This window comes from Actinomycetospora lutea, from assembly GCF_028737205.1.
GTDB lineage: Bacteria > Actinomycetota > Actinomycetes > Mycobacteriales > Pseudonocardiaceae > Actinomycetospora > Actinomycetospora lutea.
In genome coordinates this window covers 57,028-113,217 of the sequence record NZ_JAQZAL010000012.1, presented here as the reverse complement: position 1 = coordinate 113,217, position 56,190 = coordinate 57,028, and the positions used below count along the sequence as shown (strand labels likewise).

General features: G+C 74.5%; 60 protein-coding genes (2 of these 60 cut by a window edge). 25 read left to right on the top strand and 35 right to left on the bottom strand.

Annotation, left to right across the window (positions count from 1 at the left end):
* Nucleotides 1-215 carry the beginning of a thiamine pyrophosphate-binding protein gene (locus PHK61_RS15085; protein WP_274281815.1) on the bottom strand. 1,582 nt of this gene lie to the left of the window's left edge, so 215 of the gene's 1,797 nt are visible here — the first part of the coding sequence; its start codon is at nt 213-215; the stop codon falls past the left edge of the window.
* A 276-nt stretch (nt 216-491) separates the two neighbouring features.
* Here PHK61_RS15085 and PHK61_RS15080 point away from each other — a divergent pair, with 276 nt between their 5' ends.
* The 4 genes from PHK61_RS15080 (at nt 492) to PHK61_RS15065 (ending at nt 3,998) form a co-directional block, all read left to right on the top strand.
* A complete protein-coding gene (locus PHK61_RS15080) occupies nt 492-1,175 on the top strand; it encodes a GntR family transcriptional regulator (protein ID WP_274281814.1) in 684 nt (227 codons plus the stop codon).
* A gap of 89 nt (nt 1,176-1,264) precedes the next feature.
* Complete coding sequence (locus PHK61_RS15075; RefSeq protein WP_274281813.1) at nt 1,265-2,029, top strand: CPBP family intramembrane glutamic endopeptidase; 765 nt, start codon at nt 1,265-1,267, stop codon at nt 2,027-2,029.
* 1 nt (nt 2,030) lies between these two features.
* A complete protein-coding gene (locus PHK61_RS15070; protein WP_274281812.1) occupies nt 2,031-2,513 on the top strand; it encodes a hypothetical protein in 483 nt (160 codons plus the stop codon).
* 24 nt (nt 2,514-2,537) lie between these two features.
* Entirely contained in the window at nt 2,538-3,998 is a 1,461-nt protein-coding gene (locus PHK61_RS15065; RefSeq protein ID WP_274281811.1) for an FAD-dependent monooxygenase, read from the top strand.
* A gap of 6 nt (nt 3,999-4,004) precedes the next feature.
* Here the strand turns inward: PHK61_RS15065 and PHK61_RS15060 are convergent, their stop codons facing one another.
* The 6 genes from PHK61_RS15060 to PHK61_RS15035 form a co-directional block, all read right to left on the bottom strand.
* Nucleotides 4,005-4,520 (bottom strand): gamma carbonic anhydrase family protein, encoded by a 516-nt coding sequence (locus PHK61_RS15060; protein ID WP_274281810.1) that lies wholly within the window; start codon nt 4,518-4,520, stop codon nt 4,005-4,007.
* Between the two features lie 27 nt (nt 4,521-4,547).
* Entirely contained in the window at nt 4,548-5,816 is a 1,269-nt protein-coding gene (locus tag PHK61_RS15055; RefSeq protein WP_274281809.1) for a deoxyguanosinetriphosphate triphosphohydrolase, read from the bottom strand.
* A 2-nt stretch (nt 5,817-5,818) separates the two neighbouring features.
* On the bottom strand, nt 5,819-6,490 hold the full coding sequence (locus tag PHK61_RS15050) for a YdcF family protein (RefSeq protein WP_274281808.1): 672 nt from the start codon (nt 6,488-6,490) through the stop codon (nt 5,819-5,821).
* The gene (locus PHK61_RS15045; RefSeq protein ID WP_274281807.1) at nt 6,487-7,485 is read right to left on the bottom strand and encodes an XdhC family protein; all 999 of its coding nucleotides are present in this window, start codon (nt 7,483-7,485) and stop codon (nt 6,487-6,489) included. Before PHK61_RS15045 ends, PHK61_RS15050 begins: the two co-directional genes overlap by 4 nt.
* Nucleotides 7,486-7,600: 115 nt before the next feature.
* Complete coding sequence (locus tag PHK61_RS15040; protein WP_274281806.1) at nt 7,601-9,028, bottom strand: glycine--tRNA ligase; 1,428 nt, start codon at nt 9,026-9,028, stop codon at nt 7,601-7,603.
* Between the two features lie 95 nt (nt 9,029-9,123).
* Nucleotides 9,124-9,456, bottom strand: coding sequence for an antibiotic biosynthesis monooxygenase (locus tag PHK61_RS15035; RefSeq protein ID WP_274281805.1), 333 nt, complete (start codon nt 9,454-9,456; stop codon nt 9,124-9,126).
* 105 nt (nt 9,457-9,561) lie between these two features.
* Between PHK61_RS15035 and PHK61_RS15030 the strand changes: the two genes are divergently transcribed.
* From PHK61_RS15030 to PHK61_RS15020, 3 genes are read left to right on the top strand one after another with little or no spacing between them, the layout of a single operon-like run.
* The gene (locus PHK61_RS15030; protein WP_274281804.1) at nt 9,562-9,861 is read left to right on the top strand and encodes a DUF6703 family protein; all 300 of its coding nucleotides are present in this window, start codon (nt 9,562-9,564) and stop codon (nt 9,859-9,861) included.
* Nucleotides 9,858-10,268 (top strand): ArsR/SmtB family transcription factor, encoded by a 411-nt coding sequence (locus tag PHK61_RS15025; protein WP_274281803.1) that lies wholly within the window; start codon nt 9,858-9,860, stop codon nt 10,266-10,268. Before PHK61_RS15030 ends, PHK61_RS15025 begins: the two co-directional genes overlap by 4 nt.
* A complete protein-coding gene (locus tag PHK61_RS15020) occupies nt 10,265-10,687 on the top strand; it encodes a Fur family transcriptional regulator (protein ID WP_274281802.1) in 423 nt (140 codons plus the stop codon). Before PHK61_RS15025 ends, PHK61_RS15020 begins: the two co-directional genes overlap by 4 nt.
* 172 nt (nt 10,688-10,859) lie before the next feature.
* Here PHK61_RS15020 and PHK61_RS15015 read toward each other — a convergent pair whose 3' ends face one another.
* The 7 genes from PHK61_RS15015 to PHK61_RS14985 form a co-directional block, all read right to left on the bottom strand.
* Nucleotides 10,860-12,788, bottom strand: coding sequence for a BCCT family transporter (locus tag PHK61_RS15015; RefSeq protein ID WP_420791391.1), 1,929 nt, complete (start codon nt 12,786-12,788; stop codon nt 10,860-10,862).
* Nucleotides 12,789-12,920: 132 nt separating this feature from the next.
* Entirely contained in the window at nt 12,921-13,688 is a 768-nt protein-coding gene (locus tag PHK61_RS15010) for a TIGR03943 family putative permease subunit (protein WP_274281800.1), read from the bottom strand.
* A gap of 7 nt (nt 13,689-13,695) precedes the next feature.
* Nucleotides 13,696-14,691, bottom strand: coding sequence for a permease (locus PHK61_RS15005; RefSeq protein WP_274281799.1), 996 nt, complete (start codon nt 14,689-14,691; stop codon nt 13,696-13,698).
* 102 nt (nt 14,692-14,793) lie between these two features.
* On the bottom strand, nt 14,794-15,204 hold the full coding sequence (locus tag PHK61_RS15000; RefSeq protein ID WP_274281798.1) for a hypothetical protein: 411 nt from the start codon (nt 15,202-15,204) through the stop codon (nt 14,794-14,796).
* On the bottom strand, nt 15,201-15,980 hold the full coding sequence (locus PHK61_RS14995; protein ID WP_274281887.1) for an isoprenyl transferase: 780 nt from the start codon (nt 15,978-15,980) through the stop codon (nt 15,201-15,203). The genes PHK61_RS15000 and PHK61_RS14995 overlap by 4 nt, the downstream gene beginning before the upstream one ends.
* Before the next feature lie 71 nt (nt 15,981-16,051).
* Complete coding sequence (gene recO, locus PHK61_RS14990; RefSeq protein WP_274281797.1) at nt 16,052-16,927, bottom strand: DNA repair protein RecO; 876 nt, start codon at nt 16,925-16,927, stop codon at nt 16,052-16,054.
* An 18-nt stretch (nt 16,928-16,945) separates the two neighbouring features.
* Nucleotides 16,946-17,710 (bottom strand): SDR family NAD(P)-dependent oxidoreductase, encoded by a 765-nt coding sequence (locus PHK61_RS14985; RefSeq protein WP_274281796.1) that lies wholly within the window; start codon nt 17,708-17,710, stop codon nt 16,946-16,948.
* A gap of 25 nt (nt 17,711-17,735) precedes the next feature.
* On the opposite strand from PHK61_RS14985, the gene PHK61_RS14980 reads away from it, so the two are divergent.
* Nucleotides 17,736-18,098: a nuclear transport factor 2 family protein gene (locus PHK61_RS14980; RefSeq protein WP_274281795.1), complete on the top strand. Its 363-nt coding sequence runs from the start codon at nt 17,736-17,738 to the stop codon at nt 18,096-18,098.
* A 76-nt stretch (nt 18,099-18,174) separates the two neighbouring features.
* Here PHK61_RS14980 and era read toward each other — a convergent pair whose 3' ends face one another.
* The 11 genes from era to hemW form a co-directional block, all read right to left on the bottom strand.
* A complete protein-coding gene (gene era / locus PHK61_RS14975) occupies nt 18,175-19,086 on the bottom strand; it encodes a GTPase Era (RefSeq protein ID WP_274281794.1) in 912 nt (303 codons plus the stop codon).
* Complete coding sequence (gene lhgO, locus PHK61_RS14970) at nt 19,083-20,333, bottom strand: L-2-hydroxyglutarate oxidase (protein WP_274281793.1); 1,251 nt, start codon at nt 20,331-20,333, stop codon at nt 19,083-19,085. Before lhgO ends, era begins: the two co-directional genes overlap by 4 nt.
* Entirely contained in the window at nt 20,330-20,716 is a 387-nt protein-coding gene (locus PHK61_RS14965) for a cytidine deaminase (RefSeq protein WP_274281792.1), read from the bottom strand. The genes lhgO and PHK61_RS14965 overlap by 4 nt, the downstream gene beginning before the upstream one ends.
* Nucleotides 20,709-22,106 carry a hemolysin family protein gene (locus tag PHK61_RS14960; protein ID WP_274281791.1) on the bottom strand — a complete coding sequence of 466 codons (1,398 nt, stop codon included), beginning with the start codon at nt 22,104-22,106 and terminating at the stop codon, nt 20,709-20,711. Before PHK61_RS14960 ends, PHK61_RS14965 begins: the two co-directional genes overlap by 8 nt.
* Complete coding sequence (ybeY, locus tag PHK61_RS14955) at nt 22,103-22,651, bottom strand: rRNA maturation RNase YbeY (protein WP_274281790.1); 549 nt, start codon at nt 22,649-22,651, stop codon at nt 22,103-22,105. Before ybeY ends, PHK61_RS14960 begins: the two co-directional genes overlap by 4 nt.
* A gap of 23 nt (nt 22,652-22,674) precedes the next feature.
* The gene (locus PHK61_RS14950) at nt 22,675-23,733 is read right to left on the bottom strand and encodes a PhoH family protein (protein WP_274281789.1); all 1,059 of its coding nucleotides are present in this window, start codon (nt 23,731-23,733) and stop codon (nt 22,675-22,677) included.
* Nucleotides 23,734-23,824: 91 nt separating this feature from the next.
* On the bottom strand, nt 23,825-24,712 hold the full coding sequence (locus PHK61_RS14945) for an alpha/beta hydrolase (protein WP_274281788.1): 888 nt from the start codon (nt 24,710-24,712) through the stop codon (nt 23,825-23,827).
* 17 nt (nt 24,713-24,729) lie between these two features.
* A complete protein-coding gene (locus PHK61_RS14940; RefSeq protein ID WP_274281787.1) occupies nt 24,730-25,485 on the bottom strand; it encodes a 16S rRNA (uracil(1498)-N(3))-methyltransferase in 756 nt (251 codons plus the stop codon).
* A complete protein-coding gene (gene dnaJ / locus PHK61_RS14935) occupies nt 25,482-26,639 on the bottom strand; it encodes a molecular chaperone DnaJ (protein WP_274281786.1) in 1,158 nt (385 codons plus the stop codon). The genes PHK61_RS14940 and dnaJ overlap by 4 nt, the downstream gene beginning before the upstream one ends.
* A gap of 64 nt (nt 26,640-26,703) precedes the next feature.
* Entirely contained in the window at nt 26,704-27,723 is a 1,020-nt protein-coding gene (gene hrcA / locus PHK61_RS14930) for a heat-inducible transcriptional repressor HrcA (RefSeq protein WP_274281785.1), read from the bottom strand.
* Nucleotides 27,724-27,916: 193 nt separating this feature from the next.
* On the bottom strand, nt 27,917-29,152 hold the full coding sequence (gene hemW / locus PHK61_RS14925; protein WP_274281784.1) for a radical SAM family heme chaperone HemW: 1,236 nt from the start codon (nt 29,150-29,152) through the stop codon (nt 27,917-27,919).
* A gap of 261 nt (nt 29,153-29,413) precedes the next feature.
* Here hemW and PHK61_RS14920 point away from each other — a divergent pair, with 261 nt between their 5' ends.
* The 8 genes from PHK61_RS14920 (at nt 29,414) to PHK61_RS14890 (ending at nt 37,017) form a co-directional block, all read left to right on the top strand.
* Nucleotides 29,414-30,718 carry an MFS transporter gene (locus PHK61_RS14920; protein ID WP_274281783.1) on the top strand — a complete coding sequence of 435 codons (1,305 nt, stop codon included), beginning with the start codon at nt 29,414-29,416 and terminating at the stop codon, nt 30,716-30,718.
* A gap of 7 nt (nt 30,719-30,725) precedes the next feature.
* Nucleotides 30,726-31,877, top strand: coding sequence for an LLM class flavin-dependent oxidoreductase (locus tag PHK61_RS14915; RefSeq protein WP_274281782.1), 1,152 nt, complete (start codon nt 30,726-30,728; stop codon nt 31,875-31,877).
* Nucleotides 31,878-31,926: 49 nt separating this feature from the next.
* A complete protein-coding gene (locus PHK61_RS32045) occupies nt 31,927-32,007 on the top strand; it encodes a putative leader peptide (RefSeq protein WP_420791393.1) in 81 nt (26 codons plus the stop codon).
* A 110-nt stretch (nt 32,008-32,117) separates the two neighbouring features.
* Nucleotides 32,118-33,914 (top strand): nitrite/sulfite reductase, encoded by a 1,797-nt coding sequence (locus PHK61_RS14910; RefSeq protein ID WP_274281781.1) that lies wholly within the window; start codon nt 32,118-32,120, stop codon nt 33,912-33,914.
* Nucleotides 33,911-34,057, top strand: coding sequence for an Insertion element protein (locus PHK61_RS14905; protein ID WP_274281780.1), 147 nt, complete (start codon nt 33,911-33,913; stop codon nt 34,055-34,057). The genes PHK61_RS14910 and PHK61_RS14905 overlap by 4 nt, the downstream gene beginning before the upstream one ends.
* A complete protein-coding gene (locus PHK61_RS14900; RefSeq protein ID WP_274281779.1) occupies nt 34,054-34,779 on the top strand; it encodes a phosphoadenylyl-sulfate reductase in 726 nt (241 codons plus the stop codon). Before PHK61_RS14905 ends, PHK61_RS14900 begins: the two co-directional genes overlap by 4 nt.
* Nucleotides 34,776-35,690, top strand: a complete 915-nt coding sequence (gene cysD / locus PHK61_RS14895; RefSeq protein ID WP_274281778.1) for a sulfate adenylyltransferase subunit CysD — start codon at nt 34,776-34,778, stop codon at nt 35,688-35,690. Before PHK61_RS14900 ends, cysD begins: the two co-directional genes overlap by 4 nt.
* Before the next feature lie 52 nt (nt 35,691-35,742).
* The gene (locus PHK61_RS14890) at nt 35,743-37,017 is read left to right on the top strand and encodes a sulfate adenylyltransferase subunit 1 (RefSeq protein WP_274281777.1); all 1,275 of its coding nucleotides are present in this window, start codon (nt 35,743-35,745) and stop codon (nt 37,015-37,017) included.
* 61 nt (nt 37,018-37,078) lie between these two features.
* On the opposite strand, the gene PHK61_RS14885 is transcribed toward PHK61_RS14890, so the two are convergent.
* Nucleotides 37,079-37,567, bottom strand: a complete 489-nt coding sequence (locus PHK61_RS14885) for a beta-class carbonic anhydrase (RefSeq protein ID WP_274281776.1) — start codon at nt 37,565-37,567, stop codon at nt 37,079-37,081.
* A gap of 210 nt (nt 37,568-37,777) precedes the next feature.
* Entirely contained in the window at nt 37,778-38,566 is a 789-nt protein-coding gene (gene map, locus PHK61_RS14880; protein ID WP_274281775.1) for a type I methionyl aminopeptidase, read from the bottom strand.
* A 49-nt stretch (nt 38,567-38,615) separates the two neighbouring features.
* On the opposite strand from map, the gene PHK61_RS14875 reads away from it, so the two are divergent.
* The 4 genes from PHK61_RS14875 to PHK61_RS14860 all read left to right on the top strand — a co-directional run bounded on the left by PHK61_RS14875 (nt 38,616) and on the right by PHK61_RS14860 (nt 43,017).
* The gene (locus PHK61_RS14875) at nt 38,616-38,885 is read left to right on the top strand and encodes a helix-turn-helix domain-containing protein (RefSeq protein ID WP_274281774.1); all 270 of its coding nucleotides are present in this window, start codon (nt 38,616-38,618) and stop codon (nt 38,883-38,885) included.
* Nucleotides 38,886-39,090: 205 nt separating this feature from the next.
* Nucleotides 39,091-40,398 (top strand): MFS transporter, encoded by a 1,308-nt coding sequence (locus PHK61_RS14870; RefSeq protein ID WP_274281773.1) that lies wholly within the window; start codon nt 39,091-39,093, stop codon nt 40,396-40,398.
* 10 nt (nt 40,399-40,408) lie between these two features.
* Nucleotides 40,409-41,824 (top strand): LLM class flavin-dependent oxidoreductase, encoded by a 1,416-nt coding sequence (locus PHK61_RS14865; RefSeq protein ID WP_274281772.1) that lies wholly within the window; start codon nt 40,409-40,411, stop codon nt 41,822-41,824.
* Complete coding sequence (locus PHK61_RS14860) at nt 41,821-43,017, top strand: acyl-CoA dehydrogenase family protein (protein ID WP_274281771.1); 1,197 nt, start codon at nt 41,821-41,823, stop codon at nt 43,015-43,017. Before PHK61_RS14865 ends, PHK61_RS14860 begins: the two co-directional genes overlap by 4 nt.
* A 43-nt stretch (nt 43,018-43,060) precedes the next feature.
* On the opposite strand, the gene PHK61_RS14855 is transcribed toward PHK61_RS14860, so the two are convergent.
* Nucleotides 43,061-43,402, bottom strand: coding sequence for a cupin domain-containing protein (locus PHK61_RS14855; protein WP_274281770.1), 342 nt, complete (start codon nt 43,400-43,402; stop codon nt 43,061-43,063).
* A gap of 130 nt (nt 43,403-43,532) precedes the next feature.
* On the opposite strand from PHK61_RS14855, the gene PHK61_RS14850 reads away from it, so the two are divergent.
* The 4 genes from PHK61_RS14850 (at nt 43,533) to PHK61_RS14835 (ending at nt 48,189) form a co-directional block, all read left to right on the top strand.
* Nucleotides 43,533-44,234 carry a GNAT family N-acetyltransferase gene (locus PHK61_RS14850; RefSeq protein WP_274281769.1) on the top strand — a complete coding sequence of 234 codons (702 nt, stop codon included), beginning with the start codon at nt 43,533-43,535 and terminating at the stop codon, nt 44,232-44,234.
* Nucleotides 44,235-44,247: 13 nt separating this feature from the next.
* A complete protein-coding gene (locus PHK61_RS14845) occupies nt 44,248-45,399 on the top strand; it encodes an LLM class flavin-dependent oxidoreductase (RefSeq protein WP_274281768.1) in 1,152 nt (383 codons plus the stop codon).
* Nucleotides 45,400-45,410: 11 nt separating this feature from the next.
* A complete protein-coding gene (locus tag PHK61_RS14840; RefSeq protein ID WP_274281767.1) occupies nt 45,411-46,832 on the top strand; it encodes an NtaA/DmoA family FMN-dependent monooxygenase in 1,422 nt (473 codons plus the stop codon).
* Nucleotides 46,833-46,908: 76 nt separating this feature from the next.
* Nucleotides 46,909-48,189, top strand: a complete 1,281-nt coding sequence (locus PHK61_RS14835) for a flavin-containing monooxygenase (protein ID WP_274281766.1) — start codon at nt 46,909-46,911, stop codon at nt 48,187-48,189.
* Here the strand turns inward: PHK61_RS14835 and PHK61_RS14830 are convergent.
* A complete protein-coding gene (locus PHK61_RS14830) occupies nt 48,176-48,727 on the bottom strand; it encodes an OsmC family protein (protein ID WP_274281765.1) in 552 nt (183 codons plus the stop codon). The genes PHK61_RS14835 and PHK61_RS14830 overlap by 14 nt on opposite strands.
* Before the next feature lie 373 nt (nt 48,728-49,100).
* On the opposite strand from PHK61_RS14830, the gene PHK61_RS14825 reads away from it, so the two are divergent.
* Nucleotides 49,101-50,318, top strand: a complete 1,218-nt coding sequence (locus PHK61_RS14825) for a trans-sulfuration enzyme family protein (protein ID WP_274281764.1) — start codon at nt 49,101-49,103, stop codon at nt 50,316-50,318.
* On the opposite strand, the gene PHK61_RS14820 is transcribed toward PHK61_RS14825, so the two are convergent.
* From PHK61_RS14820 to PHK61_RS14795, 6 genes are all read right to left on the bottom strand, one after another.
* Nucleotides 50,210-51,154, bottom strand: a complete 945-nt coding sequence (locus PHK61_RS14820) for an SMP-30/gluconolactonase/LRE family protein (protein WP_274281763.1) — start codon at nt 51,152-51,154, stop codon at nt 50,210-50,212. The genes PHK61_RS14825 and PHK61_RS14820 overlap by 109 nt on opposite strands.
* A gap of 5 nt (nt 51,155-51,159) precedes the next feature.
* A complete protein-coding gene (locus PHK61_RS14815) occupies nt 51,160-52,782 on the bottom strand; it encodes a class I adenylate-forming enzyme family protein (protein ID WP_274281762.1) in 1,623 nt (540 codons plus the stop codon).
* A complete protein-coding gene (locus PHK61_RS14810; protein ID WP_274281761.1) occupies nt 52,779-53,168 on the bottom strand; it encodes a Zn-ribbon domain-containing OB-fold protein in 390 nt (129 codons plus the stop codon). The genes PHK61_RS14815 and PHK61_RS14810 overlap by 4 nt, the downstream gene beginning before the upstream one ends.
* Nucleotides 53,168-54,310 (bottom strand): thiolase family protein, encoded by a 1,143-nt coding sequence (locus PHK61_RS14805; protein ID WP_274281760.1) that lies wholly within the window; start codon nt 54,308-54,310, stop codon nt 53,168-53,170. The genes PHK61_RS14810 and PHK61_RS14805 overlap by 1 nt, the downstream gene beginning before the upstream one ends.
* 62 nt (nt 54,311-54,372) lie before the next feature.
* A complete protein-coding gene (locus PHK61_RS14800; RefSeq protein WP_274281759.1) occupies nt 54,373-55,035 on the bottom strand; it encodes a GntR family transcriptional regulator in 663 nt (220 codons plus the stop codon).
* A 59-nt stretch (nt 55,036-55,094) separates the two neighbouring features.
* A protein-coding gene (locus PHK61_RS14795) for a CaiB/BaiF CoA transferase family protein (protein WP_274281758.1) crosses the window boundary here: on the bottom strand, nt 55,095-56,190 show its 3' portion. The gene runs 8 nt beyond the window's last position; the window shows 1,096 of its 1,104 coding nt (coding positions 9-1,104); its start codon lies beyond the right edge, outside the window; the stop codon is at nt 55,095-55,097.

Below are 56,190 nucleotides of genomic sequence, written 5' to 3'. Positions count from 1 at the left end.
GTCAGCTCGGCATGGGCGTGCGCCATGTGCACCGCCGAGCCCTCGTCCCGGACGTCGACGATCTCGACCCCGAGCCGGGCCAGCTGGTCCCACACCGGCTGGATGTGACCGCCCTGCAGCCCGAACACGCGCCGGACCCCGTGGTCGCGGAAGAACCGCGCCACCAGGTCGGCGACGGGCGCCGACCCCGCTGACCCCCCTGACCCCTCCGCCATCCGTCCTCCTCCTCGTCGAGCCTCGCGAGCCGACCGATCCGGGTACGGATCGGTTGCGTGGAACCGGCGAGGCGGGGCATCCCCCGGATGCCTCGTGATCCACGCCACGTGATGCGGCCCACGCCCACCGTGACGCATTCTGAATTCAGAAGTCAAGAGGCGCGACGCGATGCGCGCTCCGGCCAGCGGCTACGCTGGGCGGTCGAGAAGTCCTGCCGCCGGATCTCCGAGGAGGCCGTCCGTGCCGCTCGCGGAGCCGCGCCGGGAGTGCCGGCGATGACCGCGCTGCCGACCCCTCCGTCCCGGACGGAGCAGGTGTTCGACGCGATCGTCGACGACATCTGCACCGGTCGGCTGACCCCCGGCACCCCGCTGCGCCAGGAGCAGCTGGCCGAGCGCTTCAACGTGTCCCGCCAGCCCGTGCAGCAGGCGCTGCTGCTCCTGCGCAACCAGGGGCTGGTGCGCGAGTTCGGGCGCCGCGGCCTCGAGGTCGCGCCGCTCGACCGCGAGTTCGTCAGCCACCTCTACGACCTGCGCGAACTGCTCGACGGCTACGCCGCGCGGCTGGCCGCCGAGCGCCGCACCGAGGCGTGGCTGGAGGACATCTCCGGGGTCGTGCGGATGGGCGAGCAGGCCTTCGCCGAGCGGGCGTTCGCCCGGATGATCTCCGCGGACGTCGAGTTCCACCGGGGCGTCGTCGAGGCCTCGGGCAACCCGTTGCTCGTCGAGAGCACCGCGGTGATGTGGCGCAACGTGCAGCGCGTCATGGGCGAGGTCCTGCTCCAGGGCGGCTCGCCCGCCTGGGTCTGGGAGGACCACGCGGCGATCCTCGACGCGATCACCCGCGGCGACGCCGCCCACGCCGAGGAGCTCGCCCGCCGCCACGCGGCCCACGGCGAGCAGCTCATCCTCGACGCGATGGGGCCCGCGCAGGACGACGACCGGGTGGCCGGCGGGTAGGCACGGTCATCCCGCGCGGGTGATGTGGACGTCCGTTTCGCACCGCCATCGTCGCCGGGGTCCGCATTCGCCGGCCCCCGAGGTGCGCCATGATCACGACGGGCGCCCCGCCGGTCGCCGACGTGCCGGTCCGCGGCGCCGTGGCGTGGTGGCGCTTCCTCGCCGGGTTCGCGCTGCTGTGGGCGGTGCTCCAGGGCCTCGCGGCCCTCGACCCGACGGCGCGCTGGGGCCTCGTGGTGCTGGCCGGCGTGCTGGTCATCGGGCTGGTCGTCGAGCGCGTGCTGCACGGGGTGCCGCCCCGCCGGGCCCTGCGCGCCCTGGGGTTCGGCCGCCCCGCGCCCCGCGCCCTCGTGCTCGCCGCCGCCGTGTCGGGCCTGGTCGTGCTCGTGTTCCCGGTCGCCGAGGCGCTCGGCCTCGGGCCGATCACCCTGCGGCCGGGCTGGCCGTGGCTGCTCGTCGGCGTGTTCGCCCTCCACGGGCTCGCCGAGGAGCTGGTGTGGCGCGGGTACGCGTTCCGGCGCCTGCGCGCCGGCCGCTCGTTCCCGCGCGCGGCGGCGTGGACGATGCCGCTGGTCGCGGTGACCCACGTGCCGATCCTCGTCACGTCCGGGGTGGCCGTGGGGCTCGGGGCGATGGCCGTCGCGGCCACGACCTCGATCCCGTTCGCGTACGTCTTCGAGACCGGCCGCGGCACGGTGTGGGCCCCGGCGCTCCTGCACACCGCGATCGACGCGTTCAAGCTCGTCGAGATCCCCGCCGCGGGTGTACCGGCGTTCTCGCTGCTGCTGGTCGGGGTGTCGATCCTCGTCCCGCTGCTCGCCCTCGCGGTGCCGCGCCGGGTCCTGGGGCGCTGACGTGCTCGCCACGATCGGCCTGCTGGCCGCCGTCGTCGCCACGGCCCTGTGGTCGGGGCTGCTGCTGATGCTGACCACCGTCCTGCACCCGGTGTACACGGGACGGGACGCGACCGGCTTCGCGCACGAGATGCAGCGCTTTCTGCCGATCGCCCAGCGGTCGCCCACCAACTACGCCCTCGTCATCGCGATGGTCGTCGCCCCGGTGGTCGCGCTGGTGGGCCTGTGGGGCGAACCGAGCGGGACGCCGTTCCTGCTGACCACGCTCGGGCTCGCGGCCATCGTCGCCGGCCCGCTGCTCACCTCGCGCTTCGGCGCCGAGCCCAACTACGCGGTGATCCTCGCCTGGGCGCCCGACGCGCCGCCCCGCGACTGGCGGCAGGTCCGGGCGCGCTGGCTGCGCCTCAACTGGATCCGCGCGGCGGCCACCTGGGGGGCGCTCGTCCTCTTCGTCACCGCGACCTGGCTGTACCTCGATCGCTGACCCGCGCACGGGAACGGAGACCTGATGGAGACGACCGACGTCCTCGTGATCGGGGCCGGCCCGACCGGCCTCATGCTCGCCGGGGAGCTCGCCCTCGCCGGGGTGCGCTGCCGGGTGCTGGAGCGGCGCGCGGAGACCTCCAACCTCACCCGGGCGTTCGCCGTGCACGCCCGGACCCTCGAGCTGCTCGACGCGCGCGGGCTGGCCGACCGGCTCCTGCCCCGTGGCATCCCGGTGCGCGAGATCGCGCCGGCGCCCGGGGCCACCGTCGACCTCGGCGAGCTCGACTCGCGCTTCCCCATGGTCCTCATCGCCCCGCAGAGCGGCACCGAGCGCGTCCTGGAGGGCCGCGCCGACGAGCTCGGCGTGCCGATCGTCCGCGGCGCCGAGGTGACAGGCCTGCGCCAGGACGCCGAGCGGGTCGTCGTCGAGCTCGCCGACGGCGGCGAGGAGTCCGCGCGCTGGGTGGTCGGGTGCGACGGCGCGCACAGCACGGTCCGCGGCCTGCTCGAGGTGCCCTTCACCGGCACCGAGTACGCGACGCACATCCTGCTCGCCGACGTCCGGCTCACCGCGCCACCGCCGGAGGCGATGTTCGCCGAGACCGGCCCGTCGGGGGCGGTGGTCGTCGTCCCGTTCGGCGACGGCTGGTTCCGCGCGATCGCCTGGGACCGCGAGCGCGAGCAGGTGCCCCTCGACGTGCCGCTGCCGGTCGAGGAGATGCGCGATGCCTTCGGCCGGGTCGCCGGCACCGACTTCGGGATGTCCGAGCAGCGCTGGAGCACCCGGTTCCTCTCCGAGCGCCGGCAGGCCGCGCGCTACCGGGTCGGGCGGGTGCTGCTCGCCGGCGACGCCGCCCACGTCCACTCCCCGCTCGGCGGGCAGGGCATGAACACCGGGATCGGCGACGCGATGAACCTGGGCTGGAAGCTCGGGGCCGCGGTGCGCGGGTCCGGGCCGCCGTGGCTCGTCGACACCTACGCCACCGAGCGCCACCGGGTCGGGGCGCAGGTGCTCGCCCTCACCGACACCTTCAACAACCTCGTGCTCGGGTACTCGCCGGTCCGGCAGTTCCTCCAGCGGCAGGCCGTGCGGCTCATCGTGCGGGTCGGTCCGGCGCGCCGCATCGTCGTCGGGCGGCTGTCCGGGATCGGGATCGCCTACCCGCGCGGCCACGGCACGCACCCGTGGACGGGGCGGCGCGCCCCGGACGTCGCGTGCGGGGCCCAGCGGCTCTACGAGGTGCTGCGCGAGGGGCGCTTCGTCCTCGTCGACGCCACCGCCGCCGGCGCACTCGCCGAGGAGGTCGAGCCGTCCCTGCCGGTGACGACCGTGCGGGCGCGGCCGACCCCGGAGCGCCCCGACGCGATGCTCGTGCGGCCCGACGGCTACGTCGCCTGGGCCGGCGACGACGAGTCCGACATCGCGGCGCGCCTGCGCCACGGCGTGGGCCGCTGGTGCGGGTCGCCGGCGCGCGTGTCCTGACCGCCGTCAGGTGGTGGCGTCGCGGTGGACCCCGAGCAGGTAGCGGTACGTCGCGGCGCTGGCGGCGATCATGGCGCGCTCGTCGTCGGTGACCTCCCGGCGGACCTTGCCCGGGACGCCGGCGACGAGCGAGCCCGCCGGCACCGTCACCCCCTGCGAGATCACCGCGCCCGCGGCGACGACCGACCCGCGGCCGACCGTCGCGCCGTTCATGATCACCGCGCCCATCCCGATGAGGCAGTCGTCCTCGACGGTGCAGCCGTGCACCACGGCCCGGTGCCCGACGGTGACGTTGTCGCCGATCGCCGCGGGGAAGCCGGGGTCGGCGTGGACGACGGTGCCGTCCTGCACGCTCGTCCCCTCCCCCACCGTCACCGACTCCATGTCGGCCCGGACGACCGCCGTGTACCAGACCCCGGTCCCGGTCCCGATGCCCACGCGGCCCGCGACGACCGCGCCGGGCGCGATCCACGCGCCCTCGGCGATCTCGGGGTGGTGGCCGAGGACGGTGATCAGCTGCACTCCGGTGCTCCTCTCAGCGCAACACTCTCAACCGGCTACGGGACGGGTCGCTCGCAGACGTGCGCACCAGCGCTCGGCGCCCGCGTCGGTGAGCACCGCGACCTGGTCGACGACGACCCGCAGCCGGGCGGCGTCGTCGGCGGCAGCCTCCCACGCGGGCACGAAGGCCGGGTCGAGGGCTCGGGGGGCGCCCGCGACGAGGCGCTCGACCAGCTCGGTGACCAGGTCGCGCTGCTGGGCCTGCACCGCGAGGCGCGCCGGGTCGCTCATGACCCAGCGCAGCGCCGCGGCCTTGAGCACCGCGACCTCGGCCCCGATGCCCGCGGGCACGACCAGGTCGGCGGCGTGCCCCGCCGGCACGACGTCGCCGAGCGCCTCCCGAGTGGCCTCGACGGTGCTGGTCACGAAGCGTCCCACGAGCTCGCTCGTCAGCCGCTTGAGCGCGGCGGTGGCGGCGAGCGAGCCGTCGTGGGCGCCGTGGGCCGCGGCGGCGCCCACGGCCGGCAGCTCGGCCAGCACCCCGGCGGCGTCCTCGAGCTCGGCGCGCGGGGCGTCGGAGAAGGCGTCGGCGGCCAGGGTCGCGAGCGCGGCGCGCTCGGCGGGCCGCGCCAGCCAGGCCAGCACGATGCGCCCGGCGAGGATGCCGTCCTCGAGGTCGTGCACCGAGTAGGCGACGTCGTCGGCCCAGTCCATGATCTGCGCCTCGAGGCAGCGCCGGTCGGGCGGCGCGCCCTCGCGCACCCAGCGGAACACCGGCAGGTCGTCGGCGTAGACGCCGAACTTGCGCACGCCCGGGCGTCGCTCCCACGGGTACTTGAGGCAGGCGTCGAGCACCCCGCGCGTGAGGTTGAGCCCGCGGCAGTCGTCGTCGTCGAGCACCTTGGGCTCGAGCCGGGTGAGGATGCGCAGCGTCTGGGCGTTGCCCTCGAAGCCGCCGCAGTCGCCCGCGAGCGCGTGCAGCGCCCGCTCCCCGTTGTGGCCGAACGGGGGGTGGCCGATGTCGTGGGCGAGCCCGGCGGTGTCGACGACGTCGGGGTCCGGCCCGGAGGAGAGTCCGCCGAGGTCCTCGGCCATCCCGCGGCCGATCTGGGCCACCTCGAGCGAATGCGTCAGCCGCGTGCGCGGCACGCCGGTGACCGCGGCGTCCTCGTCCGGCCCGACGACCTGGGTCTTGCCGGCGAGGCGGCGCAGGGCCGCGGAGTGCAGCACCCGGCCGCGGTCGCGGGCGAACGGCGAGCGCAGGTCGCGGCCCGGCTTCGGGGCCTCGTCGAACAGCCGGGCCGCCCGGGCGTCCACGGTCAGCCGAGCCCCGGGTCGGAGAAGTCCGACGACCCGTGCGTGAGGTGGTAGTAGATCAGCGCACCGGTCTCGCGGACGATGTAGCGCAGCTGGGTCTCGCGGGTCTGCACCACGGGGCCGCGCTTGGTCGGCGACGTCGTGGCGTCGAGACCGACGTCGTCGGCCATCGTGCGGGAGCGCAATGAGTGCCACGGGTCGCTGACCAGCACCGCCGAGGACCACCCCCGCTGCTCGGCGACGGCGGCGACGGCCTCGAAGCTCTCGTAGGTGTCGCGGCCCTCGTCGACCGGCAGCAGGGCCTGGCCGGGCACGCCGTTCTCGACGAGCCACTGCTCGCCGGCCTGGGCCTCGGTGAACGCGTCGCCGGCCGCGGCCCCGCCGACGGTGATGATGCGCGGGGCGACGCCCTCCTCGTAGAGCTCGAGGGCGTGCTGCAGGCGCGCGCGGAACACCGGGGACGGCTCGCCGTCGTACTGCGCGGCGCCGAGCACGACGATCATGTCGACCGGGCGGCGCTCGTCGACCCGGCCCAGCTGCCACACCCGGAACGCGGTGCCCCCGACCAGCAGGAGCGCGACGACGATCGCGCCCACCACCACCCGGGGCGCCCACGCGGCGGCGGCGCGGGCGGTGCTGGGCGAGGTGGGGCCGGCGGCTCGCGGGTGGCTCATGCGCCGATCGGCCCGGCGGCGCGGCCGAGCGCGGACGGGTCGCGCCCGCTGCGCACGGCGAGGACCTCGCCGACGATCGACACGGCGGTCTCGGCGGGCGTGCGGGCACCGAGGTCGAGTCCGACCGGGCCGTGGATGCGGGCCAGCTGCTGCTCGGTGACCCCGGCCGCGAGCAGGCGCTCGCGGCGCGCCGCCTGGGTGCGCCGCGAGCCCAGGGCGCCGAGGAAGCCGCGGCCCTCCAGCCCCGTGCGCAGGACGGCGTCGAACGCGGGGTCGTGGTCGATCAGCACGAGGACGTCGGCGTCGGTGAACGTGGCGACCGCGGCGTCGGCCTCGGCGACGGTGTCGGCGCGGCGGGACGTCCAGCCCAGCACCCCGGCCTGCGCGGCCAGCGCGTCGGCGATCGCCCCGCCGCCGACCACGGTGATCGTCGGCACCGGGACCCAGAGGTCGACGAGGACGTCGGCGCCCGCCGCGAGCGTCACGCGCTCGGTGACGGTGGCGCCCCGGCGCAGCAGGCCCCGGACGTGCGCGGCCGCGGCCGCGTCGACCGTCGCGAAGCCGAGGGAGCCCTCGACGGTGCCGAGCTCGTCCCCGGTGATCGCGAGCGACGCGGACCCGTCGGCGCGCGAGATCAGGGCCGCCGGTACGCCGCTCGCGAACGCCGCCGCCAGGGCGCGGGCCGGCGCCGCGTCCAGCGGGTGGCCCAGCAGCGTCGCGCCGCCTGCGCAGGCGAGGCCGGCGGCGACCGCGGCGTCCTCGGCGACGTGGGCCTCGACGGTGGCCGGGTGATCGCGCGCGTCCTGCGCCAGCGCCGTCGCGCGCTCGTCCAGCGCGCCGCGCAGCAGCATCCCGCCGAGCGTCCCGTCGGCGCCGGCGACCAGCAGCTGGCCGGGTTCGACGGTGCCGAACCCGTGCCGATCGAGCACGCGGACCACCGCCCGCGCCGCGTCGCCGCGCGCCAGGACCTCCGCCACCGCCGCCAGGTCGCTCACGACGTCCAGGGTAGGCGAGGCCCCCGACCGCGCCGGGGCGCCGGGCCCGGGGTTCCGCGCCCTGCGCCCGCCGGTGACGAACGAGCGACGATGGGCCCCAGCGCCCGCGGCCGGCTCAGCAGCCGATCAGGCGGGCGGCGAGGTAGGACTCGAGCTGGTCGAGGGCCACGCGCTCCTGGGTCATGGCGTCGCGGTGGCGGACGGTGGCGGCCTGGTCGTTCAGCGAGTCGAAGTCGACGGTCACGCAGAACGGGGTGCCGATCTCGTCCTGGCGCCGGTAGCGGCGGCCGATGGCGCCCGCGTCGTCGAACTCGACGTTCCAGTGCTGGCGCAGGGTGGCCGCGACGTCGCGGGCGACCGGCGAGAGGTCGGCGTTGCGCGACAACGGCAGCACCGCGGCCTTGACCGGCGCGAGACGCGGGTCGAGGCGCAGCACCGTGCGCTTGTCGACGCCGCCCTTGGCGTTCGGGGCCTCGTCCTCGGTGTAGGCCTCGAGCAGGAACGCCATCATCGGCCGGCCGACGCCCGCGGCGGGCTCGATGACGTAGGGGCGGTAGCGGGAGTCGGTGGCCTGGTCGTAGTAGCTCAGGTCGACGCCCGAGTGGTTCGTGTGCGTCGTGAGGTCGAAGTCGGTGCGGTTGGCGATGCCCTCGAGCTCGCCCCACTCCTGGCCGGCGTTGAACTGGAAGCGGTACTCCACGTCCACCGTGCGCTTGGAGTAGTGGGAGAGCTTCTCCTTCGGGTGCTCGTAGTGCCGCAGGTTCTCCGCGCCGATCCCCAGGTCGGTGTACCAGCGGGTGCGCTCGTCGATCCAGTACTGGTGCCACTGCTCGTCGGAGCCCGGCTCGACGAAGAACTCCATCTCCATCTGCTCGAACTCGCGCGTGCGGAAGATGAAGTTGCCCGGCGTGATCTCGTTGCGGAAGCTCTTGCCGATCTGGCCGATGCCGAACGGCGGCTTCTTGCGCGCCGCGGACATGACGTTGGCGAAGTTGACGAAGATGCCCTGCGCGGTCTCGGGCCGCAGGTAGTGCAGGCCCTCCTCGGACTCCACCGGGCCGAGGTAGGTCTTGAGCATCATGTTGAACTCGCGCGGCGCGGTGTACTCGCCGCGCACGCCGCAGTTCGGGCACGGCACCGTCGTGAGCTCGTAGCCGACCTTGCCCTCGGCATCGACCGTCTCCAGCGACGGGCCGCCGGTGCGCTCGGAGAAGTCCTCGGCGAGCTGGTCGGCGCGGAAGCGGCGGTGGCAGTTGGTGCACTCCACCAGCGGGTCGGTGAACACGTCGACGTGGCCCGAGGCGACCCACACCTGGCGCGGCAGGATCACGCTCGAGTCGAGGCCGACGACGTCCTCGCGGCCGGTGATCATCGACTTCCACCACTGGCGCTTGATGTTGTCCTTGAGCTCCACGCCGAGGTGGCCGTAGTCCCACGCCGAGCGGGTACCGCCGTAGATCTCACCGGACGGGAAGACGAAGCCGCGGCGCTTGCAGAGGTTGACCACGGTCTCGATACGGGCGCTGCCGGTGGGGGTGGGCACGGTGGATACTCCGGGATCGCTCGGTCGTGCGGGTGCACCCAGCGTAGCGAGCGGACCGACGGCGGCCGTCGACCGGAGGCGGGCGCCGCGGGGGCTCAGCGGTCGGTGAGCAGGCTCGGGTGCTCGGTGACGCCGCCGGGACCCGCGACGAGGGCCCGCTCGTGCGCGGCGGGCTCGTCGGTGCGCGCCTCGGAGAGCAGCGGGACCACGTGCTCGCGCACGTCGAAGGGCTGCAGCGCCCGGCGGTAGGCGGTCACGGTCGCGAAGCGCGCGACCAGGACCCAGCTCCCCGGTTCCTCGATCGCCCGGCCCAGCTCGACGCCCTCGCAGCCCGGCTGCGCGGCGAGCAGCGCGACCGCCCGGCGGGCGCGCTCGAGGAACGCCGGCGTCTCCGCGGCGGCCGGCGCGAAACGGCAGACCAGCAGCATCCCGGGCGTCCTCCCCCGTGCGTCGACAACGGATACCATTATCGGGAGATGGCGCGCCGGGGTGCAGGCCCGGGGCGGCGGGACACCGAGGGCCGGGAGGCAGCCGTGAGCGGTCGCGGACCGGGGCGCTCGCCCTTCGCGGGGCGGCGCGGCCGGGCGGTGCCCGGCGACGGTCCCCTGGCGCGCGTGCCCGCCGTGGCCGTGTTCGCCGTGGTGGTGATCGTGTTCGCCGCGGGCGTGATCATCGGCGGCCCGGTCGGTGCCGTGCTGCTCGGCCTGCTCGCGCTCGGGGTCGCCGGGCTGCTCGCCGCGACCTGGCCGCGCCTGGGACCCCGCGAGCGGGTAGTGCGCGTGCTCGTCCTCGTGGTGCTCGTCGCGATCGCGCTCGGGCTGGCGCTGCGGTGAGCGCGCCCCACGTCGGCCGGACCGCGGTGCCCCCGCCCGGCCACGTCCACGACGGCGCGCCCGACCTGCCGGCGCCGGGCCCGGAGACGCCCGGCTCGGAGACGCCCGGCTCGGAGACGCCCGATTCTGGGGCCCTGGTCGCGGCGGGCGACCTGCTGCGGGCGCTCGCCGCGCCGGTGCGGATCGCGATCGTGCTGCAGCTGCGCACCTCGCCGCGCTGCGTCCACGAGCTGGTCGACGCCCTGGCGGTGACCCAGCCGCTGATCAGCCAGCACCTGCGCGTGCTCAAGGCCGCCGGCGTGGTGCGCGGCGACCGACGGGGTCGCGAGGTCGTCTACCGGCTGGTGGACGATCACCTCGCACACATCGTCGTCGACGCGGTCGCGCACGTGGAGGAAGAGTCGTGACGGCATCCGGCTCGCGGACGCCCTCGGTGCCCGGCCTGCGCGCGACCAAGCAGCGGGCCGCGATCGCCGGGCTCCTCGACGAGCTGAGCGACTTCCGTTCCGCTCAGGAGATCCACGAGGAGCTGCGCCGCCGGGGCGAGGGCATCGGGCTGACCACCGTGTACCGGACGCTACAGGCGCTCGCCGACGCCGACGAGATCGACGTGCTGCGCACCGGCACCGGCGAGGCGTCGTACCGCCGGTGCTCCGAGCACCACCACCACCACCTGGTCTGCCGCGTGTGCGGCAAGACCGTGGAGGTCGAGGGCCCGGCCGTCGAGCACTGGGCCGACCGCGTCGCCGCGCAGCACGGCTTCGCCGAGATCTCGCACACCGTGGAGATCCTCGGCGTCTGCGCCGACTGCCGCATCGCGGGCTGAGACCTCTCCTCCCGGGAGCTGCGTCGCGGTCCGGGGGTGGCAGCGAGGGCCTCCCTCGCACCGCAGGGTGGGCCGGAAACCCCCGGGCACGCCGGGCACCCCCGGGAACCCCGGACACGCCGAGAGCCGGGCCCCCGGTGCGGGGACCCGGCTCTCGGGACGAACCGGCGACCTACTCGCGGTCGGCGCTCGGCCGCCCGGCGGTCTCGGCCGTGGCGCCGGGACCGGTGTCGACGACCTCGGTGCCCGCCGGGTCGTCGTCCTTGGGCACGGACCGGGCCCGGGCCCGCGCCTCCTGCGGGTCCGCGGGCACGACCGGGGTCTCCCCCGTCGAGAACGGGTCCTGCACGCCGTACACCTCGGCGTACGTCGGCCCGCCCGACTCGCCGGCGGACCGCTGCCGGGACCGCGTGGCCGGGAAGGCCTGCACGTGCAGGTAGAAGTCCTCGCCATGCTTGTCGGTGCCGTGGTCGATGGCCTGCTCCATGACCTCGAGGCCCTTGCGCTCGCGCAGGATCACGGGGTCGTGGTTGAGGTCGCGCATGAAGGCGACGCACAGGAACACCATGATCACGACGAACGGGGCCGCGACCAGGATGGTGAGGCTCTGCAGGCCGGACAGGGCGTCCTCGCCGCCGACGAGCAGCATGATGATCGCGACGGCGCCCATCACGGTGCCCCAGAAGATCACCACCCAGCGGGACGGCTCGTCGGTGCCGCGCTGCGAGAGCGTGCCGGTGACGATCGACGCGGCGTCGGCGCCGGAGACGAAGAAGATCGCGACGAGCACCATCACCAGCAGGCCGGTGAACGTGGCCCACGGGTAGGCCTGGAGCACGGCGAACAGCTGGGTCTCGGTGTCGGCGGCGGCCGGGTCGAGTCCCGCCTGCTGCTGGCTGATGGCGGTGCCACCGAAGATCGAGAACCAGACGAGGCTCACGAGGCTCGGCACGAGGATCACGCCGCCGACGAACTGGCGGATCGTGCGGCCGCGGCTGATCTTCGCCAGGAACATGCCGACGAAGGGCGTCCAGGAGATCCACCACGCCCAGTAGAAGACCGTCCAGGAGCTCAGCCAGTCGAGCATGGCCTCGCCGCCGGTGGCCTCGGTGCGCCCGACCATCTCGGCCCAGTCACCGATGTACGCGCCGACGGCGGTCGGCAGCAGATCGAGGATGATCACCGTCGGGCCAACGACGAAGACGAACAGCGCCAGGATGCCGGCGAGCACCATGTTGATGTTCGACAGCCACTGGATGCCCTTGGCGACGCCGGACACCGCCGACAGCACGAAGGCCGCGGTGAGCACGATGATCAGCGGGACCAGGACCTCGTTGCCGGCGTCGGGCAGGAAGCCCGTCGCATCGAGGCCGCCGCCGATCTGGAGCGCACCGAGGCCCAGCGAGGCCGCGGAACCGAAGATCGTCGCGAAGATCGCGATGATGTCGATGACCCGGCCGACGGCGCCGTTGGCGGCACGCTCGCCGATGAGCGGGATGAACGCCGAGCTGATCAGCTGGCGGCGACCCTTGCGGAACGTCGAGTACGCGATGGCCAGGCCGACCACGGCGTAGATCGCCCAGGGGTGCAGGGTCCAGTGGAAGAGCGAGGTCGCCATCGCCGTGTTGAGCGCGCCGACCTGGTCGCCCGGCATCACCGAGCCGGGCGGGGGCTCGGTGAAGAACGACAGCGGCTCGGCGACGCCGTAGAACATCAGCCCGATGCCCATGCCGGCGCTGAACATCATCGCGATCCAGGAGACGGTCCTGAACTCGGGCTGCTCGTCGTCACGCCCCAGCCGGATCCGGCCGAAGCGGCTGAACGCCAGCCACAGCGCGAAGACCACGAAGCCGGTGGCGGCGAGGATGAAGCCCCAGCCGCCAGCGCGGATGACTCCGCTGAGCATGGCGCTCGACGCGGCGCTCAGGCTCTCGGTGCCGATCACACCCCAGCCCACGAACACCACGGCGAGGGCGGCCCCGACCCCGAAGACGACCCAGTCGGTGCCGTGCTTCCGGTCCGCGGCGCTCACCGCCGGCGCGTCCGGTTCCCCGGACGAACCGCCCGGGGGTCCCGGCGGTGATGAGAGATCCTGTGTCATGGCGAGTCGCGCCTCCCGGGCCTCGGGAAACGCCCCTCCTCTCCGGGTCGGCAGCGGACGGCGAGTGTACGTCGGGTTGGAGCGGGTTCTCCCGCTTCGGCCGTTTGGTGTCGCGTCGCCTCGTTCCGGAGGTCAGTATTCGTACACCGGTTCGGGTGTGGCAACCGGCGACGACGATGTCACCGAGAGTGTCGGCACATGGCCGTCGCTCGCAGTACCTGTCCCGGGAACGACCCTTCCGCGCACCGCCACCCAGTGATCGCCCTCCGGACCGCCCGGGCCGGTGTCCCGCAGCAGCCCCTGCGGGTCCGCGAGGTGGACCCGCACGGTCGAGGCGTCGGCCGCACAGCACGTGATCACGAGCCGCGCGAGGTCGAGCGCGGCGCCCCCCGCGGGCGCTCGCGCCGGCACGAGGAACCCCGTCACCGTCACGTCGCGGGTCGTCACCTGCCCGTACGGGTCCGCGGCGGCGCGCGAGACGACGTCGAGCAGCCCGAGCGCCGGCGCGTCGCCCGCGGGCAGCGGGTCGTCGGCGACGGTGGCCACCGGCGCCGCGCGCGCGCCGATCCCGGCGACCGCCGCCGACCCCAGCGCCGGCGGCACGACGAGCAGCAGCGCGAGCACCGGCAGCACGAGCATCCACGCCGACGGCCCGGCCCGGGAGCCGTGGCCGTGCCTGTGATCGTGACCGTGCCCGTGCCCGTGTCCGTCGGTGACCGCGCGCCCGCGCAGATCGCGCACGATCCCCACCACCGCGACCGTGACGAGCACGACACCGGCGACGAGCACCGGGACCGCCGACCACGGGCGCACGTAGCGCAGGTAGGACCCGTCGAGCACGATCTTGACGAGCACCCCGCCGACGAGGACGAGCAGCACGTGCTGGGTGTCCCTGCTCATGACGAGCTCATCCCGCACCCCCGAACACGAGCAGCCCGGCGACGACGGCGCTGGTCACCGCGACGACGAACGTCAGCGGGGCGAACCGCGCGGCGAACGCCCGCCCGAAGGTGCCGGCCTGCAGCGCGATCAGCTTGACGTCGACGGCGGGCCCGACCACGAGGAACACGAGGCGCGGCAGCAGCGGCAGCGTCGACAGCGACGCCGCGACGAAGGCGTCGGCCTCGCTGCACAGCGCGAGCAGCACCGCGAGCAGGGCCATGACCGCGCAGGCGAGCACCAGGTGCCCGGCCAGCCCGTCGAGCCACGACGAGGGCACGAGCACCGTCAGGACCGCGGCGGCCAGTCCCCCGACGACCAGGAACCCGCCGGCGTCGACCACGTCGTGGCGCACGGTCTCGGCGAACACCGCCCAGCGCGGCGTGCCGTCGTCCGGCGGGGGCCGGCGCACCCGCGCGGCGATCCACTCCGCCCGCCCGCCGCGGGCCCACAGCCAGCCGACGCCGACCGCGGTGGCCGCCGAGCCGAGGAGGCGGGCGCCGACCATCTCGGGGTGGTCGGGGAACGCGACCGCGGTGGCCACGAGCACCACGGGATTGATCGCCGGCGCGGCCAGCAGGAAGGCGAGCGCGGCGGCCTCGGGCACGCCCTGGGCGACGAGGCGCCGGGCCACCGGCACCGATGCGCACTCGCACCCCGGCAGCACGAGCCCGGCGGCGCCGGCCACGGGGACGGCGAGGGCGGGGCGCGCCGGCAGCACGCGGCGCAGCACCGCGGGCGAGACCCACGCCGCGAGCGCCCCGGACAGCAGTGTGCCGAGCACCAGGAACGGCAGCGCCTGCACGCACACGGCGACGAACACGGTGGCCGCCGTGCGCACGAGGCCGACGTCGAGCAGGCGCACCAGCGGGCCCTGCAGCGCCGTGGCGGCCAGGAGCACCCCGCACAGCACGACCAGCGAGGTCGAGCCGCGCGTCTTGGTGGTCGGGGGCGGGGAGCTCACGGGCCGTGATGCTCCCAGCCGTCGCGATCAGCGCCGAGGACTCGCCGCGGACCCTGGGGACGCGAACGGCGGATGGGGACGGCGGACGGGGGAACGGGGTCCTCAGGCGTCCGCGGCCAGGTCCCCCCGGACCCGCGCCGCCGTCGACACGACGAGCATGAGCAGCGTGCCCAGGGGCCCGACCGCGAGGCCCTCGGCCGGGAACGCGTAGCGCAGGGTCACGTCCCACCCCTGCTCGGTGGCGACCGCGCCGAGCGTCCCGAACAGCCCCTGACCGGCGCGTTCGGCCACCCGCCGCGGCGTGTCGGTGTCGGCGAGGTCCCAGGCGACGACGCACGTCAGGCTCAGCACGGCGAGGCCCTCGACCAGCTCGACCCCCTGGATCGCGCACGGCACGCCGGCGTGGCGGAAGGACAGCGCGCCGTCGTCGTCCACGTGCACGTCGACGAACTGCTCCATCGCCTCCCGCGCGATGATCAGCAGTCCGGCGGTGGTGGCGGCCTCACGGCTCACGAGGTACCGGTCCCTTCCGAGCGGTCCATCGCGCCGCCGTAGCGACGGTCGCGCCGGGCGTAGATCTCGCACGCCTCCCAGAGGTGGCGGCGGTCGAAGTCGGGGAAGAGCGTGTCGAGGAAGACCATCTCGGCGTACGCCGACTGCCAGAGCAGGAAGTTCGACGTGCGCTGCTCCCCCGAGCTGCGCAGGAACAGGTCGACGTCGGGCATGTCGGGCTCGTCGAGGTGCCGCGCGAGGGCCTTCTCGTCGATGCGCTCGGGGTCGATCTCGCCGCGGGCCGCGCGACGCGCGAGCTCGCGGGCGGCGCCGACGATCTCCGCGCGGCCGCCGTAGTTGACGCACATGGTGAGGGTGACGACGTCGTTGTCCTTCGTCAGCTCCTCGGCCGTCTCGAGCTCCTTGATCACGCTGCGCCACAGCCGCGGGCGCTGCCCCGACCAGCGCACCCGCACGCCCATCGCGTGCATCTCGTCGCGCCGGCGGCGGATGACGTCGCGGTTGAAGCCGAGCAGGAAGCGCACCTCGTCGGGGCTGCGCCGCCAGTTCTCGGTGGAGAACGCGTACGCCGAGATCCACTTGACGCCGATGTCGATGCAGCCGCGCACGACGTCGAGCAGCTGGCCCTCGCCCTGGCGGTGGCCCTCGATGCGCGGCAGGCCCCGCTGGTTGGCCCAGCGCCCGTTGCCGTCCATCACCAGTGCGACGTGGTGGGGGACCAGCTCGCGCGGGATGTCGGGCGGGGTCGCCCCGCTGGGGTGCGGCGTCGGCGCCATCACCGTTGGGTCGTCGCGTCCCCGCAGGCGGCGGTCGTCCGTCCGGCCGCGGGTGGGGCGCAGGCGGGGGCTCACAGGGGGACTCCCGGTTCCGAGCGACGGGCACCTTCGCTCGGCTCTTCGGGGCGAAGGTGCCCTTCGGTCGGATCGTGGGTCTCGTCCGGCTCGACGTCCAGCGGGGTGCCCGTGAGGTCGACGCGCGGGACACCGCCGCGACGGTCGACGAGCGGCAGCGAGCGCAGGGTCCGCTCGAGGTGCCACTGCAGGTGGGCGGCGACGAGACCGGCGGTGTCGCGGCGGGCGGCGGCGTCGGTGCCCTCCGCGGTGTCCCAGTCGCCGCTGCGCAGGGCCTCGAGCAGGCGCCAGGTCGGCTCGGACGGGACGATCGCCCCCGACGGGCGGCAGTGGTCGCACACCGCGCCGCCGGCCGGCACGGAGAAGCGCCGGTGGTACGGCGCGCCCTCGACGCCGCAGCGCGCGCACTCGGTGATCGCCGGCGCCCAGCCCGCGATGACCATGGCGCGCAGCAGGAAGGCGTCGAGCACGAGGTAGGGGTCGCGGACCCCGCCGGCGAGACCGCGCAGGGCCCCGACGAGCAGCAGGAACAGCTCGCGCGCCGGCTCGCCCTCCTCGGAGGTCAGCCGGTCGGCGGTCTCGAGCAGCGCGCACCCCGCCGTGTACCGCGGGTAGTCGCCGGTGAGGCCGCCGCCGAACGCGTCGACGGTCTGGACCTGCGTGACGATGTCGAGGCTGCGCCCGGTGTGCAGCTGCAGGTCCACGTGCCCGAACGGCTCGAGCCGCGCGCCGAACCGCGAGCTCGTCCGGCGCACCCCCTTCGCGACCGCGCGGACCTTGCCGTGCCGGTGGGTCAGGAACGTGACGATCCGGTCGGCCTCGCCGAGCTTCTGCAGCCGCAGCACCACCCCGGTGTCGCGATAGAAGCCCACCGGCTCATCGTCGCACCCCTACGGGGCGGGTGCGTTCACCACGGGTCGCAGATCGGGGTAGTTCGTGATCTCCCAGCCGCCGTCGACGACCAGGCTCGTGCCGTTGACGTACGACGCGTCGTCGCCGGCGAGGAACAGCGCCGGCCCGGCGATCTCGTCGGGATCCCCGGCCCGGGCGGCGACGATCCGCGTCAGGAAGTCCTTCTCGATCGGCCCGCCGTCCATGAACCCCGCCGTCAGCGGGGTGCGGATGAGGCCGGGCAGGATCGCGTTGACGCGGATGCCGCGGTCGCCGAGCTCCAGTGCCGCGTTCTTGGTGAACATCTCGACGCCCGCCTTCGCCGCGGCGTACGAGCTCGCGCCGTAGAGCGGGACGTGGGCGTTGAGCGAGGAGATGTTGACGATCGAGCTGCCGGGCTCCATCACCCGCGCCTCGTGGCGGGTGCTGAGGTAGACCCCGCGCAGGACGAGGTCGACCGTCCACGCCCAGTCCTCCTCGTCACCGTCGACCACGGTGCCGAAGCGGGCCGAGCCGGCGACGTTGAAGGCCGCGTCGAGGCGCCCGAACCGCTCGACCGTGCGGGCGACGGCCCCCTGCACCTGGGCGGAGTCGGTGACGTCGGCGACGACCGTCTCCGCGTCCCGCTGCCGGCCGAGCCCGACCTCGTCGATGTCGACGAGGACCACCGACGCGCCCTCCGCGACCAACCTCGCCCCGATCGCGGCGCCGATGCCCGACGCGCCGCCGGTCACGAGGGCGACCTTGTCCCGGTATCGCTGCATGCCCGCAACGTAGGACGATCAGGCCATGAGCGGAATCGAGCGGCGGGTCCTCGACGCCCTGGCCGACACGTCGTCCGAGGTGCCCGACGACCTCTTCGCCCCCGGCGCGGTCACCTGGCACTCGTTCGACGAGGTCGAGGCGCCGACGGTGCCGGACACGTTCGCGACCCTGCGCGCGATCCGCGAGAAGGTCCCCGACTTCACGATGACCGACGTCCGCACCGGTGACGGGTTCGCGCAGTACGTGATCGTCGGGACGCTGCCCGACGGGTCGGCGCTGCGCGCGCCGGCGGCGCTGGCGATCCACGTCGAGGACGGCCTCGTCACCCGGCTCGAGGAGTACGTCGACACGGGTCAGCTGGCGGGGCTGTTCGCGCTCCTGGGCTGACGTCGGCGTGTCGCGCATCGAGGATGTGGCGATCCTGGCGTGAGACGCCAGCGATGCCGCATCGCTGGTACGCCCCTCAGAACCCCAGACGGCGGAGCTGACGGGGGTCGCGTTGCCAGTCCTTGGCGACCTTGACGAACAGGTCGAGGTGGACCTTCTCGCCGAGCAGGGCCTCGATCTGACGGCGTGCTTCGGTGCCGACGTGCTTGAGCCGCGAGCCGCCCTTGCCGATCACGATCGACTTCTGGCTGTCGCGCTCGACGAAGATCTCCGCGCGCACCGTGAGGACCTTGCCCGGCGTCATCTCCTCGACGACCACCGCCAGCGAGTGCGGGAGCTCGTCGCGCACGCCCTCGAGCGCGGCCTCGCGGACGAACTCGGCGATCAGCGTGGTCTCGGGCTCGTCGGAGAGCTCGCCGTCGGGGTAGAGCGGCGGGCCGGGGGGCATGCGGGCGAGCAGGAGGTCCGCCAGCAGCGAGACCTGGTGCCCCTGCGACGCGGACACCGGCACGATCTCGGCGAACTCGAGCCCAGTGGTCGAACTCAAGCGCTCGAGCGCGAGCAGCCGCTCCGCGATCACCTCGGGGCGCACGAGGTCGGTCTTGGTCAGGATCCCGATCAGCGGGGTCGTCGCGGTCACCTTCGCCAGCTCGGCGGCGATGAACCGGTCGCCCGGCCCGATCTGCTGGTCGGCGGGCACGCAGAACCCGATGACGTCGACCTCGGCCCACGTGGTGTGCACGACGTCGTTGAGCCGCTCGCCCAGCAGCGTGCGCGGCCGGTGCAGGCCGGGGGTGTCGACGAGGACGAGCTGGCCGTCGTCGCGGTGCACGACGCCGCGGATGGCGTGCCGTGTGGTCTGGGGCCGCGACGACGTGATCGCCACCTTCGACCCGACCAGCGCGTTCGTCAGCGTCGACTTGCCCACGTTGGGCCGCCCGACGAAGCAGGCGAACCCGGACCGGAACTCGGCGTCAGGGGCGGTCACGCGGCCTTCCCCTCCAACCGGGCCACGATCTCGCGCCCGATCGGCAGCGCCGCGGTCGCCGCGGGCGAGGGCGCGTTGAGCACGTGCAGCACGCTCGGGCCGTCCTCGGGCGAGCCGTCCTGCACGAACAGGAAGTCGTCCACCAGCGAGCCGTCCGGCCGGATCGCCTGGGCCCGCACCCCGGCGCGACGGGGGACGTCGTGCGGCGTGCGCAGGTCGCCGGCGGTCACGCCGGGCAGCATCCGGGCCACCGCCGCGGCCATCGCGGACCGCGACAGCGAGCGGTGCATCTCCCCCAGCCCGTAGCGCCACTGGCGCCCGGCGAGCGTGAGGAATCCGGGATCGGTGAGCGTGCCGACGAGCTCGCGCACGCGCAGCGTCCGCCAGTCGTAGCCCTCGCGGGCCAGGGCGAGCACGGCGTTCGGGCCGACGTGGACCGAGCCGTCGACGCCGCGGGTGGCGTGCACGCCGAGGAACGGGAAGGCCGGGTCGGGCACCGGGTAGACGAGCCCGCGCACGCTCTCGCCGATCGGGCCGACCAGGTCGGAGTACTCGCCGCGGAACGGCACGATGCGCACGCCGGGGTCGAAGCCCGAGGCGCGGGCGATCTCGTCGGAGCGCAGGCCCGCGCACACCACGACCTGGCCGGCGCGCAGGTCGCCGCGGTCGGTGTGCACGACGACGTCGCCGCGCCGGCGCTGTACCGAGCGCACCGCGCGTCCCGTGTGCAGGACCGCGCCGCGCTGCACGGCCAGGTCGGCGAGGCGCCGGGTGATGGCGCCGTAGTCGCAGATGCCGGTCGAGGGCACCCAGAGCCCGGCGATCGCGGCGACGGCGGGCTCGCGCTCGCGCACCCCGGCCTCGTCGAGCTCGTGCACCTCGACGCCGTTGGCGCGCCCGCGGCGCACGAGCTCGGCCATGCGCGGCAGCTCGTCGGCCCCGGTGGCGACGACGACCTTGCCGCACTCCTGCCAGGGCAGGTCGTGCTCGGCGCAGAACGCCTTGGTCTCCGCGCAGCCCTCGACGGCCAGGCGGGCCTTCAGCGACCCCGGCGCGTAGTACAGCCCGGAGTGGATGACGTTGGAGTTGCGGCCGGTCTGGTGGGTGCCGGCGGTGTGCTCGCGCTCGACGAGGGCGACCGACGTGTGCCCGGCGGCCAGCAGCTCGTGCAGCACCGCCAACCCGACGATCCCCCCGCCCACCACGACGACGTCGTGGTGCGGGCTGGGCGCGACCGGGAGCGTCACGACGCCACCCGGTGCACCGCCGCCGCGTCCGGGCCCGCCACGAGCACCGCCGCGCCCGCGGTGACCTCGGCGACGGCCGCGAGGCCCGGGTCGTCGAACGACCCGCCGTCCAGGTCGTCGACGCCGACGACGGCGGCGGCCTCGAGCCCGGGCGCGCCCGCCGACACCGCCGCCGCGACCGCGGCCTGCAGGGCGGTCAGCGACAGCGAGGGCAGGCTCACGGTGCACGCCGCGTAGGTCCGGCCGTCGCTGTCGCGCACCGCGGCGCCGTGGGCCGCCCCGGTGCGGGCCCGCGCCGAGCGGGCGAGCGTCACGATCTTGGCGTCCTCGGCGTCGAGGGCGTCGGGGGCCACGGGCTCCGTGAGCGCGGCAGCGTCAGCCACGGTCGTCCTTTCCGTCGCGGGCGCCGGTCTGGGCGAAATCGCCCTCGGTGCGCTGCGCATCGTCGCCGGTGGCCGCCTCGGGCTCCGCGGCGGGGGCGGGCTCGGCCTCCTCGTCGGGCTGGCGCCACACCAGCAGGCTGCGGATCCGCATCCGGCCGCGGGAGTCCTCCCCGCCCTCGGCGCGCAGGCGCAGCCCGGAGATCTCGGCCTCCGCGCCGGGCAGCGGCACGCGGCCGAGGCGCTGGGCCAGCAGCCCGCCGACGGTGTCGACGTCCTCGACGTCGAACTCCACGCCGGTGGCCTCCTCGAGGTCCTCCACCGGCAGGCGGGCGGCGACCCGCCACGTCGCGGCGTCGAGGTGCTCGAGCGGGCGGTGCTCGGCGGCGTCGTACTCGTCGGTGATCTCGCCGACGATCTCCTCGAGCAGGTCCTCGATGGTCACCAGGCCCGCGGTGCCGCCGTACTCGTCGACGACGAGCGCCATGTGGTTGCGGTCGCGCTGCATGTCGCGCAGCAGGGCGTCGGCGCGCTTGGAGTCGGGCACGAACGCCGCGGGGCGCATGAGCTCGCCGACCGCGCCCGGCCGGTCCTGCGGCGCGCTCTCGTCGACCGAGCGCCGCACCAGGTCCTTGAGGTAGACGACGCCGACGGTGTCGTCGACGTTCTCGCCGATCACGGGGATGCGCGAGTAGCCGCTGCGCAGGGCCAGGGCGAGGGCCTGGCGCACCGTCTTCTCGCGCTCGATCCACACCATCTCGGTGCGCGGGACCATGACCTCGAGCACGCGGGTGTCGCCGAGGTCGAACACCGATTGGATCATCGCGCGCTCGTCGTCGTCGACGAGACCGCCGCGCTCGGCCATGTCGACCAGCTCGCGCAGCTCGACCTCCGAGGAGAACGGCCCCTCGCGGAAGCCGACGCCAGGGGTGATCGCGTTGCCGACGACGATCAGCAGCGAGGCCAGCGGCCCGAGCAGCCGCACCAGCAGCCGCACCAGCGGGGCCACCGCGAGCGCCAGGCCGTAGGAGTGCTGACGTCCCAGGGTGCGCGGCCCGACCCCGATGAGCACGTACGACACCAGCACCACGACGAGCCCGGCCACGAGCAGCGCGAGCCAGTCCGGGCCGATGAGCTGCAGGGCGACGAAGGCGCCGAGGACGTAGGCGGCCGCCTCGCACGTCAGCCGCAGCAGTACGAGCAGGTTGAGGTGGCGCGGACGGTCCGCGACGACCGCGGCCAGCGACTTCGCGCCGGTGGCGCCCTCGCGCACCAGACCGTCCACCCGCGCGCGCGACACCGACGAGATCGCCGCGTCGGCGGCAGCGAAGACGCCGGCGAGCGGGACCAGGAGGATCGCGGCGACGAGCTGGCCGACCAGCCCGGGGGTCACTGCGAGGCGCTCCCCGGTTCGTCCAGCCCGACCGTGCCGAGCAGGCGATCGTCCTTGGCGCGCTCGCGGGCGGTGCGCGCGGCGGCCGCGCGCTGGGCGCGCCAGTCGGCGAGCAGCTCGGCCTGCAGCCCGAACATCTGGCGCTCCTCGTCCGGCTCGGCGTGGTCGTAGCCGAGCAGGTGCAGCACGCCGTGCACGGTCAGCAGGTGCAGCTCGTCGGCGAGGCCGTGCCCGGCGGCGGCCGCCTGGTCGGCCGCGAACGCGGGGCAGAGCACGATGTCGCCGAGCAGGGCCGGCCCCGAGGAGGGCGCGTCGGGGCGGCGCGCCGAGTCGTACTCGTCCATCGGGAACGACATCACGTCGGTCGGCCCGGGCTCGTCGAGCCAGCGCTCGTGCAGCTCGGCCATCGGCTCGAGCTCGATGAGCATGATCGACAGCTCGGCGAGCGGGCTCACGCCCATGCGGTCGAGGGCGTAGCGCGCGACCTCGACGATCGGGCCCTCCGCCACCTCGACGCCCGACTCGTTGGCGATCTCGATGCTCATGGGGTCCTCGTCGGTGTGGGGAGTCATCGACCTCGTCGCTCGCGGTTGCGCGGACCCACCGGCGGACCGGTGCGCGGGGCGCTCGACACGGCCTGGGGGCGTCGCTGCTGGGCCGCGTCGTAGCGGCCGTACGCGTCGATGATGTCGGCGACGAGCCGGTGGCGCACGACGTCGTGCGAGGTCAGCTCGGCGAACTCGACGTCGTCGACACCGTCGAGGATGTCGCGGACCACCCGCAGGCCGGACGTCGACCCACCCGGCAGGTCGACCTGGGTGACGTCGCCCGTGACCACCATCTTCGAGTTGAAGCCCAGCCGGGTGAGGAACATCTTCATCTGTTCCGGCGTCGTGTTCTGGGCCTCGTCGAGGATGATGAAGGCGTCGTTCAACGAGCGGCCCCTCATGTAGGCCAGCGGGGCGATCTCGATGGTCCCGGCGGCCATGAGCTTGGGCACCGCGTCGGTGTCGAGCATGTCGTGCAGCGCGTCGTAGAGCGGCCGCAGGTAGGGGTCGATCTTCTCCGAGAGCGTGCCGGGCAGGAACCCGAGCCGCTCGCCCGCCTCGACCGCGGGCCGGGTCAGGATGATCCGGTTGACCTGCTTGGCCTGCAGCGCCTGGACGGCCTTGGCCATCGCCAGGTAGGTCTTGCCGGTGCCCGCCGGGCCGATGCCGAAGACGATGGTGTTGACGTCGATCGCGTCGACGTAGCGCTTCTGGTTCAGCGTCTTGGGCCGGACGGTGCGCCCGCGGCGGGAGACGATGTCGAGGCTGAGCACCTCGGCGGGCGAGGTCGCGCCGTCGCCGCCGTCCTCGTGGTCGTCCTGCAGCATGCGCACCGAGCGCCGCACCGCGTCGGGGTCGATCTGCTGGCCGCGGCTGGCGAGCACCACCAGCTCGGCGAACACCCGCTCGGCGAACGCCACGTCCGCGGGGTCGCCGGAGAGGGTGAGCTCGTTGCCGCGGACGTGGACGTCGGCGGCCAGCAGGCTCTCGGCCTCGCGCAGGTTCTCGTCGCGCTTGCCCAGGAGCGCCAGGAGCGCCGCCTCGGGCACCACGATCCGGGAGGTTCCGTCACCGGTCACGTGCTGAACTGTCCTGCTTCCTACTCGACATCGGGCCGTCGGTCCCTTTCACAGTGATCCTAGCCTCCTCCCGCGGGTGCCCGGGCGCCGCTCACAGCAGCCCCTCGACCTCCTCGCGCACCACGGCCCAGGCCGGCAGGGCGGGGTCGATGACCGCGAAGTGGTCGACCCCGGGCAGGACCCGCAGGCGGGCGTCGCCGCGGGCGGCCGTCGCCGCGGCCACGTAGCGCTGCGACTGGTCGAGCGGCACGACGGTGTCGGCGTCGCCGTGCACGCACACCACCGGGGCGGGCGCCGGCGCGAGCGCGGCGGGCGAGGCCAGCGCGTAGCGGTCGGCGACGGCCTCGGGGAGCCCGCCCAGCAGGTCGACGACGGCCCCGCCACCGAGGTCCGCGGCCGCACCGGCGACGAGGTCGAGCACGCCGGCCTGGCTCACCGTGCCGACCGGGCGCACCCGCGGGCCGGCGCCGAGCCGCCCGGTGTCCAGTCGCTCACGGCTCGCGGCCCAGGCGACGAGCTGGCCGCCGGCGGAGTGCCCGAGGAACACGACGCGGTCGAGGTCCAGACGCCCGTCCGCGGCCTTCTGCACGCTGTCGGGCAGCAGGTCGACCGCCGCGGCGACGTCGGTGAACGTCGTCGGCCAGCCCCCGCCGGCGCCGACGCGGCGGTACTCGACGTTCCACGCCGCGATCCCGCGGTTGGTGAGGTCGACCGCGAGCGGCGTGCCCAGCTCGAGCCCGTAGGAGGCGCGCCAGTAGCCGCCGTGCACCACGACCACCACCGGGACGCGCTGCGCGCCGGGCGGGAGGTGCAGCACGCCGTACTGCGCGGGGTCCGGGCCGTAGGGCAGCGGGCGCGGGTCCGGGGTCCCGGGCCGGGGCGGCGGGACGACGACGTCGCCGGCCGGGGTGGGGACGCGGGCGCAGGCGGCCAGCCCGGCCAGACCGGCGAGCCCCCCGAGCAGCGATCGACGCGCCACCTCCGGACTCCTGGCCGTCACCCCCATCGCCCGGTCCGCGCGCCCAGCGCCCCGAGCGCGACCGCGGCGGCGCTCGACGTGCGCAGGACGCCCGGGCCCAGGCGCACCTCGCGCGCTCCGGCGCCGGCGAGCAGGGCGCGCTCGTCGTCGGTCACCCCGCCCTCGGGGCCCACGACCAGCACCAGCTCGCCCCGGTCGGGCAGCGCGACACCGGCGAGCGACTCGGTGGCGGTGGCCTCGAGGACCAGCACCGCGTCGGCGTCGCGCGCGGCGAGGTCGCGGGTGGTGGCCGGCGGCGCGACGTCGGGCACCCGGGCCCGGCGCGCCTGCTTGGCCGCCTCGCGGGCGGTCGCCCGCCAGCGGGCCAGGGCCTTCTCGCCGCGCACACCGTCGTCCCAGCGCGCCACGCACCGCTCGGCGCGCCACGGCAGGATCGCGTCGACGCCCGCCTCGGTGGCCAGCTCGACGGCCAGCTCCGCGCGGTCGCCCTTGACCAGGGCCTGCGCGAGCGTGATCCGCAGCGGCGGCTCGTCGTCGGCGCGCCGTTCGAGCACCTTGGTGGTCACCCGGCTCTTGCCCACGTCGGTCACCCGGGCGCGGGCCCGCGTGCCGGCCCCGTCGCCGAGCAGCACGACCTCGCCGGAGCGCACCCGGCGCACGTCGGCGGCGTGGCGCCCCTCGGCGCCCTCGAGCACGACCTCGCCGCCCTCGGGCACGGCGTCGACCCAGAACAGGGCCGGCCGGGACCAGGCCTCGGAGACCGCGTGCGTCACCGCGTGCGACCGCCCGAGCGCCGGCGCCCGAACAGGCCGTTGCGGTGGGCCGCGAGGTCCGGGCGCTCCTCCCCGCGGAGCTCGGCGAGCTCGCGCAGCAGCTCCGTCTGGCGGGTGTCGAGGCGGTCGGGCACCTGGACGTCGAGGTGCACCAGCAGGTCGCCGCGCCCGTCCGTGCGCCCCGTGGAGCGCAGGCGGGGCATGCCGCGCCCGCGGAGCGTCAGCGTGGTGTTCGGCTGCGTGCCCGCCTCGATCGTCAGCTCCTCGTCGCCCTCGAGCGTGCGCTGCGGCAGCGTCGTGCCCAGGGCGGCCGCGGTCATCGGCAGGCTGACGTGGCAGTGCAGGTCGACGCCGTCGCGGGTGAAGTACTCGTGGCGCTCCTCGGAGACCTCGATGTAGAGGTCACCGGCCGGCCCCCCGCCGGGCCCGACCTCGCCCTGGTTGGCCATCCGGATGCGCATGCCGTCGCCGACACCCGCCGGCACCTGCACGGTGACGGTGCGCCGCGAGCGCACGCGCCCGTCGCCGCCGCACTGCGCGCACGGGCTGGGGATGATCTCGCCGGTGCCGCGGCAGACCGGGCAGGCGCGGGCGGTGACGACCTGGCCGATGAACGAGCGCTGCACGTTCTGGATCTCGCCGCGCCCGTCGCAGGTGTCACAGGTCTCGGTGCGCGTGCCCGGCTCGGCGCCGCCGCCGTGGCACTTCTCGCAGAGCACGGCGGTGTCGACGGTGAGGTCGCGCGCCACGCCCGTCGCGCACTCCTCGAGCGTGAGGTCGATGCGGATCAGCGCGTCCTCGCCGGGCTGCACGCGGCTGCGCGGGCCGCGCCCGCCGCCGGCCCCCGCGGCGCCGAAGAACGCGTCCATGATGTCGCCGAGGCCGCCGAAGCCGGCCGCGGAGAAGCCGCCACCGCCTCCGCCACCGCCGCCGCGGGTCTCCAGCGGGTCGCCGCCGAGGTCGACGATGCGCCGCTTCTGCGGGTCGGTCAGGACCTCGTAGGCGTTCTTGACGTCCTGGAACCGCGCCTGGGTCTCGGCGTCGGGGTTGACGTCGGGGTGCAGCTCGCGGGCGAGTTTGCGGTAGGCCCGCTTGATCTCGCCGTCGTCCGCGTCCCGGGAGACACCCAGGATTCCGTAGTAGTCCTTCGCCACGCTGGTCCTCGTCCGTCCTGTCTCATCCGTGCCGGCGCCCGTCCGGGGCTCGCCCCGACTGTGCTCAGCGTCCCCCGACGATCTCACCGACGTAGCGCGCGACCGCACGCACCGCCGCGATCGCGCTGGGGTAGTCCATCCGCGTCGGTCCCACGACGCCCATCCCGCCCAGGGCGGTCGTGCCCGCTCCGTACCCGATCGACACCGTGGAGGCACTCCACAGGTCCTCGGACTCGTTCTCCTCGCCGATCCGCACGGTGACCGTCCCGGGGTCGCTCGCCGAGGTGAGCAGGCGCAGCACCACCACCTGCTCCTCCAGCGCCTCCAGCATGCCCCGCAGCGCCGCGGCGTCGGTGCCCGCCCGCGTGAGGTTGGCCGTGCCGCCCAGCACGAGGCGCTCCTCGGGCCGCTCCAGCAGGGCCTCCAGCAGCACCGCGGCCACGCTGAGCAGCGGCGACCGCAGACCGGCCGGGGCGTCGTCGGGCAGCTCGGACATCCGCGCCGACGCCGTGGCCAGCGGCTGGCCGACCAGCGCGTTGTTGAGCAGCGCGCGCAGCCGCGAGACGTCGTCCTCGTCGAGGACGTCGCCGAGGTCGACCACGCGCTGGTCGACCCGCCCGGTGTCGGTGATGAGCACGAGCATCAGCCGGGCCGGCGTCAGCCGCACGACCTCGAGGTGGCGCACCAGCGAGCGGGTCAGCGTCGGGTACTGGATGACGGCGACCTGGCGCGTGAGCTGCGCGAGCAGCCGCACGCTGCGCTTGAGGACGTCGTCGAGGTCGACCGCGCCCTCGAGGAAGGTCGTGATCGCCCGGCGCTCCGCGGCCGAGAGCGGCTTGACCTGGTGCAACCGGTCGACGAAGAGGCGGTAGCCCTTGTCGGTGGGCACCCGGCCGGCGCTGGTGTGGGGCTGGGCGATGTAGCCGTCCTCCTCGAGCGCCGCCATGTCGTTGCGCACGGTGGCGCTGGAGACGCCGAGGTTGTGGCGCTCCACGAGGGCCTTCGAGCCGACCGGCTCGTTGGTGGCCACGAAGTCGGCCACGATGGCGCGCAGGACGGCGACGCGGCGCTCCTCGGCGTTCACCGCGCCCACCTCCCACGATGGTCGAGCTCCGTCCGGTCCGACCCTCCATGGTAGGCGAGGTGGGCCGGGGCGTCCGGGGGACGGCGAGACCGGGCTCACGACAGCTGCGTCCGTCCGACTCAACCTCGGACTCAACCTCGGGAGCGTTCGGCGAGGATCCCCTCCACGCCGCGGACGACGACGCGCCGGCCCCTCAGCGTTCCGCCAGGGCCAGCGCGACGCCGTCGGCGAGGAGGCGTCCGCGCCGGGTGAGCACGGCGCGTCCGCCGGCCCAGGCGTCGGGGGCCAGCAGCCCGTCGCGCGCGGCCCGGTCGCCCGCCGCGCGCCCCGACGGGTCGAGGGCCGACGCCTCGACACCGTCGATGGTCCGCAACTCCAGGAGCACCTGCTCGAGGTGCGCCTCGTCGGGCGTCACGCGCTCGCGGGCCTCGGCGGGCGAGCGCCCCGCGGCCAGCGCCGCCGAGTAGCGGGCGGGGTGGCGGACGTTCCACCAGCGGGTGCCGCCGACGTGCGAGTGCGCGCCCGGCCCGGCGCCCCACCAGTCGCCGCCGCCCCAGTAGCCCAGGTTGTGCCGGCACCGCGCGTCCTGCGAGCGCGCCCAGTTCGACACCTCGTACCAGCCGAACCCCGCGGTGGAGAGCACGTCGTCGACGATCTCGTAGCGGTCGGCGAGCACGTCGTCGTCGGGCATCGGGATCTCGCCGCGCGCGATCCGCCGCGCGAGCGCCGTGCCCTCCTCGACGATCAGCCCGTACGCCGAGACGTGGTCGGCGCCCGAGGCGAGGACGGCGTCGAGCGAGCGGCGCAGGTCGTCGTCGGTCTCGGTCGGCGTGCCGTAGATGAGGTCGAGGTTGACGTGGCGCAGGCCGGCGGCGAGCGCCGCCGAGGCCACGGAGACCGCCGCGCCCGGGGTGTGCCGGCGGTCGAGGACGGCGAGCACGTGGTCGACGTCGGACTGCATGCCCAGGCTCAGTCGCGTGTAGCCCGCGTCGGCGATCGCGCCCAGCAGCTCGGGGGTCGTCGACTCGGGGTTGGCCTCGGTGGTCACCTCGGCGCCCGGACGCAGCCCGAACGAGGCGCGCACCGCGTCGAGCACGGCGACCAGGCCCTCCGCGCCGAGCAGGGACGGGGTGCCGCCGCCGAGGAAGACGGTGTCCGCGGCCGGCGGCCCGCCCAGGACCGCGGCGGCCAGGTCGAGCTCGCGGCGCAGACCCTCGAGCCACGACGCCGGCGAGGCGGGGTCGTCGCTGCTGGTCAGGCCGAGGTCCGAGGCGGTGTAGGTGTTGAAGTCGCAGTAGCCGCAGCGGGTCGCGCAGAACGGGACGTGCACGTACACCCCGAACGGGCGCGTGCCGAGCCCGGTGAGCGACCCCGGGGGCAGCGCGCCGTCGGCGGGCGCCGGCTCGCCGGACGGGGGGACGGAAGGCACCGGTCCATTCTGCGCCCGCCCGACGAGGAGCCCCTCCGCCGCATCTGAGGAGTTCCCCCGGCGGGCGCAAACCCCGCTGCGGCGAACGTCACCGAGATCGCCGTCCCGCTGGAACCGGTCGATCACGGATGGCACGGTCGATCCGTGCGCGCCCCCCGACTGCTCCTCGTGGCCCGGCGCCACGTGGATCTCGGTCGGGTGTGGAGCGCCCTCTGCCCGGCGTGCTGAGCCCCCGCCCGCACGCCACCGCAGAGGACACCCATGACCACGGCGACGCCTGCGCTCGAGGCGCAGGACACCACCAGCCGGCGCACGGTGCTGGTCGCGAGCCTCATCGGCACGACGATCGAGTGGTACGACTTCTTCCTGTTCGCCACGGCCGCGGGGATCGTGTTCCCCGCGCTGTTCTACGGCGCCGACGATCCGACCGTCGCGACGCTGCTGTCGTTCGCGACGTTCGCGATCGGCTTCGTGGCCCGCCCCATCGGCGGCCTGATCTTCGGCCACATCGGCGACCGGGTCGGACGGCGCGAGACGCTGATCGTCACCATGGCCCTGACCGGCCTCGCGACCGCCGGCATCGGGTTCCTGCCGACCTACGCCGCGATCGGCGTCGCCGCCCCGGTCCTGCTCGTGCTGCTGCGGATCATCCAGGGCGTCGCGATCGGCGGGGAGTGGGGCGGCGCGGTCCTGATGGCCGTCGAGTACGCCCCGCACGGCAGGCGCGGCCTCTACGGCGCCACCCCGCAGATCGGGCTGGGCCTCGGGCTCGCGCTCGGCACCGGCGTGTTCGCGCTGCTCGGGCTGGTCATGGACGACGCCGCCTTCCTGTCCTGGGGCTGGCGCGTCGCGTTCATCGCGAGCCTGGTGCTCGTCGGCGTCGGCCTGGTCGTGCGCCTCGCGGTGATGGAGACCCCGGCGTTCCGCCGCATGCAGGCCGCGGCCGAGACCTCGCGCGTGCCGGCCGTCGACGTCCTGCGCGACCCGCCGTCGCGCCGCAACCTCGCCTGGACGCTGCTCGCGCGCTGGGCCGAGGGCGCCTCCTTCAACACCTGGGGCGTGTTCGTCCTGACCTACGCCGTCGCCACGCTGGGGATGCCGCGCACCGAGGTCCTCGTCGCCGTCACGGTGGCCGCGGTGGCGAGCGCCGCGGTCGTGCCGCTGGCCGGCGCGTGGGGCGACCGGATCGGGCGCGGCCGGGTCTTCGCGATCGGGTGCGCGGTGCTCGTCGTGGGTGTCTTCCCGGCCTTCGCGGTCATCGGCACCGGGTCGATCGTCCTGCTCGGCCTCGCCCTGGTCGTGATGCTGGGCCTGTCCTACGGGCTGACCAGCGGGGCGGAGTCGACGCTGTTCGCCGAGGTCTTCCCCACCCGCACCCGCTACACCGGCATGTCGCTCGCCTTCCAGGGCGGCGGCATCTACGCCTCGGGGCTCACGCCCCTGGTCCTGACCTCCCTGCTCGCCCTCGGCGGCGGCACGCCCTGGCTCGCCGCGGGCTACCTCGCGCTCGCCGGGGTCGTCAGCACCGTCGCCGCCCTGCGGGCGCAGCCCCTCGACACGCTCTAGGAGCACCATGAGCATCACCGCCCACTGGTTCCTGCCCACCTACGGCGACTCGCGCGGCCTCGTCGGCGGCGGCCACGGCGTGGCCACGCGGGCCGCCGACGCCGTCCGCCCCGCCGAGATCGGCTACCTGGCGCAGATCGCGCGCGCCGCCGAGACCGTCGGGTTCGAGGGCGCGCTGACCCCCACGGGCGCCTGGTGCGAGGACGCCTGGCTGACCACGGCGATGCTCGTCGCCGAGTCCGAGCGGCTGAAGTTCCTCGTCGCGTTCCGGCCCGGCGTCATCTCCCCCACCCTCGCCGCCCAGCAGGCCGCCACCTTCCAGCGCCACTCGCAGGGCCGGCTGCTGCTCAACGTCGTCACCGGCGGCGAGCCCGGCGAGCAGCGCGCCTACGGCGACTTCCTGGGCAAGGACGACCGCTACGTGCGCACCGGCGAGTTCCTCGAGGTGTGCCGCCGGCTGTGGGCGGGCGAGACGGTGACGCTGGACGGCGAACAGATCCACGTCGAGTCCGCGGCGCTGACGCGCGTGACCGACCCGGTGCCGCCGGTGTACTTCGGCGGGTCGTCGCCCAGGGCGGGCGAGGTCGCCGCGCAGCACGTCGACGTGTACCTGACCTGGGGCGAGCCGCCCGAGCAGGTCCGGGAGAAGGTCGAGTGGGTCCGCGGGCTCGCCGCCGCGCAGGGCCGCGAGGTGCGCTTCGGCATCCGCCTGCACGTCATCGCCCGCGACACCTCCGACGCCGCGTGGGCCCAGGCCGAGCGCTACCTCGAGGGCATCCCCGACTCCATGATCTCCGACGTGCAGGCGGGCCTGTCGCAGAGCGAGTCCGAGGGGCAGAGGCGCATGCGCGCGCTGCACTCCGATGGGACGAAGACCGCCGCCGACCTCGAGGTCGCCCCGAACCTGTGGGCCGGCGTCGGGCTCGTGCGCGGCGGGGCGGGCACCGCGCTCGTCGGCAGCCACACCGAGGTCGCCGACCGGATCGCCGAGTACCACGACCTCGGGATCACCGAGTTCGTCCTCTCCGGGCACCCGCACCTGGAGGAGGCGTACTGGGTCGGCGAGGGCGTCCTGCCCGAGCTGGGGCGCCGCGGCCTGTGGTGGCACCCGGCGGGCGCGCGCGACGCCGCCCCGGCCGCGATCCCCTTCGCCCATTAGCTGAACGTCATGTGGAAAACGATGCCCTGCTCGTGGCAGGGTGGTGCGCATGTCCGCGCCTGGCGCCCTTCTCGTGAGTCGACGTCACGTCGACCTCGTGCGCCAGTCCAGCGCGCTCTGCCGCGCCTGACGAGCGCGATCCCCCGCCACCACGCCCGAGCGGACCCCGCGCGCACCCGCCACGAGGTCGTCCTCGTCGTGCCCGCGCGCGTCCGTGCACCACCCCGGAGGAACCCACGCATGGCCGCTACCGGCGCCCCGTCGTCCGAGAACGCCGCGACCTCGGAGGAGTCAGCCGAGAAGAGGTCCCAGGCTGCGGAGACCACCCCGCTGCGGCACCCGACGGCCACGGAGGACGCACCACCGAAGCCCAAGCCCGCGCGGGCGCGCAAGGGCAAGGCCGAGGGCCAGTGGGCGCTGGGCTACCGGGAGCCGCTGAACAAGAACGAGCAGTCGAAGAAGGACGACAACCCGCTCAACGTGCGGGCGCGGATCGAGAACATCTACGCCCACCGCGGGTTCGACTCGATCGACCCCGCCGACCTGCGCGGCCGGTTCCGCTGGATGGGGCTCTACACCCAGCGCGCCGAGGGCTTCCCGGGCACCGACACCGGCCACGTCGACGAGGAGCTACTCGACGCGCCGCATTTCATGATGCGGGTGCGCGTCGACGGCGGCGGCCTGACCACCGAGCAGCTGCGGGTCATCGGCGAGATCTCCCAGACCTTCGCCCGCGACACGGCCGACGTCACCGACCGCGAGAACATCCAGCTGCACTGGATCCGCGTCGAGGACGTCCCCGAGATCTGGCGCCGGCTCGAGGCCGTGGACCTCTCCACCACCGAGGCCTGCGGCGACTGCCCGCGCGTCGTCCTCGGCTCGCCGGTGGCCGGGATCAGCAAGGACGAGATCATCGACGGCACCCCGGCCATCGAGGAGATCGTCGAGCGGTTCATCGGCGACAAGTCGCTGTCCAACCTGCCCCGCAAGTACAAGACGGCGATCTCCGGGCAGCAGGACATCGCCCACGAGGTCAACGACATCAGCTTCGTCGGCGTCGTCCACCCCGAGCACGGGCCGGGCTTCGACCTCCACGTCGGCGGCGGGCTCTCGACGAACCCGAAGCTCGCGGTGCGCCTCGGCGCCTGGGTCCCGCTCGACGAGGTCCCCGACGTCTGGCACGGCGTCACCAAGCTCTTCCGCGACTACGGCTACCGCCGTCTGCGCACCCGCGCACGCCTGAAGTTCCTCCTCGCCGACTGGGGCCCCGAGAAGTTCCGCCAGGTCCTCGAGGACGAGTACCTGGAGCGCAAGCTGATCGACGGTCCGCCGCCCGAGGAGATCGCCGGCACCGTCGACCACGTCGGCATCCACGAGCAGGTCGACGGCAACCACTACGTCGGCGTCGCCCCGCCCGCCGGGCGCACCAGCGGCTCGACGCTGGTCGGCGTCGCCAAGGCCGCCGAGGAGGCCGGCTCGGGCCGTGTCCGCCTCACGCCGTACCAGAAGATCGTGGTGCTGGACGTGCCGCCGGCGAACCTCGACGGGCTGACCACCGCGCTCGACCACCTCGGCCTGCCCGCCCGGCCCACGCCGTGGCGCCGCGCGACGATGGCCTGCACGGGCCTCGAGTTCTGCAAGCTCGCGTTCGTCGACACCAAGAACCGCGCGGGCGACCTCGTCGAGGAGCTCGACCGGCGCCTCGCCGACGTCCAGGACGGCCTCGAGCACCCGGTGTCGATCCACCTCAACGGCTGCCCGAACTCCTGCGCGCGGGTCCAGGTCGCCGACATCGGGCTGAAGGGCCAGATCGTCAACGACGCCGAGGGCAACCCGGCCGCGGGCTTCCAGGTGCACCTCGGCGGCGGGCTCGGCCTCGACGCCGGCTTCGGGCGCAAGCTGCGCGGGCACAAGGTGCTCTCCGCCGACCTGGGCGACTACGTCGAGCGCCTCGTGCGCTCCTACGCCGAGCACAAGGAGCCGGGCGAGCGGTTCGCCCAGTGGGTCGTGCGCGCGGAAGAAGCGCAGCTCTCATGAGGTTGGCCGTCCAGTACTGCCCCTACTGCGGCGAGCAGGACCTGCGCCCCCGCGAGGAGCCGCGGGGCGCGTGGGAGTGCGCGGACTGCCGCAGCACCTTCGTCATCACCCCGGCGTCGGCACCGGCGAGAGGATCCGCATGACCAGCACGGACACGCGCAACGATCTGCGTACCGAGGCCCTCGCCGCCGGGGAGCGCTTCGCCGCGCTCGAGGGCGAGCAGGACCACGAGGAGCTCACCCGCGCGATCCTGGCCTGGGCCGCCGAGACCTTCGGCGAGGACCTGATCGTCGCGTCGAACATGCAAGACGCGGTGCTGGTCGAGCTCGGCGCGGCCGCGCGTCCCGGGGTCGACGTGCTCTTCCTCGAGACGGGTTACCACTTCGCCGAGACCCTCGGCACCCGCGACGCGGTCGCCCAGGTCTACGGCGTGCGGATCGTGCAGGCCGAGCCCGAGCTGACCGTCGCCGAGCAGGACGCCACGTACGGCAAGGACCTCTTCGCCTCCGATCCGGGCGCGTGCTGCCAGATGCGCAAGGTCGAGCCGCTGCGCAGGACGCTGGCGAACTACGACGCCTGGGTGACCGGCGTGCGCCGCGTCGAGGCGCCGACCCGCGCCACCACGCCGCTGGTCACCTGGGACGAGCGCCACGGGCTGGTCAAGATCAACCCGATCGCGCACTGGAGCGACGAGCAGATGGACGCCTACATCCGCGAGCACGCGGTGCTGGTCAACCCGCTGGTCGACGCCGGCTACCCGTCGATCGGCTGCGCGCCGTGCACGGCCAAGCCGGCCCCGGGCGCCGACCCGCGCAGCGGGCGCTGGGCGGGCTTCTCCAAGACCGAGTGCGGGCTGCACGGATGACCGCCACCGAGCCTGTCACCAGCATCGACCAGCTCAGCGCCCTCGAGTCCGAGGCGATCCACGTCATGCGCGAGGTCGCCGGCGAGTTCGACCGCCCGGTGATCCTCTTCTCCGGCGGCAAGGACTCGATGCTGCTGGTGCACCTCGCCGCGAAGGCGTTCTGGCCCGCGCCGATCCCGTTCCCGGTGCTGCACGTCGACACCGGGCACAACTTCGACGAGGTCATCGAGTTCCGCGACCGCGTCGTCGCGCGCTACGGCCTGCAGCTCGAGGTCGCGCGCGTGCAGGACTACATCGACGACGGCCGCCTGACCGAGCGCGCCGACGGCACCCGCAACCCGCTGCAGACCACCCCGCTGCTCGACGCCATCGCCGAGCACCGCCACGACGCCGTCTTCGGCGGCGGGCGCCGCGACGAGGAGCGGGCGCGGGCCAAGGAGCGGGTGTTCAGCCTACGGACGGCGTTCGGGCAGTGGGAGCCCTCCCGCCAGCGCCCGGAGCTGTGGAACCTCTACAACGGGCGCCACAAGCCCGGCGAGCACGTGCGCGTGTTCCCGCTGTCGAACTTCACCGAGCTCGACGTGTGGCGCTACATCGCGCGCGAGGGCGTCGAGCTGCCCTCGATCTACTACGCGCACACCCGCGAGGTGTTCTCCCGCGACGGCATGTGGCTGACCAGCGGGCCGTGGGGCGGGCCGCGCGACGGCGAGGAGGTCGTCACGAAGACGGTGCGCTACCGCACCGTCGGCGACGGCTCCTGCACCGGCGCGGTCGAGTCGACCGCGGAGACGCTCGACGAGGTGCTCGCCGAGGTGCGCGAGAGCCGGCTGACCGAGCGTGGAGCGACGCGGGCCGACGACCGGCTCTCGGAGGCCGCCATGGAGGACCGCAAGCGAGAGGGCTACTTCTGATGCAGGACAGGAAGCATCACGGAGAGCACGCCGATGGGGGAGCTGGACTCTGATGGCTGACCTGCTCAAGCTCGCGACCGCGGGCAGCGTCGACGACGGCAAGTCCACCCTCGTCGGGCGGCTGCTCTACGACACGAAGTCGGTGCTCGCCGACCAGATGGAGGCCGTCGAGCGCGCCACCGTCGGCGGCGGCGACCCCGACCTCTCGCTGCTCGTCGACGGCCTGCGCTCCGAGCGCGAGCAGGGCATCACCATCGACGTCGCGTACCGCTACTTCGCGACGCCGCGGCGCTCGTTCGTCCTCGCCGACACCCCCGGCCACGTGCAGTACACCCGCAACACCGTCACCGGGGCGTCCACCGCGCAGCTGGCGGTGCTGCTGGTCGACGCCCGCACCGGCGTCGTCGAGCAGACCCGGCGCCACGTGGCCGTGATGGGCCTGCTGCGCGTGCCGCGCCTCGTGCTCGCGGTGAACAAGATGGACCTCGTCGACTTCGACGAGAACACCTACTGGCGCATCGCCAAGGAGTTCACGGGCCTGACCGACGCGCTCGGCTACGCCGAGGACGCCGTCGTCGCGATCCCGCTGTCGGCGAAGAAGGGCGACAACGTCGTGCTCGCCTCGCCGAACACCCCCTGGTACGAGGGCCCGACGCTGCTCGAGCACCTCGAGTCGGTGCCGGTCGAGGGCGCCGACCACGACGCGCCCTTCCGCTTCCCCGTGCAGTACGTCGTGCGGCCGCGCACCGAGTCCCACCCCGACTACCGCGGCTACGCCGGGCTCGTGGCGGCGGGCACGGTGCGCGTCGGCGACGAGGTGGAGGTCCTGCCCGACGGGCTCCGCACCCGCGTCGAGGGCATCGACACCGCCGACGGCGAGCTCGAGGCGGCCCACGACGGCCAGAGCGTCGTGCTGCGCCTCGCCGACGACCTCGGGATCGCCCGCGGCGCGGAGCTCGCTGCGCCCGGCGCGCCCGAGCCCGTCACCGAGTTCGACGCGACGCTCGCCTGGCTGCACGAGAAGCCGCTGCGCCCCGGCGCGCGGCTGCTGCTCAAGCACGGCACCCGCACCGTGCAGGCCATCGTCGGCGCGGTGACCCACCGGCTCGACACCGAGGACCTCTCGGTCGTGGAGGACCCGGGCGAGCTGGGCATCAACGCCATGGGCCAGGTGTCGCTGACCGTGTCCGAGCCGCTGCCGCTCGACCGGTACGACGACGTCGCCGCCACCGGGTCGTTCCTGCTCATCGACGCGCAGGCCGGCGACACGCTCGCCGCGGGCCTCGTCGGGCGACCGCTCGTGGCGCGCCCGCTCGAGGTGCACTGAGGGCCCGGGGTCGCAGCGAGGGACGCCCTCGCTGCGTCCAGCGGGGGCGTCCCTCGCTCCGCTACTCGACCTCGGTCAGCTTCCCGGTCGCGACGTCGAGCACGAACCCGCGCACCGAGCCCTTGTTCTTGACGAACGGGCTGTCGGTGATGCGCTTGATCGAGTCGCGGACATCGGCCTCGAGGTCGGGGAACGCGTTGGCCGACCACGACGGGCGCTCCCCGGCCTCCTTCTCGAGGATGTCGGCGAACTGCTCGTCGGTGAACGTCACCATGCCGCAGTCGGTGTGGTGGATCAGCACGATCTCCTCGGTCCCGAGGAGGTGCTGGCTGATCGCGAGCGAGCGGATCGTGTCGTCGGTGACGACGCCGCCGGCGTTGCGGATGACGTGCGAGTCGCCCTCGTGCAGGCCGAGTGCGCCGTAGGGGTTCACGCGCGCGTCCATGCAGGCGACGACGGCGGTCCTGCGCGCCGGCGGCAGGGGCAGCTCGCCGGGGAAGGTCGCGACGTAGGTCTCGTTGTTCTTCAGGTAGTCGTCGGTGACGGACACCCTGGCCTCCGCGGGATCGATCCGGATGTGGGCACGACGATCCGGCCGCGTGAACGGATCAGGACGTGCGAGGACGACCCGGGGCGCTCACGCGGCCGGGCGACACCACTGGTCGAACTCGATCACGCGCCGGCTCGGCCAGAACGGCTCGAGGGCGCGGCGAGGCATGCGCCCATCTCACCGCAGCCATCCGTCCGGCCGCAACGAGGCCTACACCGCGACGGCCAGCTCGTCCTCCCGGCGGGTCAGCACGCGGGGCCCGTCGTCGGTGACGGCGACGGTGTGCTCGCTGTGGGTGGTGCGCGAGCCGTCGGCGGAGCGGATCGTCCAGCCGTCGGGGTCGAAGGTGATCTTGTCGGTGGTGCGCGCGAACCAGGGCTCGAGCGCCAGGGTGAGGCCGGGCTTGAGGCGCATGCCGCGGCCCGCGCGCCCGTCGTTGGGGACGTGGAGGTCCTCGTGCATGGTGCGGCCGATGCCGTGCCCGCCGAACTCCAGGTTCACCGGGTAGCCGTGGCGCGCGGCGACCGCGCCGATCGCGGCCGACACGTCACCGAGCTTCCCGCCGGGCTGCGCGGCGGCGATGGCGGCCTCGAGGGCCTCCTCGCCCGCACGCACCAGTCGCCGGTCGTCCTCGCGGGGCGTGCCGACGATGACGGTGCGGGCGGAGTCGGCGGCCCAGCCCCCGACCGTCACGGCGAGGTCCATGCTCAGGACGTCGCCGTCGCGCAGGACGTAGTCGTGGGGCAGGCCGTGCAGGACCGCGTCGTTGACCGACAGGCACACGACGTTGCGGAACGGACCCCGCCCGAACGACGGCGCGTAGTCCCAGTAGCAGGACTCGGCGCCGTGCGCCCGGATCAGCCGGCGGGCGTGCTGCTCCAGGTCGAGCAGGTTGACCCCGACGAGCGCGCGCTCGCCCAGCTCCGTCAGCACGTGGGCGACGAACCGGCCGGCCTCGTGCATCCGCTCGATCTCGGCGGGGGTCTTCAACTCGATCATCGACGCACTCTCTCCGCGGGATAACTATCCCGGTATTAGTATCACGGTCATGGTGCGCGTGCCGCTGACGGCGGAGGAGCACGAGCGCGGGCAGCGTCTCGGCGAGGTCCTGCGCGCGGCGCGGGGCCCGCGGAGCATGACCTCGGTGGCGGCCGCGGTCGGGATGTCGCCCGAGACCCTGCGCAAGATCGAGACCGGACGGGTCCCGACGCCGGCGTTCTTCACCGTGATCGCGCTGTGCGCCGAGCTCGGGCTGCCCCTCGACGACCTCGCCGCGCACTGCGCGGACCGCGACCCGGCGCGGTCACCCAGCGCCTGAGCCCCGTGACGTCGTCCCGAGCCCGCGGGCCGCGGACGGGGCGCACGTCACGTCGCGTTGACCCGATCGAGCGGGGCTGATGGACTCCGCCGGTGCTGCTCACCCGTCGCCGGCACGTCGACCTCGGTCGCGTCGGCGCCCAGGGCTGTCGTCGCTGACGCCCCGTCAGCGCCTCGGCGACCAGCCCTCTCCCCCGGGAATCCTCGTGAGCACCAGCACGTCCAGCACGCCCACCGCCGCGCCCGCCCGCACCCCGCGCCGGGTCGCGCTCGCCAGCGCCATCGGGACCACCATCGAGTGGTACGACTTCTACCTCTACGCCACCGCCACCGCGCTGGTGTTCAACCAGCTGTTCTTCCCCTCGATCAGCCCGACCGCCGGCACGCTCGCCGCGTTCGCGACGTACGCCGCCGGGTTCGGCGCGCGCCCGATCGGCGCGGTGATCGCCGGGCACCTCGGTGACCGCCTCGGGCGCCGCACGGTGCTCGTCGGCGCGCTCGTGCTCATGGGTACCGCGACGACGCTGATCGGCCTGCTCCCGTCGTTCGCGACGATCGGCGTCGCGGCCCCGGTGCTGCTCGTGGTGCTGCGGATCCTCCAGGGCCTCGCCGTCGGCGGCGAGTGGGCCGGCGCCGCGATCCTCGCCGTCGAGCACGCCCCGCCGCGCCGCCGCGGGTTCTTCGGCAGCTTCACCCAGCTCGGCTCGCCCGCCGGGATGCTGCTCGCCACCGGCCTGTTCTTCCTCGTGCGCACGGCCGTCGGCGACGCGGCGTTCGTCGAGTTCTGGTGGCGGCTGCCGTTCCTGGCCAGCGCGGTGCTCGTGATCGTCGGGCTGGTGATCCGGCTGCGCATCTCCGACGCGCCGGAGTTCGCCGCGCTGCGCGAGCAGGGCAAGGTCGCCCGGCTGCCCGTCGTCGAGGTGTTCCGCGCCGCGCCGCGCGAGGTCCTGCTCACCACCGGCCTGCGGCTCTCGCAGATCGCCCTGTTCGTGCTGATCACCACGTACGGCCTGACCTACATCGCGAGCGAGATCGGCCGCGGCAGCAGCGCCGGGCTGATCGCCGTGGTCATCTCGTCGGCCCTCGGGCTCGCCACGACCCCGCTGTGGGCGATCCTGTCCGACCGCATCGGGCGCCGGAAGCCCTACCTGTTCGGCGCGGTCGGCGGCACGGTGACGCTGCTGCTGTTCTTCCTCGCCGTCGGCACCGGGTCGACGCTGCTGGTGGTGCTGGCCGTGGTGCTCGCGATCAACGTCACCCACGACGCCATGTACGGGCCGCAGGCCGCGTGGTTCGCGGAGCTGTTCGACGTGCGCCTGCGCTACAGCGGCGCGTCGCTGGGCTACGGGATCGGCTCGGTGATCGGCGGCGGGTTCGCGCCGCTGGTGGCCGCGGCCGTCGTCGGCGCCACCGGGTCGTTCGTGCTCGTCGTGGTGATCTTCGCCGGCGTCTCCGTGCTGACGATCCTGTCCGCCGTGCTCGCCCGCGAGACCGCGTTCGACGACGCGGTGTAGAAGGGACGCCGTGCCCCCCGACAAGCGACGCATCCACCTCAACGCGTTCGCCATGAACTGCGCCGGCCACCAGTCGGCGGGCCTGTGGCGCCACCCCGACGACCAGGGGTTCCGCTACACCGACCTCGACCACTGGATCGGGCTGGCGCGCACGCTGGAGGACGCGGGCTTCGACGCGCTGTTCCTCGCCGACGTCCTGGGCATCTACGACGTCCACGGCGGCAGCCGCGACGCCGCGGTGCGGGCCGGGGCGCAGGTCCCGCTCGGCGACCCGATGCTGCTCGTGCCGGCCCTGGCCGCGGCGACCTCGCGGCTGGGCTTCGGGGTGACGGTGTCGGTGAGCTACGAGCACCCCTACGCGCTGGCGCGCCGGTTCACCACGCTCGACCACCTGACCAAGGGCCGGGTGGCGTGGAACGTGGTCACCGGCTACCTGTCCAGCGCGGCGGCCAACCTGGGGCTCGGGGACGCGCAGCGCAGCGGAGCCGGACCATCGAACCAGCAGCTGCCCCACGACGAGCGCTACGCGATGGCCGAGGAGTACCTCGAGGTCTGCTACAAGCTCTGGGAGACCTCCTGGGACGAGGACGCGGTGGTGCGCGACGCCGAGCGCGGCGTCTACACCGACCCGGCGAAGGTGCACGACGTCGCCCACCACGGGACGTGGTTCGACGTGCCCGGGCCGTTCCTGTGCGAGCCCTCGCCGCAGCGAACCCCGACGATCTTCCAGGCGGGCGCCTCGTCGCGGGGCAAGGCGTTCGCGGGCAAGCACGCCGAGGCGGTGTTCGTCTCCGGGCCGACGACGGGCGTGGTCGCGAAGTCGGTGGCGGGCATCCGCGCGGCGGTCGCCGAGGCCGGCCGTGACCCCGAGTCGGTGACGATCTTCGTGCAGCTGGCGCCGGTGGTGGCGGAGACCTCGTCGGCGGCGAAGGAGCTCTACGCGAGCTACCTCGCCGCGGCCTCCCGCGAGGGCGCCATGGCCCTCCTCGGCGGCTGGACCGGCCTCGACCTCTCCGACGTCCCGCCCGGCGAGCCGCTGCGCCACGTGCACACCGACGCCGGGCAGACCGCGCTCGCGTCGTTCACCACCGACGACCCGGACCGGGAGTGGACGATCGACGAGATCGCCGCGCACCTCGCGGTCGGCGGGCGCGGGCCGGTCGCGGTCGGCTCGCCGGCCGAGGTCGCCGACGAGATGGAGCGCTGGATCGACGAGACCGGCGCCGACGGCTTCAACCTCGCCTACGCGGTCACGCCGGGCACGTTCGAGCAGGTCGCCGAGCTGGTCGTCCCCGAGCTGCGCCGCCGCGGGCGGATGCCGGCGACCCCGCCGCGCGGGACGCTGCGCGAGGTCCTGGGCGGCAAGGGGCCCCGGGCCGACCCGAGCCATCCGGCGGGGGCCCTGCGGACGGGCACCTCCTCGTGAGGGCGGCCTCCCGGACCGCCGCCGAGCCCGGGGTCGCCACGCTCTTGGCGGACATCGCCGCGGGCGCCGCCGAGCGGGAGCGCCTCGACGTCTCGCCGTTCGACCAGGTCGCCGCGGTGGCGCGGGCCGGGCTGGGCGCGCTGTCGCTGCCGGTCGACGAGGGCGGGCGCGGGGCCTCGGTGCGCGAGGTGCTGGCGTTCGTCGTCGACCTCGCCGAGGCCGACCCGATCGTCGCCCACGTGCTGCGCACCCACTACAGCCAGGTGATCGGGTTCCTCCGCCACCCCGACCCGGACGTGCGGCGGCGGTGGGTCGACGAGATCCGCGCGGGCAAGGTGTTCGGGAACGCGATCAGCGAGACCGGGCCGTCGGCGGCGGGCGGGCACGAGTTCGACACGCGGCTCGACGAGGTCGACGGGCGCCTGGTGCTCAGCGGCACGAAGTACTACAGCACCGGCACGCTCTACGCGGACTGGATCGCGGTCGCGGCGCGGGTCGAGGGCGACCGCGTGGCGACGGTGATGGTGCCGGCCGACCGCGCGGGCGTCGACGTCGTCGACGACTGGGACGGCATGGGCCAGGGCCGCACGGGCACCGGGACGACGGCGTTCACCGACGTCGCGGTGGAGCCCGCCGACGTGCTCGGGGCGCGGCCCCGCCTCGAACCGCGCCCGCCCGGCGACGTGGCGTTCCTGCAGCTCTACCTGCACGCGCTGGTGGCGGGCATCCTGCGCTCGGTGGCCACCGACGCCGCCGGGGTCGTGCGTTCCCGGAGCCGCACCTTCGAGCACGCGCCGACGCCCGACGCCGTCGACGACCCGATCCTGCAGGAGACGGTGGGCCGCCTCTCGGCCGCGGCGTGGGTCGCGGAGTCGGCGGTGCTCACCGCGGCCGACGCGATCGACGCCGTCATGGAGGCCTGGGCGAAGGGCGAGCCCACCGAGGACCTGCTGCTCGCGGCGTCGCTGGCGCACGTCTCGGTCAAGGTGCACCTGGACCGGGTCGGGCTGGACGCGGCCACCGCGCTGTTCGACGTCGGTGGCGCGTCGGCGTCGAGCCGCGTCCGCAACCTCGACCGGCACTGGCGCAACATCCGCACGATCACGCTGCACAACCCGGCGAGCTACAAGGCCGCCGCCGTCGGGCGCCACCTCATCGCCGGCACCCCGCTCCCGACCAACGGCTACTTCTGAGCGGTAGGTGAGCGAAATTCACGGCTATGGCCGTGAATTTCGCTCACGTACGGCCGTTGAGCTTGGCGACGGTCAGCAGGACGACGGCGTCCTCGACGGCCTCGAGGCGGTGGCGGGCGTCGGGCACGACGAGCAGGTCGCCGCGGCGCCCGTCCCACGCGTCCTTCTCCGACACGAGGCGCACCCGACCGTGCAGCACGACCAGCGTCGCCTCGCCGGGGTTCTCGTGCTCGGCGAGCTCGCGACCGCCGGTCAGCGCGATCACGGTCTGGCGCATGACGTTGCCGTGCCCGCCCACCACCGTGTGGGCGGCACGGCCGGCGGAACTGCTCCGAGCGGCGTTGAGCTGCTGGCGGGCGCAGGCGTCGAGCGAGAGCTTCAGCATGGTCGTCCCCGTCCGTCCCGTGGTGGTGGACGACCATGGTCACCGGTCATGCCCCGGCGGCGACACCGCCGAGTGCGCTGTGCGTGGCCCGCGCCGGAATGGTCGTCCGGACCCGGCGGTTGTGCGTGGGGTGGCACCCGCACCCGCCGGGCCGCTCGACGAGCCGGTCCGCACGTCCCTGCTCGGCGCCCACGCATATCTCGCGCAGGGCCTCGGCGACGCGGTGCGCTACGACCCCGACGTGGCCCCGTTCCTCGCCGAGCCGCACGGCGCCGCGGAGTGGGACGACGTCGCCGCGCTGGTCGGCCCCGGGAACCACACCGTCGTCCCCGCGTTCGGCACCCTGGAGCCCGTCGGGCTCGAGGTGCTCCGCGCCATGGCCGGCGTGCAGCTGGTCGGCGAGGCCGTCCCGGGCCGCCACGACCCCGACCTCGTGCGCCTCGACCCCGCCGACGTCCCCGCGATGAGCGAGCTGGTCGCCCGCACCGAGCCCGGCCCCTTCCTCCCGCGCACCATCGCGATGGGCACCTACCTCGGCGTGGTCGAGAACGGCACGCTCGTCGCCATGGCCGGTGAGCGCCTCCACCCGCCCGGGTACACCGAGATCAGTGCGGTCTGCACCGACGGGGCCCACCGCGGCCGGGGACTGGCCACGCGTCTCGTCCTGGCGATGGCCGCCGTCGTCCGCGACCGCGGCGAGGTCCCGTTCCTGCACGCCGCGGCGACCAACACCACCGCGATCCGGCTCTACACCGCACTCGGCTTCCGGCTGCGCGCCCGCCCCGACTTCACCGCCCTGAGCGTCCCGAGCGACGTCCCCGCGCGGACCTGACGACAGGAGGACCATGTCCCTGCACCTGGCCGTCGCCCTCGACGGCACCGGCTGGCACCCCGCGTCGTGGCGCGAGCCCGGCGCGCGCGCCGACGAGCTGTTCACCGCGGGCTTCTGGGTCGACCAGGTCCGCGAGGCCGAGGCGGGCCTGCTCGACCTCGTGACGTTCGAGGACTCCTTCGCCCTCGACTCCGACCGCGCCGACCGCGCGCAGGGCCGCCTGGACGCGCAGCTCGTCGCCCTGCGCGTCGGGCCCGTGACGAGCCGGATCGGCCTGGTGCCGACGGTCGTCACCACCCACACCGAGCCGTTCCACGTCTCGACCGAGATCGCGACGCTGGACTACGTGACGACCGGGCGCGCCGGCGTGCGCGTGCGGGTGTCGTCGCGCGAGGACGAGTACGCGCTGTTCGGGCGCCGCGAGTACGGCAACGAGACCCGCGAGGGCCTGTTCGACGAGGCCGCCGACCACATCGAGGTCCAGCGCCGGCTCTGGGACTCGTGGGAGGACGACGCCGAGATCCGCGACGCCGCGACCGGCCGGTTCGTCGACCGCGAGAAGCTGCACTACATCGACTTCTCCGGCGACCACTTCTCGGTCCGCGGACCCTCGATCACGCCGCGCCCGCCGCAGGGCCAGCCGCTGGTGAGCGCGCTCGCGCACGTCGACGTCGCCTACCGGCTCGCCGCGCGCGGCGCCGACCTGGTGTTCGTCACGCCCGGCGGGGTCGGTCGCGACGGCCCGACCGGCGACGCGGAGGCGATCCTGCGCCGGGTCCGCGAGGAGGAGGCCGAGGTGGGACGCACGGGCGACCCGCTGCACGTGCTCGGCGACCTGCTCGTCGTCCTCGACGACAGCGCCGACGCCGCCCGCGAGCGCCTGGCCCGCCTCGACGAGACCGACGGCCGCGAGCTGCGCAGCGACGCCCGCACCCTCACCGGCACGGTCGCCGACGTCGCCGACGTCCTGGAGTCCTGGCACGGCGCCGGGCTCGCCGGCGCCCGTCTGCGCCCGGCCGTCACCGCCCACGACCTGCCCCGCATCACCCGCGAGCTCGCCCCCGAGCTGGCGCGCCGGGGCCTGTTCCGGACCGCCTACGACGCCGACACGCTGCGCGGCCACTTCGGCCTCGCGCGTCCCGCCGACCGCTACGCGCGCGCCTGAGGAGGCCACCGATGGCGAAGAAGCAGATCCACCTCGCCGCCCACTTCCCCGGCGTCAACAACACGACGGTCTGGAGCGACCCGGCGTCGGGCAGCCACATCGAGTTCGCGTCGTTCCGCCACTTCGCGCAGACCGCGGAGCGCGCGAAGTTCGACTTCCTCTTCCTCGCCGAGGGGCTGCGCCTGCGCGAGCAGGGCGGGCGCATCTACGACCTCGACGTCATGGGCCGCCCCGACAACGTCGCGATCCTGCAGGCCCTGGCCGCCGTCACCGACCACATCGGCCTGGCCGGCACCGTGAACTCCACGTTCAACGAGCCGCTCGACGTCGCCCGCAAGCTCGCGACGCTCGACCACCTCTCCGGCGGGCGCGCCGCGTGGAACGTGGTGACGAGCTGGGACGAGTTCACCGGCGAGAACTTCCGCCGCGGCGGCTACCTGCCCAAGGACAAGCGCTACCTGCGCGCCCAGGAGATGCTCGCGACCGCGCAGGCGCTGTGGGACTCGTGGCCCGCCGACGAGGTCGTCGCCGACGCCGCCTCCGGGCGGTTCCTGCGCCACGGGTCGGACACGGAGCGGAGCGGAGCTGGACCGTCGACGGACGCGGGGCGCTTCGCGATCCGCTCCGACCAGTTCGACATCTCCGGGCGCTTCCCGGTGCCGCGCAGCCCCCAGGGCCGGCCGGTGATCATCCAGGCCGGCGACTCCGAGGAGGGGCGCGAGTTCGCCGCGTCGAGCGCCGACGCGATCTTCACCCGGCACGCCGAGCTGGAGGCCGGCCAGGAGTTCTACGCCGACGTGAAGGCGCGCCTGGCGAAGTTCGGCCGCCGCCCCGAGGACCTGAAGATCCTGCCGGCGGCGACGTTCGTGCTCGGCGACACCGAGTCCGAGGCCGCGGAGAACGCGCGGCAGGTGCAGTACCAGCAGGTCGGGCCGGCGACGGCGATCGCGTTCGCCGAGCAGGTCTGGAACCGCGACCTCTCCGACGTCGACCCCGACGGGCCGGTCCCCTCGTTCGACCCGAAGACCGCCGACGACGTCGACTCGGGCTCGCACATCTCGAAGGGCCGCGCGAGCGTGCGCATGTACAAGGACCCGGTGGCGGTCGCGAACGAGTGGCGCGAGCTCGGCGAGCGCGAGGGCCTGTCGCTGCGCGAGGTCGTGATCCGCAAGAACGGGCGCCACACGTTCGTCGGCACCCCGCAGCGGGTGGCGGACACGATCGACGAGTTCGTGCAGTCCGACGCCTCCGACGGCTTCGTGCTCATCCCGCACATCACCCCGGGCGGCATGGACGTGTTCGCCGACCAGGTGGTGCCGCTGCTGCAGGAGAAGGGCTCGTTCCGCACCGAGTACGAGGGCACGACGCTGCGCGAGCACCTCGGCCTGCAGCCCTCCCCCACCACCGTCGCCGCGGTCAGCGTCGAGGCGTAGGCCGACCGGCGTATGTGAGCGGAATTCGGGGCTATCGCCCCGAATTCCGCTCACATGAGTGGCTAGGTTCGGCCTGGTGCACGCGACCACCGTCATCATCGGTGCGGGGCACGCGGGCCTCGCGATGAGCCGCCGGCTCACGGAGCGGTCGATCGACCACGTCGTCCTCGAGCGCGGCGAGGTCGCGAACTCCTGGCGCACCGAGCGCTGGGACTCGCTGCGCCTGCTCACCCCGACCTGGCACCTCGGGCTGCCCGGCGACGGCGGCCTCGCCGGCGCCGACCCCGACGGCTTCCTGACGGTGCCCGAGCTGGTGGCGCACCTGGACGGTTACGCCGCGACGGTCGCCGCCCCCGTGCACACCGGCACCACCGTCACGCGCGTCGCCGCCACCGACGCGGGCTACGAGGTCACCACCGACCGCGGGACCTGGACCTGCGCGAGCGTCGTCCTCGCGAGCGGCGCCCACACCGTCGCGTCGCTGCCCGCGGCCGCCGAGGACGTGCCCGACGACGTCACCTCGATCAGCACCGCGCGGTACCGCTCGCCCGCCGACGTGCCCGAGGGCGGCGTCCTCGTGGTCGGCGCGTCGGCCAGCGGCGTGCAGCTCGCCGACGAGCTCGCGCGCAGCGGGCGCCGCGTGACGATCGCGACCGGCGAGCACGTGCGCATGCCCCGCGCGTACCGCGGCCGCGACGCGTTCTGGTGGATGGAGCGCGCCGGGGTCCTCGACGAGCGCTACGACGAGGTCGACGACATCGTCCGCGCGCGGCACACCCCGTCGCCCCAGCTCGTCGGCAGCCCGGACCACGCCGACATCGATCTGGGCACGCTGCAGGCGCGCGGCGTGGAGGTCGTCGGCAAGCTCGGGCGCATCCGCGACGGCGTCGCCCAGTTCTCCGGCGGGCTCGCCAACACCGTGCGGCTCGCCGACCTCAAGCTGGGCCGGCTCCTCGAGCGCTTCGACGCCTGGGCGCGGGAGCAGGGGCCCGACGACCTCGGTGACCCCCACCACCCCGACCCCACCACCGTCGGCAGCGCCCCGCGCACCGAGATCGACCTGCACCGCGAGGGCATCCGGACCGTGCTCTGGGCCACCGGCTACCGCCCCGACCACTCCTGGCTGGCGCTGCCCGTGCTCGACCACAAGGGGCGCCTGGAGCACGACGGCGGCGTGGTCACCGGCGCCCCGGGCGTCTACGTGCTCGGGTCGAGCCTGCTGCGCCGGCGCCGCTCGACGTACATCGGCGGTGCCGGCCAGGACACCGCCGAGCTGGCCGACCACCTGGTCGGCCACCTCGCGGACCGGTCGGCACGCCCGGCGGGCCGGGCGCAGGAGCCGCTCAGCCGACGCTGACGTTGATGTTCGTCGGGTTGGACAGGGCGTCGAACACCGCCGAGCGCTTCTGCGACTGGGCCACGAGCGCGGCGATGTCGTCCGGGCTCGCGTCCGCGTCGATGTCGAAGCGCACGTCGACCTCGTTGAAGCCGTTGCGGACCTCGGGGTCGGCACCGAGGATGCCCAGGACGTTGAGCTTGCCCTCGACGGTCGCCCTGACCGAGTGCAGCTGGATGCCCCGGTTCTGCGCGACCGCGGCGACGCCGGCGGTCAAGCAGCCGGCGAGCGCGGCGAGGACGACCTCGGTGGGCGTCGGCGCGTTGTCCTCGGACGCGAAGATCTCCGGGTGGTCGCCCTCGACGACGAACGCCTGCTTGTGCTGCTGGGGCGCGCCGAGACCCGAGAAGTGCTCGATGGTCTGCTGCGAGTAGGTCCCCCGCTTCCACTCGGAGGTCACCGTCCACACGAACTCGGCGGCCTCGGGGGCCTCGCGCAGGGCGTCGCGGGCCTGCAGCAGGGCCTCGGTGTTGACGTGGTTGTCGACGATGGCGGTCATCGGGTGCTCCAGACGGATGCGGGATCGGTGATCGAGAAAGAGGGCCCGCCGCGCTCGTCGCGTCGCGGACCGGGGAGGACGAGGGCTCAGCGGCCGGGGCGACAGCCTGCGGCGGAGATGCGGCACAGGTCGACGCGACGCCGACGCACCAGCACCCCCCGACAGCTCACACAGGCGTTCCTAGCGGAACCATCACCGCAGGCCAAGGGCCTACCACCTCGATTCCGCGGTCCTGGCGGCGACGGTCACCGAGGGCCTCGGATCACTCACGGACCGCCGCCCGAAGTGGACCGAACGGACTACGTGCGCGCGGTGCGGGGCCGTGGCGTGCGCCCACCTCGCCGCGGGCGACTCGAGTGACACGATCACGGGCGTGACACGTCCCGACAAGGACCGCCCCGCGTCGCTCGGGTTCGCGACGCAGGCGGTGCACGCCGGCAACGCCGTCGACGCGGGCAGCGGCGCGATCCGCACCCCGATCGTCATGGCGAACTCCTACGCGCTGCCGGACGACCCCGAGGAGCTGTTCTGGTCGGGGTTCGACGTGCCGCTCTACACCCGCAACACCGGGGCCAACCAGCGCGCGCTGCAGCAGAAGCTCGCGCTGCTCGAGCAGGGCGAGGACGCCGTCGTGCTCGCGACCGGTGTCGCCGCCCTGCACGGGGTGTTCTTCACGTTCCTGCGCACGGGCGACCACGCGGTGGTCTCGGACGTCACCTACGAGGCGTCGTACCGGCTCTTCGCCGAGATCCTCCCGCAGCGCTACGACGTGCAGGCCACGTTCGTCGACACCAGCGACCCCGACGCCGTGCGCGCGGCGATGCGCCCGACCACGAAGCTCGTGCACACCGAGGTGATCGCCAACCCGACGACGCGGGTGTGCGACGTCGCCGCCGTCGCCGAGATCGCCCACGCGGGCGGGGCGCTGCTGTCGGTGGACTCCACGTTCACCCCGCCGCCGCTCTACCGGCCGCTCGCCGACGGCGCCGACCTCGTCGTGCACTCCCTGACCAAGGTCATCAACGGGCACGGCGACGCGATGGGCGGGGTCGTGGTGGGCGCGCACGAGCTCGTCGACGCGATCCGGGCCGAGGCGATGGTCGACGTCGGCGGGGTCGTCTCGCCGTTCAACGCCTGGCTGATCTCCCGCGGCGCGATCACCCTGCCGCTGCGCCTGCGCCAGCACGTCTCCTCGGCGCAGCGGGTCGCGGAGTTCCTCGCCGATCACCCCGCCGTCGCGTACGTGACCTACCCGGGGCTGCCCGACCACCCGCAGCACGCGCTCGCGCAGCGGCAGTTCGGCGGGCGCGGGGGCTGGATGATGGCCTTCGCGCTCGACGGGGACGCCGCGCTGCAGAACCGCTTCGTCGCCGACCTGCGCGTCATCACCTCGGCCGTGTCGCTGGGACACGACGAGAGCCTCGTCGTGCACGTCGGCACCACGGCAGCGCGGGCCGCGTACTGGCCCGCGGAGTTCCGCCGCTACGGGCACCTGCGGTTCTCGGTCGGGCTCGAGGACCCCGACGACCTGATCGCGGACCTCGCCGCCGCGCTGGACACGGTGGGGGCGCTGCGCTGTCGCCAACCGTGAGCGACGCGGGTCAGCGGCCGCTGCGGTGCCGCGGCGGGGCGGTCGACGACGAGCACCCGCCCGCCGCGCGCCGCGGTCACGACCAGCACGTCGAGCCCCGGCCCGGCGAAGCACAGGTTGGTGGGGAAGGCCGGACCACCGAGGTCGATCTCGTCCTCGAGCCGTCCGTCCGGGGCGAACACGAACACGGCGTCGGCGGCGGGTGCCGCCGCGTGGAGCCGACCGTCGGCGTCGACGGCCAGACCGTCCGGCCCGCCCGCGGGCAGGACGGCGGGCGGTCCGTCGGGCACCAGCCGCTCCCCGGTCCACCGGTGCCGGGTGACGACACCGCCCGCGGTGTCGGCGAGGTGGAGGACGTCGCCCTCGGGCCCGAAGGCCAACCCGTTCGGGAAGACGAGACCGTCGAGGAGCACCGAGGTCGTCCCGTCGACGGGGTCGTGGGCGCACAACCGGCCGACGTCATCGGCGAGCCCGGGGTCGGTGAACCAGAGGCGTCCGTCCGGGCCCGTGACGAGATCGTTAGGCGCGAGCGCACCCGGGACCGGGACGTCGTGCACCTCCCCCTGGCCGAGACGCTGCAGCCCCGGCCCGGCCGGCCGGGGGGAACGGCTCGGACGCATCGTCCCCCCGTTCTGGGCCACCCAGACCATTCCGTCGGGCCCCTCCGCGAGCCCGTTCGGCCCGCCGCCCACCTCGGTGCCGTCGACGACCCCACCCTCGAGATCGATCTCCACGACGAGCCCGCGGGACATGGCCACCACCAGCAGGCGTCCGTCGTCGGTCCACAGGGGTCCCTCGGTGAAGCCGATGCCCTCGGCGAGGAGACGGGAGCCCATCCGGCTCATCCCTGCTCACCGGCGAGGACGTCGCGCAGGGCGCGCTTGCTGACCTTGCCGGTGTCGGTCAGGGGGAGCTGGCCCTGAGTGAGGACCACGATCCGGGACGGCACCTTGTACCCCGCGGCCCGGGCCTTCACGTGGTCGGTCAGCACGGCCGGCAGGTGCTCGTCGGTCGCGTCGTCGGTCGCGTCGGTGCGCGGCACGACGGCGGCGACCATCTGCTCGTCACCCTCGGGACCGGGCACGCCGACGACGTAGGCCTGGTCGACGGCGGGATGGCCGCCGAGCAGCTCCTCGATCTCGAGCGGGGCGATGTTGATCCCCTTGACCTTCAGCATCTCCTTGCGCCGCCCGACGACGTGCAACCGCTCGGCGTCGTCGAGGAACCCGAGGTCGCCGGTGCGCAGCCAGCCGCCTGTGCGGAAGCTGCCCTCGTCGAGCTCCGGAGGGCCCAGGTAGCCGTCGATGACGCAGCCGCGCAGCTCGATCTCGCCGGTGGTGCCGCGGGGCAGCGGGGTGCCGTCGGGGTCGGTGATGCGGATCTCCTGGGTGGGCACGACGGTGCCGGATGTCTGCAGGCGCACCTCGACGTCATCGTGGGCGTCGGAGACGGTGGAGTGGCCGTAGGCCTCGGTGAGCCCGTACATGCTGCAGATCTCGGTGACGCCGAGCTCCTCGACGACCAGGCGCTTGTCCTCCGGGGTGAAACCGGTGGTGCCGGTGCGCAGCGTGGAGATGTCGTGGCGCCCGAACGACGGCGCGCCCACCAGGTTGCGGGTGGTGGCCCCGAGCCCGTAGTAGACGGTGCAGCGCTCGCGGGCGATGAACGCCAGCGACTCGTCGCCGGCGACGCGTTCCTGCAGGCACAGGGTGACGCCGTGCGTCAGGGCCACCGGCAGCGCGTTGGAGCAGCCGTACCCGAAGAAGAACGGGGCCGCGATCCACAGCCGGTCCCCGGGCACCAGGTGCTGGCGCCGCCCGATCTCGTAGCCGTTGCGCACCAGCTTCCCGTGCCGCAGCGGCACCGGCTTCGGCCGCGCCGTGCTCCCGCTGGTGAACAGCAGCAGGGCGAGGTCGCCCGGGTCGGGTGCGGGCAGCGGGCGAGGCGCCCTGGCCGAGGGGAGGTCGAGCGTGGCCGGCCAGAGCAGCGCACCGAGGTAGCCGTCGGCACCCGGGGCCGCTCCGGGCCGGAAGGGGCGGGCGAAGCCGGCGCCGTCGAGCTCGGCCAGAGTGTCCCGGCCGAGCACGCGCGTGTCGGTGACGACCATCCGCACCCCGGAGCTGCCCAGGACGTGCTCCAGCTCGGCGGCCCGGTACCAGGTGTTGACCGGGACGACCGCCGCGCCCACCCGCAGCACCGCGGACGCGGCGACGATCCAGCGCACCCCGTTGGGCAGCAGCACCGCCACGCGGTCCCCGCGGCCGATACCGGCGTCGGCGAGAGCGGCGGCGAACCGGGCTGCCCGGTCGCCGAGCTCGGCCCAGGTGATCCGCCCCTCCGGGCCGACCACCGCCTCCGCGTGGGGTCGCCGCGCGACGAGGTCGTCGAGGACGGCGGGCACGGTCGGTCCCGGCGGTCCGGGGATCGGGTCGGTGGCCCTGGCGGGCCGGGTACCAGTGATCATCTCGCTGCTCCTTCGTGGTCGTCGGGGCGGAAGGCGATGCGCGGAGGGTCGGCGCGCGCGTCGATCTCCGCGATCACGGCGCACCCCACCGGGACGGTGGGGTCGGTGAGGGTGGCGACGAGGCGGGGACCCTCGACCAGCTCGACCACCGCGACCGGGTAGGGCGCAGGGTGCTCGGGCAGGTAGGTCCGGTGGAACACCGCCACGCTCCACAGCACGCCCCGGCCGGAAGCGGTGAACCAGGTGGCGGCGTCGGCGGCACCGCAGCGCGGGCACAGCCGTGGCGGAGGGAAGGCCGGGACACCGCACGCGCCGCAACGGGAGACGCGCAGCTCGCCGCGGCGCAGCCCCTCGACGTGCTCGGAGACGGTCCGCGAGACGTGCATCAGGCCTCCCTCCCGAAGAGCACGGTCGAGGTGACCGGCGCCGCACAGGCGTACTGGATCGTGCGCGCCCCGGGGACCTGGCGCGCTCCGCCGTCGCCGCGCAGCTGGCGGACGGCCTCGGCGACCAGCGCCCAGCCCTGCAGGTAGCCCTCCGAGAGCTGGCCGCCGGAGGTGTTGCAGGGCAGCGTGCCCCCGAGCGCGGCGTGCCCGTCCTCGACCCACCCGCCGGCCTCGCCGGGTGCGCACCAGCCCAGCCCCTCGAGGGTGAACAGCACGTTCGGGCTGAAGTTGTCGTAGACCATCAGGGCGTCCACGGCGTCCCGGTCCCGCCCGCTCGCGCGGGCGACGGCGCGGCCGACCTCTCCGAGCGCGCCGGCCCAGAAGTCGTCCGGGGGCAGGTCCGAGCCGGTCAGCCGGGCGCGTTGAGCGGCGCCGAGCACCTGCACCGGCACGTGGGGACGGTCGCGGGCCCGGTCGAGGGTGGTGAGCACGACCGCGACCCCGCCGTCGTTGATCTGGCAGTAGTCGAACAGCCGCAGGGGTTCGACGACGAAGCGGGCGCCGAGGTAGTCGTCGACGGTGAGCACGTCGCGACGCATCGCCGCCGGGTTCAGCCGGGCGTGGGCACGCCACGTCGTCGCGACGGCGCCGAGCTGGCGCTCGGTCGTGCCGTACCGGTACCGGTGGCGGGCCAGCATCAGCGCCGAGAACGCGCCGGGCGAGGTCATGCCGTACGGCGCGAGCAGCGCGGGTGTCGTGCCGTAGCCCTCCCCGGCCGCCGTGGAGCCCGATCCGCCCGATCCGTAGGTGGCGCCCCGCGTCCGGCTGTCGTTGCCGTACACGAGCGCGACGGTGTGGCACTGCCCCGCCCGCAGCGCGGTGGCCGCCAGCTGGAGGGCCGGGCCGGTCATGCGACCCTCCGGCGGCAGGGCGGCCGTCCAGGCCGGGTCGAGGCCGTGCTCCGCGGCGAGCGCCTCGTAGCTGTCCACGCGGTGGGTGAGCAGCCCGTCGACCTCGCCCGGGACGAGCCGGGCGTCGGCGAGTGCGGCACGCAGGGCCTCGCCGGCCAGGTCGTCGGCGCGGCGGCCCAGGGCCCCGTAGGCCGTGCTGCCGAGCCCGACGACGGCGACGGAGGTGTCCACGGCGTCCTCCTAGTCTGATGTTTGATACATAGAGCGCGCGATCACGCGCTGCTCCGCCGCGATCAGTCGGCGAGGACGCCGTCGCGCTTCAGCGCGGCGACCACCTGGTCGCCCTCGTGCTCGACGTGCTCCCGGTTGGCCCGGTCGACCTCCGCCTCGTCCCCGCGACGCAGGGCGGCGAGGATGCGAGCGTGTCCGCGGTTGGCCTCCGGTCCCGCGGCCGCGGGGAGGCTGTAGACCTCGCGGGGCAGGTTGTGCGAGAGCTGCCGCAGCACCGAGAGGGTGCGCCGGCTCCCCCCGGTCTTGTTGATCAGGGAGTGGAACTCCCAGTTCAGATCGTGGAGCAGGTCCGCGTCGTCGCTCTCGCACATCCGAGCGTGCAGCTCGTCGAGCCTGGCCAGCACGGGTTCGGTGATCCGGCGCACCGCCCCGGACGCGGCCAGGCCCTGCGCCATGCCGTAGAGCCGGTAGTGGTCGCTGATGTCCTCGGAGCGGATCGGCACGACGAACGTGCCGCGGTGTGCCTCCGTGGCGACCAGCCCGTCCGCCTCCAGGGCGATCAGCGCCTCGCGGACCGGCAGCCGGCTGACCCCGAGCTCCTCGGCGATCGCGTCCTGGGGGACGCGCTGCCCCGCCTGCAGGCGGCCGTCGAAGATCATGGACCGGATGTGCTCGGCCACCTCGACGCCCATGGCACGGCGTTGCAGACGGGCTCGTCCAGCCACGCTCGCACCTCCTGGTCCCGCCCTTCGCGGATAAACTATCACCGCGCATCGGGTGGTGGTCACCGCGCGAGCACCTCCTGCCGCAGGCCCCAGCGCGCCAACACGTCCTGCGCCGACGGCTCGGCGTCGCCGGTGCGCAGGGGCGTCCGGTCCAGCCGGGGCGCCGGGGCCGGCTGCACCCCGCCGGGCCCGGAGACGAGCGTGCCGCGAGCGTGCAGGTGGGCGTCGGCCGGTGCCTCGGCCATCGACAGCACCGGGGTCACGCACGCGTCGAGGGCGTCGAAGACCTCGGTCCAGGCGGCCCGGGTGCGTGTCGCGAACGCGGCCCCGACCGTCTCCTTCATCTGCGGCCAGCGCGGCCGGTCCCACTGGTCGGGCATCCCGGCGGGGTCGATCCCGAGTCCGTCCAGGAGCCGGGCCCAGAACGGCGGTTCGATGCTGCCGACGGCCATGTACTCGCCGTCCGCGGTGGCGTAGACGTCGTAGAACGGGGCACCGGAGTCGATGTCGTTGGTGCCCGGCTCGCCGGACCAGCGGCCCTGCGCCGCCCGGCTCCAGATGCCGGTCATCAGCAGACTCACGCCGTCGACCATGGCGGCGTCCACCACCTGGCCCCGGCCTCCCGTGCGGCGCTCGAGCAGCCCGGTGACGATGCCGAAGGCGAGCAGCATGCCGCCACCGCCGTAGTCGCCCACCAGGTTCAGCGGCGGGAGCGGTGCCTCGCCGCGGCGGGCGATCGAGCGCAGCGCCCCGGTCAGCGCCAGGTAGTTGATGTCGTGGCCGGCCTGGTGGGCGCGGGGCCCGTCCTGGCCCCAGCCGGTCATCCGGCCGTACACCAGGCCGGGGTTCTCGGCCAGGCACTCCTGCGGGCCGAGACCCAGGCGCTCCATGACGCCCGGCCGGAAGCCCTCGACGAGCACGTCGGCCCGGCGCACCAGGTCCCGTGCGGTGTCCCGCCCGCGGTCCGACTTCAGGTCCAGGCCCAGCCACGGCCGCCCGCGGGTGAGCGCCCCGCCGTCGACCGGCCCCGACGGCCGGTCGACCCGGACGACGTCCGCGCCGGCGTCCGCCAGCAGCATCGCAGCGAAGGGTCCCGGCCCGAGGCCCGCGAACTCGACGACCCGGACTCCGGCCAGGGGACCGTCCGTACCGGCT

Coding starts and splice junctions, on each gene's coding strand:
- PHK61_RS32045 (WP_420791393.1), top strand. CDS start 31,927: ATGTCCGCGCCTGGCGCCCTTCTCGTGAGTCGACGTCACGTCGACCTC.
- PHK61_RS15080 (WP_274281814.1), top strand. CDS start 492: ATGACCGCGCTGCCGACCCCTCCGTCCCGGACGGAGCAGGTGTTCGAC.
- ybeY (WP_274281790.1), bottom strand. CDS start 22,651: ATGAGCATCGAGATCGCCAACGAGTCGGGCGTCGAGGTGGCGGAGGGC.
- PHK61_RS14810 (WP_274281761.1), bottom strand. CDS start 53,168: ATGCACGTCTCGCGGACCGTCTCCGAGCACGTCGAGGGGCTGCGCCGC.
- PHK61_RS14910 (WP_274281781.1), top strand. CDS start 32,118: ATGGCCGCTACCGGCGCCCCGTCGTCCGAGAACGCCGCGACCTCGGAG.
- map (WP_274281775.1), bottom strand. CDS start 38,566: ATGATCGAGTTGAAGACCCCCGCCGAGATCGAGCGGATGCACGAGGCC.
- PHK61_RS14845 (WP_274281768.1), top strand. CDS start 44,248: ATGTCCCTGCACCTGGCCGTCGCCCTCGACGGCACCGGCTGGCACCCC.
- PHK61_RS14890 (WP_274281777.1), top strand. CDS start 35,743: ATGGCTGACCTGCTCAAGCTCGCGACCGCGGGCAGCGTCGACGACGGC.
- PHK61_RS15035 (WP_274281805.1), bottom strand. CDS start 9,456: ATGCTGCTGGTCTGCCGTTTCGCGCCGGCCGCCGCGGAGACGCCGGCG.
- PHK61_RS14920 (WP_274281783.1), top strand. CDS start 29,414: ATGACCACGGCGACGCCTGCGCTCGAGGCGCAGGACACCACCAGCCGG.
- PHK61_RS15075 (WP_274281813.1), top strand. CDS start 1,265: ATGATCACGACGGGCGCCCCGCCGGTCGCCGACGTGCCGGTCCGCGGC.
- PHK61_RS14980 (WP_274281795.1), top strand. CDS start 17,736: ATGAGCGGAATCGAGCGGCGGGTCCTCGACGCCCTGGCCGACACGTCG.
- PHK61_RS14995 (WP_274281887.1), bottom strand. CDS start 15,980: ATGGCGCCGACGCCGCACCCCAGCGGGGCGACCCCGCCCGACATCCCG.
- cysD (WP_274281778.1), top strand. CDS start 34,776: ATGACCGCCACCGAGCCTGTCACCAGCATCGACCAGCTCAGCGCCCTC.
- PHK61_RS14815 (WP_274281762.1), bottom strand. CDS start 52,782: ATGATCACTGGTACCCGGCCCGCCAGGGCCACCGACCCGATCCCCGGA.
- PHK61_RS15065 (WP_274281811.1), top strand. CDS start 2,538: ATGGAGACGACCGACGTCCTCGTGATCGGGGCCGGCCCGACCGGCCTC.
- PHK61_RS14820 (WP_274281763.1), bottom strand. CDS start 51,154: ATGGGCTCCCGTCTCCTCGCCGAGGGCATCGGCTTCACCGAGGGACCC.
- PHK61_RS14875 (WP_274281774.1), top strand. CDS start 38,616: ATGGTGCGCGTGCCGCTGACGGCGGAGGAGCACGAGCGCGGGCAGCGT.
- PHK61_RS15010 (WP_274281800.1), bottom strand. CDS start 13,688: ATGAGCAGGGACACCCAGCACGTGCTGCTCGTCCTCGTCGGCGGGGTG.
- PHK61_RS14840 (WP_274281767.1), top strand. CDS start 45,411: ATGGCGAAGAAGCAGATCCACCTCGCCGCCCACTTCCCCGGCGTCAAC.
- PHK61_RS14985 (WP_274281796.1), bottom strand. CDS start 17,710: ATGCAGCGATACCGGGACAAGGTCGCCCTCGTGACCGGCGGCGCGTCG.
- PHK61_RS14855 (WP_274281770.1), bottom strand. CDS start 43,402: ATGCTGAAGCTCTCGCTCGACGCCTGCGCCCGCCAGCAGCTCAACGCC.
- PHK61_RS14915 (WP_274281782.1), top strand. CDS start 30,726: ATGAGCATCACCGCCCACTGGTTCCTGCCCACCTACGGCGACTCGCGC.
- PHK61_RS14830 (WP_274281765.1), bottom strand. CDS start 48,727: ATGACCGCCATCGTCGACAACCACGTCAACACCGAGGCCCTGCTGCAG.
- PHK61_RS15015 (WP_420791391.1), bottom strand. CDS start 12,788: ATGACACAGGATCTCTCATCACCGCCGGGACCCCCGGGCGGTTCGTCC.
- PHK61_RS14900 (WP_274281779.1), top strand. CDS start 34,054: ATGACCAGCACGGACACGCGCAACGATCTGCGTACCGAGGCCCTCGCC.
- PHK61_RS15050 (WP_274281808.1), bottom strand. CDS start 6,490: ATGAGCCACCCGCGAGCCGCCGGCCCCACCTCGCCCAGCACCGCCCGC.
- PHK61_RS14905 (WP_274281780.1), top strand. CDS start 33,911: ATGAGGTTGGCCGTCCAGTACTGCCCCTACTGCGGCGAGCAGGACCTG.